The organism is Microbacterium sp. Cr-K20, from assembly GCF_000708325.1.
GTDB lineage: Bacteria > Actinomycetota > Actinomycetes > Actinomycetales > Microbacteriaceae > Microbacterium.
Map to the genome: position 1 here is coordinate 1 of NZ_JARE01000082.1, position 55,829 is coordinate 55,829.

Genomic DNA, 55,829 nt, shown 5'->3' on the forward strand with positions numbered 1-55,829 from the left:
GGGCGCGCTGGTGCGCGACCTCACCCTGCTCGTCGACCGGCTGTCCCCCGACGCCCGCGTCGACCGCGGCCTGGTGACCCTGCTTCCCGGCGAGCGTACGGTGTTCCGCATCGACGGCGTGGCCGAGCTCGACGCCGCCACCGTTCTCGGTCCGCTGGTCGCGCGCTCCGGCAACCAGCTGGTCGCCGGGCGGTAGCACCCGGCCGACACCGTCGCCCGCGACATGTCGCGGAGTCAGGAGGACTGGCCCGGGGCCGCCCGGAGACGCCGGCTCACTTCTCGATCGGGAGCGGCTGCGGGCACTCGGATGCCGCCGGCAGCTGCACGGTGAGGAGGTATGCAGCGTCAGGCGGGCTGGCGAAAGGCGAACCGGACGTCGGGCGCGAGGACGTAGAGGTCGTCACATCGATAGCCGCGCAACCACGACTGGCCATCGACGACGCGCAGGTAAAACCCCTTGGGAAACTCGACGTCGTCGTTCAGCACGGGTGACGCAACATTGACCGCTCCGTCGGGGGAACTCTCCGCGGACAGCACCGAGTTGGATGAGTCGGCCTGCGTCGCCCAGGCCAACCGGAGGTAGGGGCCGGTCACGACAGGACACAGCCCGAGACCGAGTTCCTCCGCCGCCGCGTAGATCCTCGGCAGCGTTGCACCTCCGCGAAAACCGAGCTCCGCGACCGTGCGGTCCACGATACGGATCCGCTCGCGAACGGGTTCTTCGAACACCGGGTGCGCGATGAGAGCCTCAGCATGCGCATTCAATGAGACACCGGCTAAACGCAACGCGTCCAAGAGTTGCGGCCGTGAAAGTCCGCCGACGTCCAACTCAATGCGCTCAAGCCATAGGTCAGTTATCGAAGTTTCGGAGCCGTCGCGCCGTTCGGAACTCATACGTCCAACCTATGTGAGGCGCACCCACCGACGGCCTGTCTGCTATCCCGCCAACGAAAGAGCCCAGACGGCATAGCTGGCCGACACCGCCCTACGTCAGTTGAAGTCGCCGCCCGGGGCCATGTCCATGAAGCGGGAGTAGTGGCCCTGGAACGCGACGGTGATCGTGGCGGTCGGACCGTTACGGTGCTTGGCGACGATCAGGTCGGCCTCGCCGGGACGCACGTCTTTGTCGTAGACCGAGTCGCGGTGCAGCAGGATGACCATGTCGGCGTCCTGCTCGATCGAGCCGGACTCACGCAGGTCGCTGATCGCGGGCTTCTTGTCGGTGCGCTGCTCGGGACCACGGTTCAGTTGCGAGAGGGCGATCACGGGCACCTGCAGCTCCTTGGCGATGAGCTTGAGGCTTCGCGAGAACTCCGAGACCTCCTGCTGACGCGACTCGACACGCTTGCCCGAGGTCATCAGCTGCAGGTAGTCGATGATGACCATGCGCAGGCCCTCGCGCTGCTTGAGTCGACGGCACTTCGCTCGGATCTCGACCAGCGTCATGTTGGGGCTGTCGTCGATGTAGAGCGGCGCGTCGTTGATGCGGCCTCGGGTCGCGGCGACGGTCGTCCAGTCGCGGGGGTCGAGGTTTCCCTTGCGCATGTTCTGCAGCGGGATCTGGCCCTCGGCGCTGAGCAGACGCATCGCGATCTCGCTCTTGCCCATCTCGAGCGAGAAGAAGACCGAGGGGATGTTGTGGCCGATGGATGCCGACCGCGCGAAGTCGAGCGCGAGGGTCGACTTACCCATGGCGGGACGCGCGGCGACGACGATCATCTGCCCACCGTGGAGGCCGTTGGTGAGCTCGTCGAGCTCCCGGAAGCCGGTGGGGACACCCGTCATCGAGCCGTCGCGACCGCTGGCGGCCTCGATCTCTTCGAGCGCCGCGTCGACGGCGATCTGCAGCGGGACGTAGTCTTCGGCGGTCTCGGATCCGGTGATCGAGTAGATCTCGGCCTGCGCGTTGTTGACGATGTCGGTCGCGTCGCCCTCACCCGCGTAGCCGAGCTGCACGATGCGCGTGCCGGCGTCGACGAGGCGGCGGAGGATGGCGCGCTCCGAGACGATGCCCGCGTAGTAGCCGGCGTTAGCCGCGGTCGGGACGATCGAGGTGAGGGTGTGCAGGTAGTCGGCGCCGCCGGCGCGACCCAGCTCGCCGGTCTTGATGAGCTCGTCGGTGACGGCGACGACGTCGGTCGGCTCGCCGTGCGAGTAGAGCGAGAGGATCGCCTCGAAGATGAGCTCGTGCTTCGGGATGTAGAAGTCGGCGCCCTTGAGCGTCTCGATCACGTCGGCGACGGCATCCTTCGAGAGGAGCATTCCGCCCAGCGCGCTCTGCTCGGCGAGAAGGTCGTGAGGAGGGGTACGCTCGGGCGCGCGCTTCGCGCCCATCCGCTCCTCTGAGATGTCGGCGATCGACACAGTCTTCCCTTCGATGCGACGTTTCCGATGCGATGTTCTGATGAGGCGTTCCGACGGCGGGCCGCGTGGCTCTCGGCCAAGAATTGCCGCTTCGCGCAGCGAAACAGGTGCCTCCGACATTCGGTCGCTCGCCCACGCTACGAGCGACTGTTTCCACATGCAACACGGCCTGTGGATAACCATGTGGAAAGCGTGCGGACAAAGCCGGAGTGTCTGTGCACAACGGGTGTGGATAACCCCGTGGATGGGTGTGAGTTCAAACTTTTTTCTTGGTCCTGACCAGGGTTTAGCTGTTTCCCCAGCCTGTGGATGAGAATCAGTTTAAATCGCGCATTGAAGGTTGCCCCTCTCGGGAGGGGGATGTGTAGAACCTGGGGAAAGTCAAGCCGAGATTTCACCGGGCGCGTCACAACCCGACATCCCCGGAAACGCGCGCAAAACCCCCTAGACAGACGGTCTGCTCGCGAGTATCGTCACCCGCAATCGATGCACCTGCGTCGAGGTACGTTGCCTTCGGAGGGGGAGGTCGACGTGGACGTTCCGGCCACCCGACGCGGCGTTCCTGCCGTCGTCCTCTGGGGTGCCGTCGGAGCGCTCGCCTGGGCGACGCTCACCCTCTTCTTCGGGGGCGGATCCGCGCACGCCGATGAGCAGCAGGACGGCCCGCTCGACGGGCTGACCTCGATCGTCAGTGAAACCGTGTCGGCCGTCACCGCACCCGTGACCCCCGTCGTCACCAAGGTCGTCGCACCCGTCGTCACGAAGGTCGTCGCTCCCGTGCAACAAGCCGTTCCCGCCGTCGTCGAGACCGTGACGAACACCGTCGCGAAGACCCCCGTCGTGGGTCCTGCGACCGCGCCGGTCGTGCACGCCGTCACCGAGACGGTCGACGCGGTCGTCGAACCGGTCACCGAGGTTCTGACGGATTCGCCGGTCGCGCAGATCACCGACCCGATCCTCGACACCGTCGCGGGCGTCCCCGTCGTCGGCGGACTCGTCACCGACCTCGGCGTGGTCACCGCGGTGCGCGATGTGGTCGGAGTGGTCGACGACACGACCGCCCTCCTCGGAGACGTGACGAACGGGACCGTGCCGCCGGTGCTCGAGGCGCTCGATCCGACGAACCCCGATCCGACTCCGGGCACCGGTGTCGTCGATCCCCCCGTGAGCCCGACCACCGTCGCCGCCGTCTCCGCGACGCAGGTGACGTCCTCGCCCATCCTCGGCGCTTCGGTCGCCGCATCCGCGCGCGCATCCGCCGTGTCGTTCTCGGTCGCGGACCTCGTCTCGCACGAGTCCGCCCCGGCCACGGAAGACACTGCGACCGCGCCCGCGGGCGCTCCGTCCGGGAGTCCGCCGGGCACCCCCGTACCCGCTTCTTCCTCCGCCGGCCCCGGCGGAGGGTCCAGCCCTGCCCACGCGCGCCTCAGCGATGTGGACCCTGCTCCGCTCCGTGCTGGCGAGCGGACATCCGGCGCAGCCGACGACGTGCTTCCTTCGTCGCCTGTCGCCGACACCGACGTCTCTCCTGACTGACGGACCGTCACGTCGTTCCCACGGGGACGACAGATGCCGTGCTGCGCGCGCACTGTGATCGCGCGCACCCATCAGACGATCCATCCAGTCAGGAGAAACGATCATGCGCACTTACCTCAAGCGAGCCCTGTGGGGCACGCTCATCGCCGGGGGCATCACGCTCCTCGGTGCGACGGCCGCCAACGCGGCCGAGACATCCGGAGACGACGGACTGCTCTCCGGCACGCAGGTGGAGACAGCGATCTCGGCACCGATCTCGGCGGTCGGCAATGCGATCTCCGTGCTCGGCGACGTCGTCGCGGCGCCCGCACCCGCCCCGGCAGCTGCACCCGCACCCGCTCCGGTCTCCGCACCCGCACCGGCACCCGCACCGGCGCCGGCGCCGGTGACCAGTGGGTCCTCGGGCACGGCATCCGGCACCCAGGCCGTGGTGACCGTGAACCTGCCCGTCACCGTGTCGGGCAACGCCGTGAGCGTGCTCGACGACAGCTCATCGACCAGTGCCCCGGCCGCAACTCCCCAGAACTCGGCTCCCCAGGCCGAGACCCCGGCCGGGGCACCTCTCGTGACCACGAACGGCGCCGACGGCGTGCTCTCGGGCACGCAGGCACTGCTCGCGGTCAATGCACCGATCACCGTGACGGACAACGCAGTGTCGCTGCTCGGCGACGCTGAGAGCGCTGCACCGAGTGGAGAGGGAGCCGCAGCACCGGCATCCTCCGCTCCGGCGGCATCGGGCACGACGTCCGGTGACGACGGGACCGGCAGCGGCACCCAGGTGGTCGCGCCCATCACGGCACCGGTGACGGTGTCGGGCAACGCGATCTCGCTGCTCGGCGACACGAGCTCGGCCGGATCCGGCACGGCCGGCACCGGGGGCTCTTCCGCTCCCGCCACGACGGGGGGAACCTCGGGCGATGACGCCATCCTCGGCGGCACGCAGGCGATCGCGCCCGTGACGGCACCGGTGACGGTGTCGGGCAACGCGATCTCCCTGCTCGGCGACAGCGCGGCGACCGGATCCGGCACGGCCGGCACCCCCGCACCCACCGCACCCGCCACCGGAGGCAACACCACCACCGGAACCGACGGCATCCTCGGCGGCACCCAGATCACCGCACCCGTCACCGCCCCCGTGGCCGTGACCGGCAACGCGATCTCCGCACTCGACGACGCCACCGTCACCGGCACCGGCGGCATCACCACCGCACCCACCGCGCCCGCGACCGGAGGCAACACCACCACCGGAACCGACGGCATCCTCGGCGGCACCCAGCTGGGGCTGCCGGTGACGCTCCCGATCACGATCGGCGGGAACGCCATCTCCGTGGTCGGCGAGGCGACGGTGACCGACCCCGGCCCCGGAACTGACCCGGGCACGGACCCCGGAACGGACCCGGGAACCGACCCGGGAACGGACCCGGGAACCGACCCGGGAACCGATCCCGGGACTGACCCGGGCACTGACCCCGGAACGGCCCCGGGCACGTCGGCCGGTGCCGCGACAGCCTCTGGCGCGGTGACCACCGGCCAGGCGGAAGGGCTCGCCATGACCGGCGGCGCTCAGACCGAAGGACTGATCGCACTCGCCGCTGCCCTGCTCCTCCTCGGAGGGGCCGGACTCCTGCGCCGTCGTCGGATGACGGCGTAGCGAAGACGCCGGCGGTGCGGTCGTCCTCGGGGGAGGAGACCCCGCATCGCCGGTGCGCACGGCGTCCATCCCTACTGGCGAGTCCCCCGCTCGTCGCTCGACGCCGGCGCGACAAGGGCGGATGCCCCGTGGACCCCACCGCGGGGCATCCGTCGCGCCCTGCCCACCGCAGTTCGCTCGGAGAACAGCAGTTCCCTCGGCCTCTTTGCAGGAAAGTGGCCGAGGGAACTGCGAATCTCCGAGCGAACCGCCGGACCGACCGCACCAGGTCGAGCTCAGTTGAGGAGGGGCAGGCCCTCGTCGTCGAAAACGACACCCTCGGCGATGAGACGCTCACGGGCGGCATGGTGCACGACACCCCGCCTGCGTGGGTCGGCCTCGAGCAGACTCACCACGATCTCACGAGTGGCGTTCGGGTGATGGGCGACCTCGATCCGCACACCCCAGAACCGATCCGTGGCGAAGCGGGCGAGAGCCTGCGCGTCGGCATCCGGATTGTGAGCCGCCGCCGCACGGATCCCCTGATTCGGGTCGTCGACGAGCTGCGCGAACTCCTCCGGGGTGTGCGCGCCCCGTGCCAGCCGGTAGCGGCGTTCCTCATCCGCGAGCTGCTCCGGCGTCTTGCGCTTCCCCATGGCGCCCCCTCCCCCCGGAGCCGCTGCGCGCCGGGAGCGTCAGTCTATTCGGGGCGTCGGACTCGGGGCGCCGGACTCGGGGCGCCGGACCCGAAGACGGGATTCCCAGAGTGGCCGGGCGATAGGAGCCCGGGCATCAGCGCACCTAGGCGTGCGCCAGGCTGGGCGCACGGACGAACGCGCTCAGCCGCAGCGAGAGCTCTTCGGCCTCGGCCTCGGCCTCGGCTTCCGCCTCGGAGATCGGTGAAGAAGTAAAGCCTGGCCCGCCTCCAGCTCCGGCTCCGGGTCCGGCTCCGGTTCCGGCGAGACAGGATCGCGCCGGGGACCTCAGCTGGTCGAAGGTCATGGGCAGAACCTCGCACCGCGTGTGCCCACAGAGCACGTGGGCGAGCTCGTGGGTCACGACGTGCAGTCGAAACCACCGAGGATCGGAACCACGCACAGGGATCCGCGTGCGATCACCCACGGCGAGCTCGAACGGCGCGATGGTCGCCCATTCCGCCTCGTCGAGAACGTCGATCTCGATGTCCATACCGGTCAGCGCCGACACCCGGTCGGCGAGGCACTCCACCTCAGTGCCGCACTCGGCCTCCAGCTCTTCGAACAGCCGATGCACGCGGCGTTGATCATTCACGGTTCCCTCACCCTCCGACAGCCCGGCCCCCTTTCGGCCGAACCACCCTCACATGGAGAGACGACGGAGGGTGCCCGCTCATTACGCCGAACGACTGAGAACCTTCGAACAGACTTTGTGACGGCTCATCTACGACCTTTGGCCAATAGCAGTGGGCGCCGAGCGCGGGGTTCTGTGATGCAGGACGGGCAGGTGACCGCCGGATGTCGGGAGTTCGCACACCGGTCGGGAGAAAGTGCCGCGTTTCGTCCGACATCCGTCCGAACTCCCGACGTCCGTACGGCCGAGACCCAGGAAACACACCCCACACACACAGAACGCCCCCTGTCCCGAAGGACAGGGGGCGTTCCGGGAAGTGCCTTACTTGGCGGCGACGACCTGCAGCGTGATGACTGCAGTGACGTCTTCGTGCAGACGCACGGTCGCCTCGTGGTCACCGGTCACCTTGATGGGCGACGGGATGTGCACCTTGCGCTTGTCGATCGAACCCAGGCCGGCGGCTGCGACAGCATCCGCGACGTGGTCGGTCTTGACGGAGCCGAAGAGACGACCCTCCTTGCCGGCCTTGACCGCGAGACGCACCTTGGTGCCCTCGAGAGCGTTCTTCAGCGCGACAGCGTCGTCACGATCGTGGATCGCGCGTGCCTGACGCGCGGCCTGGATCGAAGCGACCTGCTTTTCGCCACCGCGGGTCCACGCCGTAGCGAAGCCCTGCGGGATGAGGAAGTTCCGGGCGTACCCGTTCTTGACCTCGACAACGTCACCGGCGCTACCCAGCCCGGCGACCTCGTTCGTGAGAATCAGCTTTGCCATCTCGATACCCCTTACCGGCCGGCGCCAGCGTAGGGCAGGAGCGCCATTTCGCGCGCGTTCTTGATCGCCGTGGCGATCAGACGCTGCTCCTGCACCGAGACACCGGTGATACGACGGGCACGGATCTTGCCGCGCTCCGAGACGAACTTGCGAAGGGTGGCGACATCCTTGTAATCGATGACACCGACCCGGATGGACTTCGCGGGAGCGGTGGGCTTGCCACCCTTCCGCGGCTTGCGGCGGTCGCCGCTCGACTTTCCAGCCATTGTTTTTCCTTAGTGATGAGCGGATGCCGGTTTCCGAGACGAGCTCGGCGGCCGGATCCAGAAGTTGTTCAGAACGGGGTGTCGTCGCCGAAGCTGCCCGGAGTGCTCCAGGCGTCTGCGCTCGTCGAGGAACCGGGGGTCGACCACGGCTCTTCCGACACCTGCTGCTGCGCGGGACGAGCCTGTCCGCCGCCACCGGCACCGCCGGCACCGCCGGTCGAGGCCGCACGGGTGACCTGCGCGGTCGCGTACCGGAGCGAGGGGCCGATCTCGTCGACCTCCAGCTCGATAGCGGTGCGCTGGTTGCCCTCGCGGTCCTGGTAGGAGCGCTGACGCAGACGGCCCTGCGCGATGACGCGCATGCCCTTCGTCAGCGAACCCGCCACGTGCTCGGCGAACTCGCGCCAGACGGATGCACGGAGGAACAGCGCATCGCCGTCCTTCCACTCATTCGCGGCACGGTCGAAGTTCCGAGGCGTCGAAGCGATGGTGAAGTTCGCCACCGGCAGCCCGTTCTGCGTGTAGCGCAGCTCGGGGTCGGCCGTGAGGTTTCCCACAACGGTGATGACGGTTTCGCCGGCCATGGACGTCAGGCCTTCGCAGCCTTGGCGGCCTTGCGAGCAGCCTTCTCTTCGGAGCGCTTGGCCTCCGAAGCGACCATCGCCTGAGCCTCTTCCGAGCGGAGGACCTTGGTGCGCATGATCTGCTCGTTCAGCTTCAGCTGACGGTCGAGCTCCTGCGTGGCCTCGCTGGTAGCGGTGAAGTTGACGACGGCGTAGATGCCTTCGTTCTTCTTCTGGATCTCGTAGGCCAGACGGCGCTTACCCCAGATGTCGACCTTGTCAATCGAGCCACCATCGTTGGTGATGACCTTCAGGAACTTGTCGAGCGTAGGTGCGACCTGGCGCTCGTCGATCTCGGGAGTCAGAATGACCATGAGTTCGTACTGGTGCGTCACTTACCCACCTCCTTCGGACTAGAACGGCTCTCGGGACTTTCCCGGGAGCAGGAGGGTGTGTGCACGTGCCCGCCCCAGGAATCCCGAATGGACGCCGGAAAGCAGACAACCTCGACAGTCTAGCGGAGATTCCTCCGTGTCGCCCGCACGGGTCGGCGCCCGCCCTTGGCATGCTGGAGGGCGTGCCCGGTGACGGTCATCGGGCACTCGACCAGAGGGGGGACGCCAATGCGCGTCAACAAATGGGGGGTCGGCGTGATTCTCGCCGCCGCCGTGCTGCTCACCGGATGCTCGTCGGGCGGATCGGACAAGCCGGCTGAGTCGAAGCCCAGCAGCGGTGCTTCGCAGGAGGCCGAGGCTCCGGCGACGGACTGCCCTGAGCTGAAGGTGGACGCGACCGTCGACGGCAAGGCGCTGGGCGCCTGCATCGCCGACGCCATGTCGGACACCGCCGGATACGCGGCGAAGACCACCGTCATGGGCATCGAGTCGACGGCGAAGTTCAACCCGTCGGAGAAGGCCCTCGAGTCGATCTCTCCGGCCGGCTCGCTGGTCGCCATCGGCGACGACGTCTGGGTGAAGTCCGCGACGAGCGAGTGGCAGGTCGCGGATCCGAAGTCGAGCGACCCGGTCATCGCCGCGCTGAGCGCCGCCGCCGCCGACGTCACGTCGCTCGACCCGGCTGCCGCCGCCGAGGCCATGACCGGCGAGTTCACGGTGACCGGCACCGGCGAGCGCCTGGCCGAGGAGGTCTTCCTCCTGACCGGCACGATCGACCAGCAGGGCACCACGGTCGACGTCGTCTTCGAGGTCACGGCGGACTACGTCAACCTCGCGTCGACCAGCACCGCCTCGCTCGACGGCCAGTCGGTCGAGGTCGCGATGGAGATCACCGAGTGGGACGTGAAGCAGGACATCGTCGCACCGCTCTGATGCGGAGCTGATGCTGGGGGCCGGGGCTATTCGCCTCGGCCCGCAGTGCGTTCGGGGATCCCCGCGGAACTCCGGGTCACGCGGAACTCCGGGTCACGCGGAACTCCGGGTCACGCGGAGTGAAGGAGATCGCGCGATTTGAAGGAGCTCGTGCCCGATCCGGTCCTTCAGGTCGGGAGATCTCCTTCGTGTCACGCGCTCAGTACATGACCGGCGGAATCTCGGCCCACACCGTGCGGTCATCGACCGAAGGCGCGGCGGGGATGCGGCCGGCACCGTCGGGTTCCGGGATCGCGGCCAGCAGCGCCTGCGTGTACGGATGCTGCGGCGCGGCCCAGAGCTGATCCGTCGGACCCGACTCGAGCACACGGCCGCCGAACATCACGAACGTGCGGTCGGCGATGCGGCGGACCACCGCGAGGTCGTGCGAGATGAACAGCATCCCGGCTCCCGACTCCGCGACCAGGTCACGCATCAGGCCTGCCACACTCGTCTGCGTCGAGGCGTCGAGTGCCGAGATCGGCTCATCGGCGACGAGGAGCGCTGGCCGCGCGGCCAGCGCCCTGGCGATCGCGATGCGCTGCTTCTGCCCACCCGAGAACTGGTGCGGGAAGCGAGTGCTCACGGTCGTCGGCAGGCCGACGCGCTCGAGCCACTCATCCACGGTCGAGCCCTCGGCGCCGCGCGCACGGGCGGTCGCGATGCCATCGGCGATCTGGTCGCCCACACGGCGGCGGGGGTTCAGGGACGTCGCCGGATCTTGGAACACCATCTGGATGCCGGTCATCGCGGTGGGCCGACGACGGATGCCGAGCGGTGCCACGGGCTCATCGCGGAAGAGCACCGTTCCGCCGGCGGTCTTCTCGATGCCGACGACGGCGCGGGCGAGGCTGGACTTGCCGCTGCCGGACTCACCGACGAGCGCGACGGTCTCCCCGGCGGCGACGCTGATCGACACACCGTTCACGGCGATCACGGGCGGGTTGCCGGGGTAGCGCACGACCACGTCCTGCGCGTCGAGGACTCGGACCTCACTCATCTGCGGCCTGCCCTTCCGGTGCCTCATCGATGCGCGAACCCGGCAGAGCCGCGAGCAGCATCCGCGTGTAGTCGTGCTGCGGGTCGAGGAACAGCGTCTCGCGATCGGCGAGCTCGACCACTCGGCCGTCCTTCATGACGGCCACCCGGTCGGCGATCGCGCTCATCACACCGAGGTCGTGCGTCACGAGCAGCACGGCGAGGTTCCGCTCCACCGCGAGGTCGCGCAGCAGCTGCAGGATGCCGGCCTGCACGGTGACGTCGAGGGCCGTGGTCGGCTCGTCGGCCAGCAGCACCTCGGGGTCGCAGGCCAGAGCGCACGCGATCGCGATGCGCTGGCGCTGTCCGCCGGAGAACTGGTGCGGGTAGCGCTTGAGGGCCTCGGCGGGGTTGGGGACCTGCACGGTCTCGAGCAGTTCGATCGCCCGTTCTCGTGCCGCCGCGCCCTTGAGCCCGAGGTGCACACGCATGTGGTCGGTGAGCTGGCGGCCGACCGGCAGCTGCGGGTGCAGCGACGCGGAAGGATCCTGGAACACCATCGCGATACGCTTGCCGCGCACCCGGTTGAGGGAGCGGCGCTTGAGGCCGACGAGCTCCTCGCCGCCGAGGAGGATCGATCCGCCGGTCTTCGCCTGCCGGGGCAGCAACCCCAGCACGGCGAGCGAGGTCAGCGTCTTGCCCGATCCGGATTCGCCGGCGAGGCCATGGATGCGACCGGCCTCGAGCTCGAGCGAGACGCCCTTCACGAGCGGACGGCCGATGTCGATGGTCAGGTCGCGGATGCTGAGCACACTGGCTCCCTGCACGGAGGTCATGCCGCCACCCCCGTCGCCGACGCCTTGTGCTCCGCGGCCTTCTCGTGCGTGATCTCGGCCGTCGGGTCGAGCACATCGCGCATCGCATCTCCGAGGAAGTTGAACGCCAGCACGACCGTGAGGATCGCGAGGCCGGGAAACACCCCGAGCCACCAGGCGTCGAAGTTCTGCATCGCACCCGAGATCATGGACCCCCACTCCGCAGTCGGCGGCTGTGCGCCGAGACCGAGGAAGGAGAGTCCGGAGAGGAGCAGGATCGCCGCACCGATGTCGAGAGTCGCGAGCACCAGCACGGGCCCGGCGATGTTCGGGAGGATGTCGACGAACAGGGTGCGGGCCGGCGAGTGCCCGAGCAGCCGTCCGGCGATCACGTAGTTCTGTCCACGCAGACCCAGCACGATACTGCGGGTGACGCGGGAGTACTGGGGCCACGAGACCACGATCGCCGCGATCACCGCGTTGAACAGCGACGGGCCGAGCGAGGCCGCGACCACCATCGCGAGGATCACGGTCGGGAACGCCATGAACAGGTCGGTGATGCGCATCAGGGTCTCATCGACCCAGCCGCCGAAGTATCCGGCGACGGCGCCGATGACGGTGCCGATGATCATCGCGGCGATCACGAGCATGAGCGCGAGCGGCAGGCTCACGGTCGCACCCGTCATCAGACGCGAGAAGATGTCGCGGCCGTTGCCGTCGGTGCCCAGCAGCGTGTCGATGCCCGGCGCCTGTAGGCGAGGCAGCACCTGGGCATTCGGCGGATACGGCACCCACCACTGCGCGGTGAAGGCCACGATCACCCAGGCGCCCGCGATGACGGTGCCGATGATGCCGAGCGGGGTGCGCCAGGCGCGGGGCCAGCGGAAGCGGCCGGCGGGCGTGGCGGCGGCGATGCGGCTCATGCGATCCTCACTCTCGGGTCGAGCACGCCGTAGAGGATGTCGACGATGAAGTTGATGAGGAGGTAGATCATGCCGACCACGAGACCGACGCCCATGATGCCGGGCAGGTCGAGGTTCGCGGCGGAGTTGTAGGCATAGGTGCCGAGCCCCGGCCAGGCGAACACCGACTCGACGAGCACCGTGCCCGAGAGCAGTGCCCCGAACGCGACACCCACCACGGTGAGGATCGGCAGCGAGGCTCCGCGGAGCACGTAGTCGAGGATCACGCGCATGGCGGGGAGCCCCTTGGCCCGGGCGGCGCGCACGTAGTCACTGCCGAGGACCTCGAGCACCGAGGTGCGGATGAAGCGGGTGAGCAGTCCGATCGTCACGAGCGAGAGCACCATGACCGGCAGCGCGAGGTGCGCGAGGGCGTCGAAGAAGCCGACCGCATCGCCGTTCAGGAGGTAGTCGACCGTGTAGAGGCCCGTCACGCGCGGCGGCGGCGTGATCGACGGCGAGATGCGGCCGGATCCCGGGGCGATGCGCAGCTCGAGGAAGAAGACGTAGAAGCTGACGAGCGCCAACCAGAAGGTCGGCACGCTCAACCCGACCAGGGTCACGACCCGGATGACCTGGTCGGTGACGAGGCCGCGACGGTACGCGGCGAGGGTGCCGAGCACGATGCTGACCGCGAGGCTGACGATGATCGCGCCGATCGCGATCTCGATGGTCGCGGGCACCGCGGTGGCGAGGTCGCTGGTGACCGGGCGTCCGGTCACCAGCGACGTGCCGAGGTCCCCGCGCAGCAGGTTCCCCATATAGATGAAGTACTGCACGAACAGTGGCTGGTCGAGTCCGTTCGCCTGGATGAACGCCTCGCGCGTCGCCGGGTTCTGCGACGCGCCCTCACCGAGCGCGGCCGAGACCGGGTCTCCCGGCACCAGGTTGGTGAGCGCGAACGTCACGATCGTCACGCCCACCAGCAGGAGCAGGGACGTGCCTGCCCGCCGCAGCAGGTATCCGACCAGAGGCGATCGGCGCCGCTGCGCCTGCCTCTGCACCGCCACTGTCGTCATGGGATTTCCGTTCAGCCGGCGGGCGTGATCTCGGCGATGTCCATCTCCCAGACGGAGTTGTACACCGCACCGCTCACGCTGTCGGCCGACGAGATGTTGCGACCCGGGACGATCAGCGGGACGAACGGGCCCTCGGCCTGCATCGCCTCGGCGAACTCGGTGAACGCGGCCGTGCGCTGCTCGGGGTCGGTCGCCGCGGCAGCACCGGCGGCGATTCCGGCGATCTCGGGGTTGGCCTCAGCAGCCCAACCGGCACGGAGTCCGACCTTCAGTCCGGGCGCGAAGGGCAGGAAGTTCGCGGAGTCCGCGTAGTCCGGACCCCAGAACCACAGGCCGAAGCCCTCGGTGCCGTTGACGTAGGAGTCGAGCTCGGTCGCGAAGGGCGCGGGGGCCAGCTCCACCGTGATGCCGGCATCCTCGAGCTGCGCCTGGATGCGCTCGGCGAGCGGGGTGAACTCCACGCCGCCGACCGGGTAGTCGTTCGGGAACTTCAGCTGAAGGGTCTGACCCGTGTAACCGGCCTCGGCGAGTGCCGCCTCGGCCTTGTCCAGGTCCTGATCCACGCCGGACTCCAGGGCGCCTTCGAATCCGGGCGGGATGACGCCGGTCGCCTGCACGGAGCCGGCACCGGCCAGCTCCAGCAGCGCGTCGTAGTCGAGCGCGTAGCGGATCGCCTCGGACATCTTCACGTTCGCCAGTTCACCGGCCACGGCCTCGGACTGGTTCAGCAGCAGGAAGATGGTCTGCCCGGAGGGAACCGAGTCGACCGTGACACCGTCGCCGAGGCCGGCGACCTGGTCGCCGTTGAGGTCCATCGCGACCATCGAGTCGCCACCCTTGAGGTTCGCGAGCTGCGTGGCGCTCTCGGAGACGTTGCGGACGACGACGCGCGTGAACGCCGCCTCCTCGTCGCCGTTGTACTCGTCGCTCTTCGTCAGCACGACCTGCGAGCTGAGGTCGAGGGTGTCGAGGACGAAGGGACCGGAACCCGCGGACTCGCCGTCGAGGAACTTCTGCGCCGAGTCGGTGCCGTCGGTCGTGCCGCCGTTCTCGATCACCACGTCGGAGTTGACGATGCCGAGCGCCGGGTTCGCGAGGATCGCGGGCAGCTGGAGCAGCGGGGTCTCGGACGTGATCTGGATCGTCTTGTCGTCGACCTCGGTGATGGTGAGGCCGCCGAGCAGGAAGTTCGGCTTCGCGTCGGCCATGCCCTGGATGCGCTGCAGCGAGAAGACGACGTCCTTCGCCTCGATCGGCGAGCCGTCGGAGAAGACGCGGTCACCCTCGAGCGTGAACGTGAACTCGGTCGCTTCGTCGTTCTGCTCCCACGAGGCGAGGCCGGGCACCGGGGTCGAGACGTCGGAGCCCTCGAAGTCGACGAGGGTCTCGTACAGCGCCTTCGCGATCATGTTGCCGGTCGGGTCGTAGGTGTGCCCCGGGTCGGCCGTCTCGATCGAGAACGCGGTGTCGATGACGAGCGAGTCGGAGCCGGAGGAGTTGCCGTTGCCGGCCGAGTTCCCTCCCGAGCATCCGGCGAGCGCGAAGATCGCGACCGCTCCGAGCGCGATGACCGGCGTGATACGGCGTGACGACATGAGGACCTCCAGGGGCGAGGAGTACATTCGGGTGAGTCGCCACCGATGTGGACGACCGGGGTTCAGATTCGCATCATATGCGACGATGTGTCCAGCGAGTGGGCGTGGTCCCCGCACGCTCTGTCCAGAACGTCGGTCGTGAGGAGCAATATGTCCAGCAAGGATGCGGATCAGTCGAAGCATTCTGGACGAAGTGCCGCCCCATTGGACGAGACGGCATACAGAATCCTCGATGTGCTGCGTGATAACGGTCGCGTCTCGATCGCCGCTCTCGCCGACAAGGTCGGCATCTCCCGCGCGAGTGCGTACACACGGGTCGAGTCGCTGGTGCACGACGGCGTCATCACGGGCTTCAGCGCCCGGGTCGATCAGGCCAAGGCCGGACTCTCGATCGGCGCACTCGTGTTCGTCACGGTGATGCCGCAGGCCTGGGCGTCGTTCCGCGAGCGTGTGCTCGAGATGCCCGATGTCGAGTGGTGCGCCATCACCACCGGCGAGCACGACGCGATGCTACTGATCCGCGCCGTCGACGTGAGCGGCGTACACGAGTTCTCCACGGGGGTCATCGCGCAGCTCCCGGAGGTGCGCACCGTGGTCAGCGTCGTCGTGCTCGACGAAGTGATCCGCCGGCCCTACCTGCTGCCGGCCGATCTGCCCGAGCGCAGCACCGAGATCCCGCTCGGGATGACGCGCTGGACGCCGGCCACGGCGGGCCGGGACGCGCTGCCCCCGCGTTGAGACCCCTCAGCGCACGGGTCCGCGTGCTCGGCGCACGCGGGGCGCGGCGTCAGGCCGCGATTTCCTCGCACACGCTGAGCTGCGGGAGTCCGTGCATCTCGTAATGCTCGACCAGGCGGATGCCGCCGTCGTCGGTGAGCTCGAGCTCGCTCTCGCCGTCCCCCGTCACGACGGTGCCGTCGGCCTTGAGCACGTGCACGAAAGACACCCAGATCGTGTCAGCGGTGCGCGTGCCGACGAACTTGCCGAACGTGACCGTGTCGCCCTCGTATCCGCCCCAGATCGCGCCGTCGCGCTCGAAGTACTCGAAGATGCTCGGGGATTCGGGGTCGACCGCAGAAGTCGTGGACGAGACCATCCGGAAGCGGCGGCCGTCGAGGGAGGGGAGGGTTGCTGTCGCAGTCACACCCTCGATTATGCGGGATGCGTCGGCCACCATCACCCGCGTCGGGTGATCCGGCCGCCGGGCTCCTCGCCTCCGTCCTTAGGCTGTGCGGCAAGAGGCGACGTGTGCCCCGTCGCCGAGAGTCGTAGGAGTGTCATGTCCGACCTGCAGCGTTCCAGCCTTCCGATCCCCGACCTGGCGTACACCGGCGCGGTCACCTACGACGCGACTGATCCGGACACCGCGTTCCCTCCGATCACCCCGGTGCGACCGCCCGAGGGGGCGCCGAACGTGCTGGTCGTCCTCATCGACGACACCGGCTTCGGGGCATCGAGCGCGTTCGGTGGCCCCGTACACACGCCGAACTTCGAGCGCGTCGCGGCCGCGGGACTGAAGTACACGCGCTTCCACACGACGGCCCTGTGCTCGCCGACTCGGGCGGCCCTGCTCAGCGGCCGCAACCACCACACGGTCGGGATGGGCGGCATCACCGAGATCGCGACCTCGGCGCCGGGCTACAACTCGCTGCGACCGAACAGCTGCGCGCCGCTGGCGGAGACGCTCAAGCTCAACGGATACAACACCTCGCAGTTCGGCAAGTGCCACGAGGTGCCGGTCTGGCAGGCGAGCGCGATCGGACCGTTCGACGGCTGGCCGACGCCCGGCAACGGCTTCGAGTACTTCTACGGTTTCCTCGGCGGCGAGACGAACCAGTGGTATCCGGCCATCTACGAGAACACGACCCCCATCGAACCCTGGGGGACGCCGGAGGACGGCTACCACTTCATGGGCGACATGACCGACAAGGCGATCGCTTGGGTGCGGGAGCAGAAGTCGCTCGCCCCCGAGGTGCCGTTCTTCACCTACTTCGCTCCCGGCGCCACGCACGCTCCGCACCACGTGCCCGCCGAATGGGCCGACAAGTACAAGGGCCAGTTCGATCAGGGCTGGGACGAGATCCGCAAGGAGACCTTCGCCCGTCAGCTCGAGCTCGGCGTCATCCCGCCCGACGCCGTGCTCACCGAGCGCAGCCCCGGCATCCCCGCCTGGGACGAGATGAGCGATCTGATCAAACCCGCCCTGGCCCGGCAGATGGAGGTGTACGCCGGATTCCTCGACTATGCCGACCATCACGTCGGCCGTCTGCTCGACGCATACGAAGAGCTCGGCATCCTCGACGACACCCTGGTCTACGTGATCATCGGCGACAACGGCGCGAGCGCCGAGGGGTCGATGCACGGCACGACCAACGAGAGCTTCACAATCAACCACATGAACGAGATCGAGACCGAGCAGTACGTCGCCGACCACATCGACGACATCGGCACGCCGAGCTCGTACAACCACTACGCGGTCGGCTGGGCGCACGCCATGGACACCCCGTACCAGTGGACCAAGCAGGTCGCCAGCCACTGGGGCGGCACCCGCAACGGCACGATCGTCAGCTGGCCGAACGGCGGAGTGGAGAAGGGCGGCATCCGCAACCAGTTCAGTCACGTGATCGACGTCGCCCCGACCGTGCTCGCCGCGGCCGGCATCCCGGAGCCGACCACCGTCAACGGAGTGACCCAGCGTCCCTACGAGGGCACGCCGATGAACTACACCTTCGCGGATGCCGACGCCGCCGAGCAGCACGAGACGCAGTACTTCGAGATGCTCGGCAACCGCGCGATCTACCACAAGGGGTGGACGGCCGTGGCGAAGCACAAGGATCCCTGGACGGGTTCCACGCACGGCCTCGACGACGACGTGTGGGAGCTCTACAACGTCGAGGAGGACTGGACCCAGTCGAACGATCTCGCGGCAGCCGAGCCTGAGCGCCTGGCGCACCTGCAGCGTCTCTTCCTCATCCAGGCGGCCCGCTTCAACGTGCTCCCGCTCGACATCCGGTCCGCCGAGCGGATGAATCCCGACATCGCCGGGCGCCCGCAGCTCATCACCGGCGACTCGCAGAAGTTCTACCCGGGCATGAAGCGCATGAGCGAGAACTCGACGATCAACATCAAGAACAAGTCGTGGACCGTCACCGCGCAGGTCTCGGTGCCGGATGCGGGTGCCGACGGCGTGCTCATCGCCCAGGGCGGCGCCTACGGCGGCTGGTCGTTCTATGCGAAGGACGGCGATCTCGCCTTCGCGTACAACCTGCTCGGTATCGATGTCGACATCGTGCGCTCCGACTCCCCGGTCCCGACCGGCGAACAAGAGGTGCGCGCCCACTTCGCGTACGACGGCGGCGGGCTCGCCAAGGGCGGTACCGTCACCCTCTACGCCGGCGACGAGAAGATCGGTGAGGGTCGCGTCGAGAAGACGATCCCGTTCCAGTTCACGTTCGACGAGACGGTCGACGTCGGCAGCGACCTGGCCTCTCCGGTGTCGCCCGACTACGGCGCGACCGGAAACGGATTCACGGGCACGATCGAGTGGGTGCGCATCGACCTCGGGGATGACGACCACTCCCACCTGATCGACGACGAGCACAAGCTCGCGGTCGCCATGCTCAAGCAGTAGCCGAAGGCGGCCCGAGACGGCGTGCGATCACCGATCGCACGCCGTCTCGTCATTTCCCGCCGTCACGACCGCGCCATTCGTCGTCGAGGAGCGCGTAGACGAGCAGGGTCGCCCACTCGTCCTTGAACCACTCACTCTCCACGAACCGCGCTTCGCGCCGGAAGCCGAGCCGTTCGACGACCCGCGCGGATGCCGCGTTGCGGTCGTCGATCCGTGCCGCGACGCGGTGCAGGCCGAGTCCGTCGAAACCGAGCGCGAGCAGTGCGGCGACGGCCTCGGTCGCGTAGCCGCGGCCGGCGACGCGAGGGTCGAAGATGTAGCCGACCTCGCCTGCACGGTCCTTCTCACTGCGCCAGAACAGCACCACGTCACCCACGAGTTCGCCGGTCTCACGCTCCTCGACGGCGAGACTCACGGCGTCGCCCTCGTTGTCGAAGCGCGTGTTCGACCAGATCGTGGCGATGCGCCGCTCGATGTCGGCGAATTCCAGCGGTCCGTAGGGCACGTAGCGCACGGAATCCGGGTCGGACTTGTAGGTGTGCATGGCGGCGGCGTCATCGGGGGTGATCGGACGCAGGATCAGGCGTTCGGTGCGGATCGGATACTCCGGGGCGAACGCACGGGACGAAGGCGCGGCTGTCGGGGACACGGGTCTCACCTTACGGCCGGGTAGCGTGGTCGCATGGAGTGGATGTCTGATCCCTCGGCGGGAGCCTGGGTGCGCGAGCGACTCGACACGGACCTCGAGACGATGCACTCGGTGGTCCCGCGCGGTTTCGCCGCCTATGCGCGGATCCTGCATCCGGCGATCGTCCGCTCGCTCCCGGACCGTGCGGTGCCGACCTCGGACGAGTGGGACCGGCTGCCCGAAGCCGAGCAGCAGGCGCTCATCGGACAGTTCGTGGACGAGCCGGCCACCTGGGCGCAGACGGCCGCCACCTTCGACACGACCCTGCACCCGCTGGCGCAGTGGCACCGGATCGTGCGGACCCCGACGGATGGGGACTGGCGGACTCGGATCGCTCCGGACGGTCGCGAGTTCTCGGCCCCGCTGGAGGGCGAGCTCGCCCCGGAGCACCTGGCGGCCATCGCGACGCACCTCGTGGACCACACGCAGACTCCGGATGCCGGCTACGCCGCGCTCTGGGAGGGCCGCGGCGATCTGTTCGGCTTCTACGGCATCACCCCGTCCGGCGGTTCCCTGGCCTTCACGGACGACCCGAACCATCAGGCGATGCTCGATCGCAGCACGCACGATCCGTTCAACAACGTCTTCCGCAAGCCCACCTGGCAGGAGGGCATCCTCTCGCGCGAGATCTCCGAGGGGCCGCGCCTCCGGCTCCCGATGCGCGATCACGTGCTGTTCTCGGCGCCGCCGCGCGCCTTCGCCGACCCGGAGTGGGCCCGGCAGGTTCCGTGGCGCGATCGCATCGCGGAAGAGCGCGGGTTCCCCCGGCCGCCCCAGAGCCCGAGCCTGCTGTGGCCCGAGGATCACGCCTGGGTGATGGTGAGCGAGGTCGACTTCGACTCGACGATCGTGGCCGGCTCCCCCGCGCTGATCGACGCGCTCTGTGCCGATGAGCGGCTCGAGGCCTTCGCGATCCCGGAGGGCGCCGACCTCACCTGGGACGCCGACACGGTGAACCGATGACCTCGCCGCAGGCGACCTTCGACGCGCGACCGCTCACCGACCCGGTCGATGCGGCCGCCGTGCGGGCCTTCGCCGCGGAGCTGCGTTCGCGTCCGTCGTCGCGGACGTCGGCATCCACCGTCATCGGCATCGTCGCCGTGGCGATCGCCGCGGTCGTACTGATCCCGGTCATGGTCAGCGTGATCGTGAGCATCGCGTCGCTCGGCGGAAGCCCGTCGGCGATGGCGATCCCGCTGGTGCTGATCGTCCTGCTGCTGGCGGCCGCGGGCGTCATGATCTGGATGGGCGTGCGCAACGCGCAGGCCACGCGGTACCGGCTGCATCGGTTCGCGCAGGCGAACGGCATGTCGTACGAGCCGAAGGTGGCCGACCCTCCCCTGCCCGGCATGATCTTCAGCCTCGGCCGCTCGCGGCAGTCGACCGACCTGCTCCGGGGCACCAGGCCGCGCTTCGTGGAGTTCGGCAACTACCAGTACACGGTGCAGTCGGGGAAGAACTCGACCACCTACCGCTGGGGCTACGTGGCCGTGAAGCTCGACGTGCCGCTGCCGAACATCGTGCTCGACGCGAAGGGCAACAACGGCTTCGGCACGAACCTGCCCGCTTCGTTCCACAAGGAGCAGCGGCTGTCGCTCGAGGGAGACTTCGACCAGCACTTCACCCTGTACTGCCCTGCCGGCTACGAACGCGACGCGCTCTACCTGTTCACGCCCGACATCATGGCGCGGTTCATCGACAACGCCGCGCAGCTCGACGTCGAGATCGTCGACGACTGGCTGTTCCTGTACACGCAGCGCAAGGTGTCGACGCTCGATCCCGCCACCTGGGCCTGGCTGTTCGGCACGGTCGGCGCGCTGCTGACGAAGTTCGATCAGTGGGCACGGTGGCGCGACGAGCGCCTGGTCGCCGAGAACCCTGGTGCCCCGGCATCCGCTGCGGTTCCGGGCCAGGCGCTGCCGTTCGCTGCGCCGGCGGGCCCGCTCACGCCGCCGCCGGGAGTCGCCCCGCAGGGACGCCGACTGAAGCGCGGCGGCACGTGGCTACCGCTGATCATCGTGATCGCGTTCGCCGCGTTCTGGTTCCTGAGTCGCATGAACTGAGGCGGAGTCCGAGTGTGGGGGTGGGTGTCGGCTGGGGACCGAACTCCCACCCCATCCCCCCTCGGGATCGAAAGAAGATCGACTCTCCCTCCGCATGGCGGCTGAGCCGCCCCGCCCATGGTCAGCTGGGGACTGACACTGCTGGGCGTATACCCGAATGGTATACCGGATGGGGTTGCAACGCGTTGCATCCATGCGCCGGAATGCGCTTTCTGCCGACGGGGTCAGCTCCGGACAGAACCCCAGCGCACCGCGAGCTCGTCGAGGGATCGGTCCAGCTCTCGCCACGCATCGGCATCGCGCATGGCCGCACCGATCCGCTCGGCGTTCGCGCGATAGGAGGAGTCCGACCGCACGCGCTCCACGGCGCGCGCGACCTGCGCCGGCGTCGCGGTGCTGGTGCGCAGATTCACCCCGGCACCCGACCAGCCCACTCGCGCACAGACCTCGACCTTGTCCTCGGTCTGCCCGGCGACCACGAGCGGAACCCCGTGCGCGAGCGCCTGCTGGACCCCGCCGTATCCACCGTTCGTGACCAGCACATCGACCAGCGGCAGCAGACGGTCGTACGGAAGGTACTCGGCGACGCGCACGTTGTCGGGCAGCTTTCCGGCCAGCGCATCGACCGGGCGTCCACCCGTCGACACCACGACCAGGGCATCGGATGCGGCGAGCGCGGCGATGGTCGGCTGCACGAGCTGTCCGAAGTCGGAGTTGGCGATGGTCCCCTGCGTGACGTGCACGATCGTCCGTGTGCCGTCGAGGTCGGACCACCACTCCGGCAGCACGGGGTCCGACGGCGACGGAGGCAGCGGGCCCGCGAAGTGGACGGTGGCGGGAAGGTCGGGGCGCGGGTACTCGAACTCGGGCACGGTGAACTGCACGTAGGCGTCGGCGCGGCCCGCCCAGTCGAGCACGAAGCCGCCGAGGTCGCGGCCGACCTCACGCCGCGCCATCGCATCGGCCTCCTTCTGCACTCCACCGAAGATCGCGCGCTCGGCGACCGTGCGCAGGGCCGCGTTGCGCAGGCGGCCGAGAGGGCCGGGCATCGGGGTGACCCCGAGCCCGAACGGCGCCGTGTCGGCGCTGCGCGCCCCGAGCGGGAAGATGCCGAGCACGACGACGGGCGGCCTCTCGTGCGCGGGCAGCAGCTGCAGGAGCGCCCCGCCGACGAAGAGCGGCTCGGTGAGAACGGCGTCGACGGGGCGCGCTTCGAGTTCGGCGCGGACCGCGGCGAGCTGCGCGGCGCCGGGGCGGACGAAGAGGTTGCTCATGTCGAACCGCAGGGCTGCGGGACCGGTGAGCCCCCGACGCTCGGGGAACGCGCCGTCGGCGTCGTCGAGGTCGACATCGGCGTCGACGGGCAGCGGGAGGAAGCGCGCACCGGCGGCCTGCACGCGTTCGGCATAGCGACTGCTCGTGAGGAAGCTCACGTCGTGGCCGCGGGAGAGGAGGTGGCGGGCGATCTGCAGCAAGGGCACGACATGGCCGTGCGCGGGTGTGCAGGTGATGAGGTAGCGGGACATGGCGGATTCTTTCCCTAAGATCGGATGTACCGTCGTAGTATTCATCACCCCGTTAGGAAAGTCAATGGTTGAGGCCGCTCCCCGCGCCTATCGATCGGAACTGCGCGCCCGCCAGGCGCAGGAGACCCGCTCGCGCATCGTCGCCGCATCCGCCCGCCTGTTCGCGACGCAGGGGTATCAGGCGACCACGATCGCCGCGATCGCCCGCGAGGCGGGGGTGTCCGCCGAGACCGTGAAGACCACGGCCGCGAAGGCCGAGCTGCTGATCGCCGCATTCGAGACCACGTTCTCGGGATCGGAGGGCGCGGATTCCCTCGCCGACACCGAGGTCGCCGCGGGTCTCCTCGAACTTCCCGACGAGGTCTTCCTCGACGTCGTGCTGACCCAGATCACCACTGCGAACGCGCGAGGTCACGGGCTGTGGACGGTGCTGCTCGGCGCCGCGCTCTCCGACCCGGTCGTCGACGCCGCCCTGCACCGCATCCTGGAGCGTCGCGGCGCGGACTACCGCATGTTGGTCTCGGAGCTGCGACGGCGCGGCATCGCCGCCCCCGGCATCGATGAGGCGACGACAGCCGACGCCCTGTCGTTCCTGCTCTCCCCCGAGAGCTACCAGCAGCTCGTCGCGCAGTCCGGGTGGACGACCGACCGCTACGCCGCCTGGCTGCGCGCGGCGGTGGAGGCCGAGATCACCGCGACGAGGCCGTCTCTCGCTGACTAGGGACCGAACCACCACCGGAGATTCCTGCCCTCGCCGATCGTCCCTACAACTGACCCAAGGCGCTGCTCAGGGCGATGTTGGCGACGAGGAACGCGATCAGCGTGAGCACGATGCCACTCGTCGGGATGATCCAGGATCTTCGGATTCGAGATCGGAAGTAGCCGTACGACCCGAGGGCGACGATGAAGACCGCGAGATCCGTCCACCAGAATGCGTGCCTGGCCGCGTCGATTGCCGAGAAGTCGCAGCGGGCCGTGCATCCCGCCGCCTCGACGATCCTCATGAAGACGAACAACGCCGTCACCGCCGAGACGACGGCGTGGATCCACAGGACGTGGTCGCCCGGCAGGGTCCGCGTGCGGCGCTGGTCGTCCATGGGGCTCCTCAGGGTTCCCCGCCAGGGTACGAGACTCTCGTGTCCGGCAGACACCCGTACATGCAGATACCCGTACATGGATATCGCCCGCAGCCGAGCACCCGTGCGCGTTACCCCGAGTGACGGGTCCGGCCCCACCCCGTTCTGCATGCCGGAGAATTGAGAGTGATGTCTGAACGCGAAGAGCACACCCAGTGGCAGGCCGAGCGCCGCGCCTCCGTCACGTCTGCCACCGGCAACCTCGCCCTGGTCGAGACGCGCTGGACCGGCGAGCTCCCCGACCTGGATGCGGCGCAGCGCGCCGCGTCCCCCACCGAGACCGTGACGCCGCTCCAGCGCACGGACATCGAGACCGGCCAGGCGGAACACGGCCTGCGCGTCTGGGATGCCGACGCCCCCGCCATCCGCGCGTTCGACCGCATCGACACGTACGAGTACGACCCGGCGTGGGTGCTCGAGGGCCACTTCACCCCCGTCTCCGGTAACCGCCGGGTCTCATTCGAGCACATCCGCGACAACGGCGGTACCCGCGAGCTCGTCGTCCCCGGCGACATCCGCCTCGAGCTGAACGGCCGCGAGTACGACCTCGCCGCGTTCGACGATGGCGGCACGCTGCTGCTCGTCTTCGGCGACGAGACCAACGGCTCGGAGACCTACGGATCCGGTCGCTTCCTGTTCGTGCAGCTGCGCGACGACGAGGGCTCCGTGACCCTCGACTTCAACCGTGCGTTCGTGCCGCCCTGCGGCTTCAGCGCCCAATACAACTGCCCGCTGCCGCCGGCATCCAACCGCTTCCCCCTGCCTATCCGCGCAGGCGAGAAGAACGTCGTCTTCCGCGACGGCTTCGACATCTATGCGGCCTGAGCCGCACACTCTCACCCTGGAGTAGTCATGAGAAGAACTCGCATCCTCGGCGCGCTCGGCGCCGTCGCCACGCTCGCCCTCGTGGCCGGCTGCGCGTCGGGCACGACCGACGACGCCTCGAGCGAAGACGCCACCATCTTCATCGGCTCGCTGTACGAGCCCACCAACCTGAGCAACACCCAGGGTGGCGGCCAGGGCGTGACCGAGGCACTCACCGGCAACGTCTACGAGGGCCTGTACCGGCTGACGGACGACGGTGAGGTCGAGCCCCTGCTCGCCGAAGACGCCCAGGTGTCCGACGACGGTCTGACCTACACGATCACGCTGCGTGACGACGTGACCTTCCACTCGGGCGACCCGCTCACCTCCGCCGACGTGAAGTCGAGCGTCGAGGCCGTCACGGCCGAGGATTCGGTCTCCGCGCGCAAGTCGAGCTTCGGCGTGATCGCCGACATCGCCACCCCCGACGACACGACCGTCGTGTTCACGCTGTCGCAGCGGTCGATCTCGTTCCTCTACAACCTCAGCTACGTCTGGATCGTGAACGACGAGGCCGGCGACATCACCAGCACCGAAGACGGCACCGGCCCGTACACGCTCGACGAGTGGAAGAAGGGCTCGACCCTCACCCTCGAGCGCTGGGACGACTATTGGGGCGAGCCCGCCAAGAACGGCGAGGTCGTCTACACGTACTTCACCGACGCGACGGCCGAGAACAACGCGCTGCTCACGGGTGAGATCGACGTGATCACCAGCGTGCAGAGCCCCGACTCGCTCGCGCAGTTCGACAACGACGAGTACGTGATCAGCGAGGGCACCTCGACCACGAAGGAGCTGCTCGCGTTCAACGACCGCGTCGCCCCCTTCGACGACGCCCTCGTGCGCAAGGCGATCTACTCCGCGATCGACACGAAGAAGCTGCTCGATTCGATCTGGGGCGACTACGGCACGCTGATCGGCTCGATGGTTCCGCCGACGGACCCCTGGTACGAAGACCTCACCTCGGTGAACCCGTACGACGTGGAGCTCTCGAAGGACCTGCTCGCCCAGGCCGGCTACGCCGACGGCTTCACGTTCACGCTCGACACCCCGAGCTACGACCCGCACCCCGCCGTCGCGGAGTTCCTGCAGTCGCAGCTCGCCGAGGTCGGCATCACGGTCGAGATCAACACGATCAGCGCCGACGAGTGGTACACGAAGGTCTTCAAGGAGCAGGACTTCGAAGCCACCCTCCAGGAGCACGTGAACGACCGCGACGTGGTCTGGTACGGCAACCCCGACTTCTACTGGGGTTACAACGATACCGAGGTGCAGCAGTGGGTCGCCGACGCCGAACAGGCCACCACGACCGACGAGCAGACGGCCCTGCTGAAGCAGGTCAACGAGAAGATCGCCGCGGATGCCGCGAGCGTATGGTTGTACCTGTACCCGCAGATCGTGGTCGCCTCGAGTGACCTCAGCGGGTACCCGGTCAACGGCCTGAACTCGCAGTTCTTCGCCTACGACATCGTCAAGTCCTGACGTGCGAGGGGATGCCGCGCGTCGGCATCCCCTCGTCATCCTGAGAACACATGCTCGCCTACCTGCTGCGCCGCCTCGCGTTCCTCGTGGTGTCGCTCGTCGTCGCCATGGTCGCGATCTTCGTGCTGCTGCGTCTGCTCCCCGGCGACCCGGCCAACGCGCTGCTCTCGGTGAACGCGACCCCCGAGCAGATCGCCGCGGCCCGCGAGCAGGTCGGCTCCGACCAGCCCCTGCTGCAGCAGTTCACGACGTGGGCGGGGCAGCTGCTCCGCTTCGACCTCGGTGAGTCGTTCCTGAGCTCGCGTCCCGTCGGACCCGACATCGCCGACCGCCTCGCCGTGACCATTCCGCTCACGCTCATCGCCTTCACGATCGCCCTGCTGGTCTCCCTCGTGATCGGCATCACCGCGGCCGTGAAGTCCGACCGCTGGTACGGCATCGTGCTCTCGGGGTTCGCGCAGCTCGGTGTTGCCGTCCCGGTGTTCTGGGTCGGCGTCGTGCTCGTCTGGGTGTTCGCGCTCGGACTCGGCGTCCTGCCCTCCGGCGGCTTCCCGCGTGACGACTGGGAGGACCCCGCCGACGCGCTGCGATCGCTCGCCCTGCCGATCACCACGATCGTGATCGTCATGAGCGCATCCCTCAGCAGATATGTGCGCTCGGCCACTCTCGATGTACTCGGCAGCGACTACCTGCGCACCGCTCGCGCCGGAGGCTCCGGAATGGGTGAGGCGCTGCTGCGGCACGGTGTGCGCAACGGCGCGGTGCCGGTCGTCGCGATCCTCGGCATCGAGCTGTCGACGACGCTGCTGGGTGCGGTCGTCGTCGAGAGCGTGTTCACCCTCCCCGGGCTCGGCAGCCTGCTGCTGTCGGCCATCGAGCAGCACGACTTCCAGGTCATCCAGGGCGTCCTCGTCGTCAGCACCCTCTTCGTGCTGCTCGTCGGATTCGCCGCCGACATCGTGCAGCGTTTGATCGACCCGCGCCTGCGCTCGAGCGTCTCGGGGAACCGATGAGCCGCGTCGCCGAACAGCTGATCACCGGATCCGTGCCCGTGCGCCGGCGTCCGAAGGCGACCCTCGTCATCGGGATCGTGCTCACGGGTCTCATCGTGCTGATGGCGCTGGTCTCCCTGTTCTGGCTTCCGTATCCGCTCGCCGACACCAGCGGCGGCCGTCTCGAAGGACCGAGCGGGCTGCACCTGCTCGGAACGGATCGGCTCGGACGCGACCTGCTCTCGCAGTTGATGTGGGGCGCCCGGATCGCCCTCATCGTCGGAACCTGCTCGGTCGCGATCGCGGCTGTCCTCGGCACGATCATCGGCCTCCTCGCCGCCTTCGCCCGGCCGTGGGTCGATGACACACTCTCGGCCGGACTCGACGTGGTGATCGCCTTCCCCGTGCTGCTCCTCGCGATGCTGGTGGTCGCCGTCCAGGGTGCCTCCCTGTGGTCGGCGGTGCTCGCGATCGGGCTCGCGATGTCGGCGGTGGTCGCGCGTCTCACCCGTATCCTCGCGCGTCGCGTGCTGCAGGAGCAGTTCGTCACGGCGGCCCGCACGAGCGGCACGAGCGTGCTGGGCATCGTGTTCCAGCACGTGCTGCCGAACATCGCGCCGACGCTCGCCGTGAGCCTCGCACTGCAGTTCGGCGCTGCCGTGCTCGCGGAGGCGAGCCTGTCGTATCTGGGCCTCGGCGCGCCGCCGCCCAACGCCTCGTGGGGGCGGATGCTGCAGGAGGCGCAGGGCACCGTGCTCACGGCTCCGGTCGGTGCGATCGCTCCCGGTGTCGCGATCATCGCGCTCGTGCTCGGTGTGAACTTCCTCGCCGACGGTCTGCGCGACCTCGCCGATCCGACCCGCAGGAGGAGCCGATGAGCCTTCTCGATGTCACCGGCCTCACAGTCCGCTCCTCGTCCGGGGTGCTCGTGCGCGACGTGTCGTTCTCGCTCGGCGCCGGCGAGCGCCTGGGGCTGATCGGCGAGTCCGGTTCGGGCAAGTCTCTGACCTCGCTGGCAGTCACCGGGCTGCTGCCGGATGCCCTCGTCGCATCGGGTTCCGTGCTGCTCGACGGGCATCAGGTCGTCGACGCTCGGGATGCCGATCTCCGGCCATTGCGCGGACCGGTGGCGCAGATCGTTTTCCAGGAGCCGCTCACCGCTCTCGATCCGCTGATGCGGGTCGGCCGGCAGGTCGCCGAACCGCTGCGCCGCCATCTCGGGCTGCGTGGCGCCGAGCTGCATGCGGCTGTCGCGGCGGCCCTCGACGAGGTCGCACTGTCGGAACCGCGGTTCGCGCGCGCCTACCCGCACGAGCTGTCGGGTGGTCAGCGTCAGCGCGTGGCGATCGCCATCGCCCTCGCCGCCAAACCGCAGCTGCTCATCGCCGACGAGCCGACGACGGCGCTCGACGTCACGGTGCAGGACGGCGTGCTCACGCTCCTCGAGCGGCTGATCGCCGAACGGGGCATGGCACTCCTGTTCATCAGCCACGACCTGGCCGTGGTCTCGCGCATGGTCGATCGCATCGTGGTGCTGCGCGACGGAAGTGTCGTCGAGGCGGGTCCGGTGGCCCAGGTGCTGCAGGAGCCGGCCGAGCCGTACACACGGATGCTGGTCGACAGCGCCCGCGCCCTCGACGCGTACCTCGACGCCGGGGAGGGCACGCGATGACGATCCTCGAACTGCAAGGCGCCGGATTCGCGTACGGCTCCCGCCGGGTGCTGGACGACATCTCGGTGAGCCTCTCCGACGGCGACTCGCTCGGTCTCGTGGGCGAGTCGGGTGCGGGCAAGTCCACGATCCTGCGACTGATGCTTGGCCTCGCCGCTCCGCGCGATGGCCAGGTGCTGTTCGACGGCGCTCCCCTGTCGCTGCGTGACCGCGCGCAGATGCGGCGGTTCCGCGCGAGTGTGCAGCCCGTCTTCCAGGATCCGTACTCGTCGCTCGACCCCCGCCAGCGCATCGACCGGATCATCGGCGAGCCGCTCCGGTCATTGGGCCTGGCATCGGGTGCCGACGCCCAGCGCCGCATCGCCGAGGCGCTCGATTCGGTCGGGCTTCCCGCCGACACCGCGCGCCGGTACCCGCATGAGTTCTCCGGCGGTCAGCGTCAGCGCATCGCGATCGCGCGGGCCGTGGTGTCGCGCCCGCGGGTGCTGCTGGCCGACGAGCCGGTGAGTGCGCTCGACGTCACGACCCGGGTGCAGGTGCTCGAACTGCTCGACCGGCTGCGCCGCGAGAACGGCCTATCGCTCGTGATGGTGTCGCACGACCTCACCGCGATCGCCGCGGCGTGCGACCGCACGGTCGTGCTGCAGAACGGTCGCGTCGTCGAGCAGGGTGCGACGGCGGATGTGCTCCACGATCCCCAGGACCCTTACACGCGGGCGCTCGTCGACGCGGTTCCGCGGCTGCCGCGCTGAGTTCCTCGGGCGAACGCAGGGTGGGGCCGCGGGTTCGGCCTACCCGTATCTGGAATCGTATTCCGGTGTTTCATCCACTGTCTCTCGCTCGACGATTCATCGCCGTGCGTGCCGGGAATACGGTGTCGAAGTGGCCGGGCCGATCTCTCACATGTTCTACGCGGACGACTCCGGAAACCTCGAGGAGGGATGGATCGTCTATGGCTGGGTCGAGCTCGCAGTCGAGCACTGGGATGCAGTGCTCACTCATTGGCTCACGTTTCGGAAGCGACTTGTCGCAGACTACGGAATCCCGACTGCAGAGGAATTGCACCTGACTGCGCTCGTCAACGGACGCGGCCACGTCTCTACGGCGCCGCCCTCTCGTTTCGTCAGGCAAGGGGAGACTCTCTGGAAGCCTCTCGGACGCGAAGTGGCGGTGCGCTGTCTCGAAGCCGTACGGGAGTGTCCGCACATCGAGATCGGAGTGTGCTTCAGAAGGTCCTCTCTGCGGAACAAGAACATCAACCGCGACCGTGAAGCGGTCTACTCGTCTCTCGTCGCTCTTGGGGATTCCCAACTACACAGGTCCCGCGAGTACGGGATAGTCGGAATGGATGGGGACGGCTCGGATCCCATCTACTACAACGCGCACCGGGCGTTGAGCCTTTCCACACGTCGGATCATCGAGGATCCGATGTTCCACAGCTCGCGGCGGTCTCAATGGACTCAGATCGCGGACATCGTGGCCTGGTCGGGGTTTACCCATCTGAACCCGCACGCGGGCAACGAGTTTGCGTGGACCTGGTACGACGACTACCTCAGGGACTTGAATCCGCTCGGGGATCCGATCGAACTGGCCTGACAAGCAGCAAGACCCGCTTATCCACGAGAGTGGGGCGGGCCTGCTTCTACAGTCTACGCAGCTCGAGCGCCCCTCGTCGGCTCGGCCAGCTTGCATTCCGGAACACGTGGCCTCAAGCTGAAGCCCCTCCGCCCCTCAGGTCCCCGACGCCGCCAAGCCGAAGTACGCCAGCTCCGCGTCGTTAAGCATCCGGGAGCGGATCAGGAACCGCATCCCCGTCGGGCCCTCGACCGAGAAGCCGGCACCGCGACCGGGCACGATGTCGATGGTCAGGTGCGTGTACTTCCAGTACTCGAACTGCGACTCCGACATGTAGACCTCGACAGGGGCGTCGAGCTCGACGTCGAGAGACCCCAGCAGCACGTCGCCCGGGCCCGTGATGAACATCCCGACCGGATAACACATAGGTGATGACCCGTCGCAGCATCCGCCGGACTGATGGAACATGAGCGGCCCGTGCTGCGCGGTCAGGTCGCGGACGAGGGATGCCGCGGCGTCTGTCACGTCGACTCTCTGATAGGTGCCGATGCTGACCATGGTTTCCGCCCTTCACGGATGGGTCCGGGCGGACGCCGGAGCGCCCGCCCGGATTAGAGCTCAGAAGAAGCCCATCGGCCCTTCCGCGTAGGAGACGAGGAGGTTCTTCGTCTGCTGGTAGTGGTCGAGCATCATCTTGTGGTTCTCGCGACCCACGCCCGACTGCTTGTATCCGCCGAACGCGGCGTGCGCGGGGTACTGGTGATACGTGTTGGTCCACACGCGTCCGGCCTCGATCGCCCGCCCTGCGCGGTAGGCGGTGTCGCCGCTGCGACTCCAGACTCCCGCGCCGAGCCCGTAGAGGGTGTCGTTGGCGATCGAGATCGCGTCGTCGAAACCGTCGAACGAGGTGACCGACAGCACGGGGCCGAAGATCTCCTCCTGGAAGATGCGCATGTCGTTCGTGCCCTCGAACACGGTCGGAGCGACGTAGAAGCCCTCGCTCAGATCGCCGCCGAGGTCGACCCGATCGCCGCCAGCAAGCAGCCGCGCCCCGCCCTGCTTGCCGATGTCGATGTAGCTGAGGATCTTCTCCAGCTGGTCGTTCGACGCCTGCGCGCCGATCATGGTCGCCGGGTCGAGCGGGTTTCCCTGCACGACCTTGCCGACTCGCTCCAGCCCGTCGGCGAGGAAGCCGTCGTAGATCGACCGCTGGATCAGTGCGCGCGAGGGGCAGGTGCAGACCTCGCCCTGGTTCAGAGCGAACATCGTGAAGCCCTCGAGCGCCTTGTCGTAGAACGGGTCGCTGGTCGAGCGGGCGACATCCTCGAAGAACACGTTCGGGCTCTTGCCTCCGAGCTCCAGCGTCACCGGGATCAGGTTCTGCGAGGCGTACTGCATGATGAGACGGCCGGTCGTGGTCTCTCCTGTGAAGGCCACCTTGCGGATGCGCTTGTGCTGCGCGAGCGGAGCGCCCGCCTCGATGCCGAACCCGTTGACGATGTTCACGACGCCGGCGGGCAGCAGGTCGCCGATGATGTCGAACAGGAAGAGCAGGGACGCCGGTGTCTGCTCGGCTGGCTTGATCACGACGCAGTTGCCTGCGGCGAGCGCCGGCGCCAGCTTCCACACCGCCATCAGGATCGGGAAGTTCCACGGGATGATCTGACCGACCACCCCGAGCGGCTCGTGGAAGTGGTACGCCACGGTGTTCTCGTCCAGCTGGCTGATGCCGCCCTCCTGTGCACGGAGCACCCCGGCGAAGTAGCGGAAGTGGTCGACGGCGAGCGGGATGTCCGCGGCGAGGGTCTCGCGAACCGGCTTGCCGTTCTCCCAGGTCTCGGCGACCGCGATCTCTTCGAGATGCTGCTCGATCCGATCGGCGATGCGGTTGAGGATCACCGATCGCTCGGCCGGGCTCGTCTTGCCCCAGCTCGCGAAGGCCTTCCAGGCGACGTCGACGGCCCGGTCGATGTCGTCTGCGGTGCCCCGGCCGACCTCGGTGAAGGGCTTGCCGTTGACGGGGCTGATGTTCTCGAAGTATTGGCCCTTCACGGGGGCGACGAACTCGCCGCCGATGTAGTGGCCGTACTGCGGGCGATAGTTCGCGACGGCACCCGGCTGCCCGGGAGCGGCGTAGGCGAGGGATACGTCTTCTTCGACGATGCTCATGGGGGTCTCCTTCGACGGAGCCGCGCTTCGGTTCGCGGCTGTGCTCCGACGGTAGGTCGCGTGAGGTTGCACCCCGATGCGCAACGTTGCAATATATTGCGAGGCCTCAGTCCGCGGCGAGGCGCTCGATGCGTGCGACCACTCCCGCGCGCTTCGGCGATCGCGCCGGAAGCATCTCCAGGGCGAGGCGCAGCGCCTCGGCATCCCCCTGCCCCTCCGGGATCTCGGCGTAGGCGAGCAGCACGTCGAGGCTGGCCTCCGACAGCATGGCCTCGTGCAGCGCCGCGCGCACCGATTCGCGGAAGTCCTCGACGCCGGGCGACGTCGACTCGGGCAGCACGGGTCCGCGATAGGCGGTGAGCGCCACGCGGTGCGCGCCGCGGTCGAGCAGGGAGAGCACATCGTGCGCATCCGTGTCGAGGGCGACGGGCAGCCGGTACGGACGTGACTCCGGAACCAGGTCGGGGGCCGTACGCTCGAGCACCTTTCGCAGACGAACCATCTCGGGCCGCAGCGTGTCGGGTGAGACGCCGGAGCCGTAGACGAGTTCGCACAGCCGCTCGGCGGAGAGACCCTGACGGTGCACGGCGAGCATCAGCAGAATGGCGGCGTGCCTGGCGCTGAGCTCGATCATCGATTCGTCGTGCGCCGACTCCGTCTCCAGCCGCGCGCGGTCCCGTCCGAGCACATGCAGCGTCGCCCGGGCGGTCACGGGGGTGCGCGGCTTCGAGGTCGTCGGCCTGTTCCGGGGGGCCTCGCTCCGTTCCCGCAGCCGCGCGACCATCAGCTCCGATTCCACGGCACGGGCGGTCGCATCGACCAGCAGCCGCGCCTGCGGCGAGACGACATCCGGGCCGCCGGTGATGTCGATCACACCCAGCACCCGCTTCGTCTCCGGGTCGCGCACCGGTGCGGCCGTGCACGACCACGGATGCACGAGTCGGTTGTAGTGCTCGGCGCCGCGGATCTGCACGGACTGGCCGAGAGCGAGAGCGGTACCGGGCGCGCTCGTGCCGACGGCATCCTCCGACCAGTTCGCGCCGGCGACGAAACCCATGTCGTCGGTGAGTGTACGCAGCTGGTCGTCGCCCTCGATCCACAGCAGGCGCCCGGCCTGATCGCCCACCGCGATGATCACGCCGGTGTCCTCGGTCTCGCCGGGCAGAAGCAATGCGCGGATCATGTCCATGGCCGACGCCAGCGGATGCGCGAGACGGTACTCGTCGAGCTCATCGCTGACGAGTTCGAGCGGCGGAGCGGCCTCGGGCCCGACCCTTCGCCGCCACGACCGCTCCCACGACTCGCGCACGAGGGGCCGCACCGCCTGCAGCCTTCGGTCTTCGAGGTTGCCGGCCAGCAGTTCCTCGTGCGCACGCTCGACGATCAGTCGCGATGTCGCCGGAAGCGACTCGCGGGATACCTGCCACGGCGCAGACACAGCGGTCTCCGATCGTCGAAGATGTGCGTTGACTCAGTGTATGAGCAGCACGCCCACGAGGGAACACCCGCCGTGTCAGCGGATGAGCCCCGCGACCAGGTCGTCGATCACGTCGTCGGTGGACGTCTCCGGATCGATCGGCGTGGTCAGCCTGTCGAGCAGCAGCCCATCGATGGCGTAGTGGAACAGGGCGATCTCGCGGCGTCCGCCGGGGAGGCCGGCCGCGGCGTTGAACGCGACGTCGCCGTCGAAGCCGGCCCGCTGCCAGGCGCCGAGGACCGCGGCGACCTCGGGCCGCCGCCCGCCCTCGAGCCTCAGCTCGAACAGGGCGAGCGTCACGTCCCGATCCTCGGTCAGCCGTCGCACGATGTCGCGGATGTAGTCGGCGAACAGCGCGGGACCGGGCTCGGCCGTCGCGCGTCGCTCCAGATCTTCGGGCGTGGGTGCGAGGCGCTCCCCGATCCGCTCGACGAGTCCCTCGATCAGGGCATCGCGGCTGCGGAAGTAGTTCGAGGTCGTGCCGGTCGGGACCTGGGCGACGACGTCGACCGCGCGGTGCGTGAGCCCGCGCGAGCCCTCTCGGGCGAGCACCGCGAGTCCGGCATCCGCGATCGTCCGTCGCCGGGAGTCGTTCTTCGCCATGACATGAGACTAGCGCAATCACTACGTCTGTTGTACTGTAACTGCTACATCTGTAGTGATTGGATCATCATGCGCGAACTCGTGTACTACGCCGCCGTCACCCTCGACGGCTACATCGCCGGGCCGAACGGTGAATTCGACGCCTTCCTCATCGAGGGAGACCACATGGACGGGATCAACGACCGCTTCGCCGACACGCTCCCCACCGTCGCGGCCGAAGCCCTCGGCATCGCCCAGACGCGCGAGGTCTTCGACACGGTGCTGATGGGCTGGAACACCTATCAAGTGGGCGGCCTGCCCAGCCCGTACTCGCACCTCCGCCAGATCGTGTTCAGCCGCACGAAGACCGCGGAGGCCGAGAACCTGGAGGTCACGGCCGAGGATCCGGTCGAGGTGGTGCGGCGGCTGAAGCAGGAGGACGGCGCCGACATCTGGCTCTGCGGAGGCGGCGCTCTCGCCGCATCGCTCGCTGACGAGATCGACCGGCTCGTGCTGAAGCGGCAGCCCCTGCTCTTCGGATCGGGCATCCCGCTGTTCGGCGAGCGCCCGTATCGCCCCGAACGCTTCGACATCGTCGAGACGGTCGCCTACGAAAGCGGCGTCGTCTTCACCGAGCTGAAGCGTCGTCGCGAGGGGTGACGCTGCCGCGGACCGGGTGCTAGCATTATGCTGTCAGGAGGCAGACATGGCAACCGTGACCATCCGCAATCTCAGCGATGACGTCGTCGTCGCGCTCAAGGAACGTGCCCGGCGGAACTCCCGCTCGATGGAGGCCGAGGTGCGAGATGTGCTGACGCGCTTGGCGCAGGGAGACGAGAGCGGACTCGAGGCGCAACTCCAGCAGCGGGTGCCTCGGCCACGACGGTGGTCGGTCCCCTCGAGCGAGGTGATGGCGAGGGTCGATGCGAACCCGTCGGCTCCGGAACAGGACAAGATGCGGGAGGAATGGCTGGCCGAACTGGAGGCCGACGGCAAGAACCCGTTCTTCCTCGACTCCTTCAGAGATCCGTGGGAGAGCCGTGATCCTTCTTGACACGAACGTCCTCATCCGGCTCGATGCCGTCCGATTGCCGCCGACTGACGTGGCGCTCAGTGCAATCGCGTACTCCGAGCTGCAACTCGGAGTCGAGCGGGCGACAGATCCGGTTCTCCGTCGCCGTCGACGCAACGAACTGATGCGGTTGTCGGCACTGCTCGAAGCCGACTGGCTTCCGTTCGATCAAGCCGCCGCCGATGGCTACGCGCGCCTCGCGTCACGGGTGATCCTGAACCGTCCCGCCCACGCCCGAAGTAAGGACATCATGCTGGCCGGTCACGCCTACGCGCTCGGCGCCGCTGTCCTCACGTTCAACCCGAAGGACTTCGAACTCGTGTCCGACGAAGTCGAGATCATCGTCCCCGAACTGCGCTGACGCCAGAAATCAGCCCCGCGCGGCCCACCACTCGCGCAGCCGCTGCTCGACGACATCGGGACCCAGCACGCCCTCGTCCAACCGCAGATCGAGCAGGAACCGGTACGCCTCGCCCACCTCACGGCCGGGAGCGATACCGAGCACCTGCTGGATGCGGTTGCCGTCGATCTCCGGACGGATGGAGTCGAGCTCCTCCTGCTCGCGCAGCGCTGCGATGCGCGACTCGATGTCGTCGTACGCGCTGGCGAGGCGACCGGCCTTGCGCTTGTTGCGCGTGGTCACATCGGCACGGGTGAGGATGTGCAGGCGCTCCAGCAGGTCACCCGCGTCGCGCACGTAACGCCGCACCGCGGCATCCGTCCAGGTGCCCTCGGCGTAGCCGAAGAAGCGCAGATGCAGCTCGATCAGTGTGGCGACGGCATCGGTCGTGTCGGTGTCGAACCGCAGGGACTGCAGGCGCTTGCGAGCCATGCGCGAGCCGACGACGTCGTGGTGGTGGAAGGTCACCACTCCCCCGGGTTCGAGCTTGCGGGTTCGCGGCTTGCCGATGTCGTGCAGCAGCGCGGCGAGGCGTAGCGGCACATCGGGGGCGGCGCCCGGATGCCGGGAGTGCTCGAGCTCGATCGCCTGGCTGAGCACGGTGAGGGAGTGCTCGTAGACGTCTTTGTGGTGGTGGTGCTCGTCGACCTCGAGGCGCAGTTCGGTGACCTCGGGGAGGAACTCGTCGATCAGGCCGGTGTCGACCAGCACCCGGATGCCGCGCACCGGATCGTCGGTCTGCATGAGGCGCACGAGTTCGGACTGGATGCGCTCCGGGCTCACGATCTTGAGGGTCTCGCGCAGTTCGGCGATCGCTTCGGCCGTGGCCTCCTCGACGCGGAACCCGAGCTGGGCGCTGAAGCGGGCCGCACGCAGCATCCGCAGCGGGTCGTCGCCGAACGAGATCCGCGGGTCGGCCGGGGTGCGCAGGATGCCGGCGATGAGGTCCTCCACGCCACCGGTCGGGTCGACCAGCTTCACGGCGGGCACCTGCAGCGCCATGGAGTTGACGGTGAAGTCGCGGCGCACGAGGTCGCCGTCGATCGTGTCGCCGAACTCGACCGTGGGCTTGCGGGTCACGCCGTCATAGCTGTCGGCGCGATAGGTCGTGATCTCGACCTGCTCGCCCTGCACGCGCGCACCGATCGTGCCGAATGCGCGACCGATGTCCCACTGCGCGGTCGAGATCGGCGTGACGATGGCCAGGATGTCGTCAGGCGCGGCGTTCGTCGTGAAGTCGAGGTCGTGCGTCGCCCGACCCAGCAGCGCATCGCGCACCGGACCACCGACCACGGCCAGGTCGAAACCGGCATCCGCGAACGCCGTCGCGAGGGTGCGGACGACCGGGTTCTCGGCGAGCGCACCGAGACGGGCGAGGCCGTCAGCCATGTTGAGCATGGTTTCCAGCGTACCGGGGCGGGCCGGTGGGGCTTCGGCAGGTACCGCCCACACCGTTCACCTCCCGGTCGCCCGAGAGGTTCCTCAGTCAGCAGCCAACGCAGGCGGATTCCACAAATCCATGGCAGTCCAGTTCGGAGGAAAGCCCATGCTGTCGATACCAAGGTGCGCAACGCTGGGAAAGGTGGCGACGAGCCCCCTCAGGCGCTCGATCCACTCCGCGTGTCCGGAGATGCTGCGAAGCAGATAGGCCATCACAGCCAAAGCGTTGTATAAGCCGAAGTCCTTTGTCGGAGTGCTGAGTTCATGAAGGTGCGCGAGTTCCGGCACACTGTTGTTCTTGGGACGGGTGGGGGCGACGACGAGTCTCCTGTTGAACAGCCGAGCCTGATGAGCCGCGACATTTCTCACGTAGTTGGTACTTGCGATCCAACTCGCGAGCTCGTCTTCTTACCGCTCACAGGATCGGCGCGAGGCTCGACGAATGATGTCGTGAACGTTCGTTGATCGAGGTGTGCGAAGGCTGACCGCTGACCCAGGATGTAGCCGATTTGGGTGCGAAGCGAGACTTCTATGCGTTCCACGGCTTCGAGGACGTGGAGTCGCAGCGCGCGATCGAACTGGATGAGCGCCGAAGCATGTTCGATTCGCGTGCCATGCCGGTAGTTGCTGAGCACGCGTATAGACCGACGTCCTGACTCCTCTACGACGCTTAGGGACTCACGAGACGGGTAGAGGTACCCGGTGAGACGGTAGTACCCGACTTCTTCAAGCAGAAGTAGTGCGTTCTCCTCGTCGTCCACGATCAGTCCCCTACCGCGCAGCTGCGCGACCTGATCTTCGATCGACAGCCATGGTTTGGTGTACTCGACCACACGTCCCCCAAAAGAAAATCAGCCCGAGCCGTGAGGCGAGCGGGCTGATCGTGATGTCACCACTCTACCAGCGCCCGCGCAGGATCACCCCTCACGACAAGGAGAACCAGCCCAGAGCCGCACCGTATATCGGAAGCAGCGCAAGCCCCGCGAGCTCAAGCACCGCCACAGTCGATGAGACGACCCACCCGGCGATGATCAAGCCACGGCGGGCATCCGCTTCAAGGCGCCGTTGCCACGTGGCGGCGATCGCCAAGACGAATGCAAGAGGGGGCAGCGGGCTCACACAGATCGCTATCCCTGCCAAAGCCCGCCACACCCGGGGTTCGGCCTTCGGTTCCTGTTGCTGCAAACGGGCGATCTGCGACTCGAGATTCTGTCGTGCCACGGAGAACAGAGGCGACGTGACCCGCCCTCGGCCACGTGGGATGAGAAGAACAGCTACGACCATTGCCGCGGGCAAGGGCAGAGCAAGTCCATAGCCGAGTCCTTGCAGGTAGACGACGGTGTCGTCCTCGCCTTCGACTCGCATCGCTGTCGTCGCTGCCTCCATGGCGACGACGACGGTGACCACCGCCGGAGGAACGAGGATCACCACCGCGTCGAGGATCTTCGACTGCAGCAGCAACGGGAGCACCTGAACGGCGGTTCCCACAGCGAAGAGCGTGAGCACGAGCGCGAAGATCACAAAGACGCCCGTGAGGCCGCCGTCGTGAAACACCTGGTGGACACCCACACCTGCGACGCCGATGAGCACCAGGCCGAAGATCGCACCCTGCACCCACAGCGACGTCTTCGGGTGAGGATCGATCCGTCCAACGATGCGTCTGAGGGCCGCTTCCATCTGCCTAACTGCCCGCGCGGCGCGCTCCTTCCCCAGATCGAGGCGCACTGCCTCGGCGTCGGCCTGTACCGCTGCATCAGCCGCGATGAGCATGGTGAGTGTCGCGCCGATCGGCACGCTGAACACCTCGACCACGTTGACAGTCGGCGACGGCAGATTCTCTGCGCAGGCACCGGTGAAAGCCGAGAGCGCGACGTACGAGGAGGCCAGCGCCACGAAGAAGGCAACGTGGCCCCAGAACTGGCGGTGTGCGACGGCATCGTCAAGCCCGTGGTTTTCCGGATCGCGCGGCATCCGGAGCAACAGTTGCAATGCGATGGAAGCGGGCAGAAGCAGGATGAGGGCGCTGCCTCCCTGCTCGACGGACAGGGCTGCGGGCGCGAGGACTGCGGTGGCTGGTCCGTCGCCAGCACTGGATACTAACAGCGATGCCAGCAGCGCCTGCATGCCCACCAGAGGCAGGGCGATGGCAGCGACTGCCCCCACAGCTCGCCGGAGCGCACGCGCGTATCGTGTCTCGGCGAGCAGGACAGCGTCACTTTCGACGGCATCTTCAGACGCGGGGGTGGCACGAGGGGGGATTGTGGCCCTCCATAGAGCTCTCCACGCTTGAGCGAGATCGGATTTGGTCATGGGGCTCCCTCCAGCAGCCCGCCCAGTGGCACGCTAGCGATTACCCCCTCGGCCGAACCTCGGACCCTCCGGTTTCGCCAGGCAGCATTCCGATACTCGACGCACCGTTCACCTCCCGGTCGCCCGAGGGCCAGCCTCCCGTCACCCGACACCGATGGGGTGGAGGGGCCCCGTGCGGCTGAGCACGGAAACCCACCCCCATGAAGGACGGACATGACCTCCCCCACCCCTGCGGTGCGCTGGCGGCGTCACGGACTGACGTCCGTCGCGCTCCTCGCGCTGCTCGGCGGCGCTGTCGTCGCCCCCGCGGCCCTCGCCGCCCCCGAGTCCGAGGTGCCGACCGGCTCGCTGGTCACCGGCGACACCGCCTGGCACTACCTCGACGACGGATCCGACCCGTCGCCCGCACCGGCCGCGCTCCGTGACTGGACGCTCCCGGCGTTCGACGACGGCAGCTGGAAGACGGCCGCGGGCTCGTTCGGCGCGAAGAACGGCAAGCTCGGATCGGTGGGCCCGCAGACGCCGAAGACGCTCCTGAACCACTACCTCGACGGCGTGAAGGCGCCGACCGTGCCGACGTACTTCTTCCGCACGACGTTCGAGCTCGAGGCGGGAGTCGCCGAGCAGGTCGCGGCGCTGCAGAGCACGATCACCTACGACGACGCCGTGATCGTGTGGATCAACGGTGAAGAGGTCGCCCGCTACGTCGACGGCCGCATCACCGACACGAAGAACGTCGAGTACGCCGGCGACTCCAACGGCGACCCGCTGACGACCACGTTCAGCGCCGAGGGCGACCTGCTGCATGACGGCACCAACACGATCGCCGTTTCGCTGTTCCAGGACCGCGAGACCAGCTCCGACATCTACTTCGACATGTCGTCGCTGACCCTGGTGAAGGCATCCGACCCCGGTACGCCCGTGATCGCGCCGCCGACCCGCGTCATCCTGACCCCGACCGAGCAGCCGGCCATCTCCCAGGCGTTCTCGTGGCTCGCGGGCGACGCGTCGCACACGGTCGGACAGGTCGAGATCGCACCGGTCGCGGGTGGCGACGTCCGCACCGTCGACGCCTACGACGCCGGCGTGGTCAACGGCAACCCGAACAAGCACTTCTCGGCGACCGTCACCGGCCTCACCGCCGCGACCGAGTACCGCTACCGCGTCGGCCTGCCCGGCAGCTGGAGCGACTGGTACGAGTTCCGCACCGCAGACCCGTCTGCGACCGACTTCCAGTTCATCTACTACGGCGACGCCCAGATCGGACTCGACACCACGTGGCCGAGCGTCGTGAAGCAGGCGGAGGCCAACGCTCCGCGCTCGATCGGCTCCGTGCACGCGGGCGACCTGATCAACAAGTCCAGCAACGAGGACGAATGGGTCAACTGGTTCAAGGGCATGAAGGACTCGGCCGTGCGCACCAACGTGATGGCCGCCCCCGGCAACCACGAGTACTCGGGCGACAAGCTGCTCACCGCGTGGAAGGCCGCTTTCGAGTACCCGCACAACAACCCGTCGATGAGCTCCATCGGCGAACTGGCCGATCTCGCCAAGGGTGACACCGAGGTCGCGGCCCAGTACCGCGCTCTCTTCGAGCACTGGAGCGCCTTCGCCGCCGAGACCGCGTACTACACCGACTACCAGGGCGTGCGCTTCATCACGCTCAACGCGACGCGCGACGCGACCTTCCTCACCCCGCCGGCGCTGCCGTCGTGCACGGGTGCCGACTGCCCGATCGCCCAGGGCGAGGAGCTGTGGATCCGCTTCCAGGGCGCCTGGCTCGACCTGCTGCTGCAGAACAGCCCGTCGAAGTGGAACGTCGTCACCTTCCACCAGCCGGTCTTCTCGGCATCCGAGGGTCGCGACGAGCCGAAGCTCCGCGCCGACTGGGTCCCCGTGTTCCAGCGCAACGACATCGACCTGGTGCTCATGGGCCACGACCACACCTACGCCCGCGGCTACGTGAACACCGATGCGACCGAGACGCCCGGCATCACCACCGGCCCGGTCTACGTCGTGTCGAACTCCGGCGCGAAGCACTACGAGCTCGAGACGCCGGAGAAGAACGTCTGGACCAACAACGGCGCCACCCAGGTGCTGCGCGGCCAGGGCGTCACCACCTACCAGGTGATCGACGTCTCGAAGAATCAGCTCGTCTACCGCTCGTACCTGGCGGAGAAGCAGCCGGATGCCACCACCGACCTCCCCGTCGAAGCCGTGTACGACACGTTCACGGTGACGAAGTCGGATGCCGGCGAGAAGTGGGTCACCGAGAAGGGCGTCACGCCTCCGGTCACGCCGGAGCCCGAGGTTCCCGCCGAGATCGAGCTGGGCGCGGCATCGGTCACGGCCGGCAGCACTCTCGCGGTCTCGGGCAGCGGCTTCGCGGAAGGAGCCGAGCTGCGACTCGAGCTGCGCTCCGACCCGGTGCAGCTGGGCACGGTGACCGCCGGTGCGGACGGCTCGTTCCAGCGCACGGTGACGATCCCGGCCAACACCCCGGCCGGGGCGCACACGCTCGCCGCGATCCTGCCCGACGGCACCGAGGTCACGGCCTCGGTCACCGTCACCGCGGTGTCCGGCGGCGGAGCGGTCACGCCAGGTGACGGCTCGGGCGGTTCGAGTGGCGCGGACGGCGACCTCGCCACCACGGGTGCCGACAGCGTCCCGTACATCGTCGCAGCGGTCGTGCTCCTCGCGGCGGGCCTCGGCCTGTTCGCGATGCGCCGCCGTCGGCAGCACGCCACGGTCGAGGTGACCGAGGCCGAGTAGTCCGCAGCATCCACGGGCGCCGTCGGGGTTTCGACCTCGGCGGCGCCCTTTTACCGCGCACAGATCTCCCATCGGTAACGATGCAGATTGCGCTCGCTGCGCGTCAGACCCCTCCCCCGCGCTCACCCTAGGCTCGTGCCATGCACCGTCGCTCCCGCCTCGTCCTCGCTTCCGCTGCCGCCGTGCTGCTGGGATTCTCGCTCACCGCCTGCACCCCCGCGAGCACGGACGGATCAGCCTCCCCGTCACCGACGTCATCGCCCGCCGATTCTCCTTCCGCCACCCCCACGCCGGCTGACCGCATCGTCGAGATCTCCGTCGACGGGCTTTCGGTCGACAGCGGACCCGTGATCGCGTACGACGACTCGGAGGGTGCTGTCGCCGCCCTCACCGATGCATTCGGATCGGCACCGATCGAAGGTCCGGTCGAGGGTCCCTATGGCAGCGTGTACGCCGGGTTCGATTGGGAAGGAACGAAAGCGACGGTCCGAGAGCCGCGTATCGATCTCGTCGTGTCGGCGGATGCCCCCGGCGTCACGTTCCGCACCCCGGAGGGCATCGGCATCGGTTCGACGCGCGCCGAGGCGATTGCCGCGGGAGCCGTGGACGGGTGGGATGAGGACGGCGACGGCACCGCCGACTATCTCAGTATCGGCGTCCGAGAGGTTCCCGGCACGTCGTCCCTCGTGAATCCCGGTGAGGTCGGTGTGGAGTACATCGACCTGAAGATCACCGACGACGCCGTCTCACGCCTCAGCACTGGCGGCAACGACTTCAGCGACATCTGATTCGAGTCCACGGGTCAGGGCTGGCGAGCAGCCGACGACCTAGGTCACCAGCCTGACAGTCGGGATGGCGAGGACGCCGGACGTCAGTCGACGACGAACAGACGCGCGCCGGTCTCGGTGCTCGAGCGATGGGCTTCCATGTCCGTGCCGACCTGATAGCTCTGCCCGGCGTGCAGAGTGAAGGTCCGACCGTCTTCGAGCTCCGTCTCGAGGGTGCCCTCGACGACGAACAGCACGTGGCCGCGCGAGCACCAGTGGTCGGCGACGTAGCCCGGCGAGTATTCGACCATGCGGATGCGGGTGTCTCCGATCTGCTGTGATCGCCACACCGCCTGCCCCGTGATTCCCGGGTGGACGGTGCGTTCGATCTCTGCCCAGGTGGTGGTGCTGAAAGCGTGTCCGGGAAGGTTCATCGGTTCAGTATGGGTCATCGGCGACGCTCCACTCTGCCGCGCCGAGGAGACCACCGACGCCTCAGCGCGACCCCGGACTGGGATAACCTTCCACCGAGTCCGTCCCGCTGAAGGAGAGCCCGTGCCCGCGAACGATGTGATGGCCGACGAGACCGATCGGATCGTCGCCGCGGCCCTGCAGGTGAACGGCCGTGCGTCGTGGGGAGAGATCGCCCGCGTGGTCGACCTGCCCGAGCGCACCGTCGCCCGTCGCGGTCAGCGGCTGCTCGATCGCGGACTGGTCCGCGTCTCCACCTACGTCGACCCCGCCCGCGTGCTGCACGCCCGCGCGGTGCTGTTCCGCATCACGACCGAGCCGCACGCGCTGTGGCATGTGGCGCGCACCCTCGCCCGCCGCGCCGATGCCTCATCGGTCTCGGTGCTCGAGGGCAGCAGCGACATCGCCGGCATGCTGCTCCCCCACGACGACGCCTCCATCCGCGAGCTGCTGTTCACCGACTTCCCGGAGCTCGAGGGCATCGACTCGATCAATGTCACCACTGTCCTGAAGTTCTTCCGCTCGGGGCACGACTGGCGTGCGGGCGTACTGACCGACGAACAGGCCCGCATGCTCGACGAGTCGTCGGGGTCGGAGGTCGACCCCGCCGACTCCCTGAGCGACGACGAAGAGGCTCTGATCCGACTCCTCCTGAAGGACGGGCGGATGCCGGTGGCCCAGCTCTCCCGCGCCCTGGGCCTCAACGTCACGACCACGCGCCGGCGCATGGAGTCCCTGAGCCGCCGCGGACTGATGCACCCGCGCACCGAGGTCGTGCCGAGCCTGTTCGGTCTGGGACTCGAGGCTCTCGTATGGCTGCGCGTGCCGATGGCCCGCCTCGAGAAGGTGGGCGCGGCCCTAGCCGCCGCTCCCGAAGTGAAGTTCATCGCGGCCACCACCGGCACCTCGCAGCTGCTCGCCAATGTGCTCGTGAAAGATGCCGACGAGTTCTACCGCTTCCTCACGGGCCCGGCGGTCGCGGGGCACGAGGGTCTCGAGGTCGTGGAGTCGCTCGTGGTGATCACCCCGGTGCTGCGCGGCTCGCTGATCGTCGACGAGGCCCCGGAGGCGCTGGCGAATGACATGCCGACCGGCGCCATCCGCCTGTAGGCCGATTCTGTTACTGGCATGTAACGAAATGGCGAGATAGTTCTTAACGGCTTGACCTAGTGGCGAAATAGGGCGAGTATCCTCTCCAGGGCCAACACCCCTGGAGAGGACGATCGTGTTCACGGCTACGGGAGACGACTGGGCGGATCGCGCGGCGACGCTGCCCCTGCACACGCGCATGTTCATCGACGGCGCGTGGGAGGCGGGCTCGGCCGAGCCTCTGACTCCCGTGAGCCCGCGAGACGGTCGTGCGCTCCCGCCGATCACGGCCGCCTCTGCCGCCGACGTCGACCGGGCCGTCCGCTCGGCCCGCGCCGCCTTCGACTCCGGCGTCTGGTCGCGCATCGCGCCCCGTGAGCGCGGCCAGCTGCTCATCGCCTTCGCGCAGAAGATCCACGACAACGCCGAGGAGCTCGCCCTCACGATCTCGCTCGAGATGGGCAAGCCCATCCGCGAGGCCCTGCAGACCGAGCTGCGCGCGGTCGTGAACTGCTTCCGCTGGTACGGCGAGGCCGCCGACAAGGTGCTCGACGAGATGCCGGTCACCGCGCCGAACAGCCTCGCCCTCGTGACCCGCGAGCCGGCCGGAGTGGTCGCCGCCGTCGTGCCGTGGAACTTCCCGCTGACGATGACCGCGTGGAAGCTCGCCCCCGCCCTCGCGGTCGGCAACAGCGTCGTGCTCAAGCCCGCCGAGCACACCACCTACTCCGCGCTGCGCCTCGCCGAGCTCGCGGTCGAGGCCGGCATCCCCGCCGGCGTCCTCAACGTCACGCCCGGCACCGGGCAGGTCGCCGGCCGCGCGCTCGGCGAACACTCCGACGTCGACGTGGTCACCTTCACCGGCTCGCCCGAGGTCGGCCGGAAGTTCCTCGGCTACTCGGCCGCCTCCAACGGCAAACGCGTCTGGCCCGAGCTCGGTGGCAAGACCGCGAGCCTGGTGCTGCCGGATGCCGACCTGGAACGGGCCGTGCGCGCCACCGCCGACGGCTGCTTCTACAACCAGGGGCAGATGTGCACGGCATCCTCCCGCCTGCTGGTGCCGCGGGCTCAGCGCGACCGCGCGCTGGAGATCGCGGCCGAGGTCGCGCGCACGAGCCTCCCCGCCGACCCGTTCGACGTCGCCACCTCGATGGGCGCGATCGTCAGCGAGCGGCAACTCGCGGGGATCGCCGGATTCGTCGAGCGCGCCCAGGCCGAGGGCGGCGAACTCGCCGCCGGCAGTGCCGAGCGGTTCCGGGCCGTCGATGGCGGCAGCTACTTCGCCCCGGTCGTGCTCGGCGTCACCCCCGAACACGAGGTCGCCCAGCGCGAGGTCTTCGGTCCTGTGCTCTCCGTCATCGCGTACGACGACGTGGAGGATGCGCTCGAGATCGCCAACGGCACCGAGTTCGGTCTGGCCGCCGCCCTCTGGAGCACCGACCTCAATGCCGTGCACACCCTGTCGCGGCGCCTGCGCGCCGGAGTCGTCTGGGTCAACTGCTTCGAGGAGGGCGACATGACGATCCCCTTCGGCGGCGTCAAGGGCTCGGGTTTCGGCCGCGACAAGAGTCTGCACGCCCTGGAGAAGTTCACCGACCTGAAGACCACCTGGATCGAGCTCTCGTGACCCGCCCGTTCATCGGCATCACCACCTGGCGCCGTTTCATCGACACCGACCTCGGCAGCGGTCGCCCGGCCCACAGCCTGGGCACGGAGTACGCGGCGCCCATCGAGGCCGCGGGCGGCGCCGTGGTGCTGCTGCCGCCGACCGCCGGTGTCGACGAGGTGCTCGACCGTCTGGACGGGCTCGTCCTCTCCGGCGGAGAAGACGTGCACCCCTCGCGCTACGGCGCCGCGCCGCAGGAGGGCAAGAACTACGACCCCTCGCGCGACGGCTACGAACTCGCGCTCGCCCGCGGAGCCCGTGAACGCGGTCTGCCGGTGCTGGCGATCTGCCGCGGCCTCCAGGTCAGCAACATCGCCTTCGGAGGATCGCTGATCGTCGACATCCCGACGACCGCCGACCACCAGCCCGTGCGCGGCGCCGACCAGCAGCTGGCGGCCCGGCATCCGATCACGCTCGCCGAAGGCAGCCGTCTCGCGGCGCTCTACGGCACGCGGAATCGCGTCGTGAACACCATCCACCACCAGTCGATCGACGTCCCCGCCCCCGGCCTCCACCCGGTCGCCTGGGCACCAGACGGCATCGTCGAAGCCGTCGAGGCCGACGACGACTGGCCCTTCTGGGCGGTGCAGTGGCACCCCGAGAAGATGATCGCCCCCGATGAGGCCGCAGAGGAGATGCCGCTGTTCGCGGCGTTCGTCTCGGCCGCCCGTGAACGCGCAGCGGAACACCCCGCTGCAGAGAAAGGAACACGATGACCAAGCAGGTCTTCCTCGAGTACGAGAACGGCGTCCGCGCCGTCGCCACCCTGTTCGAGGACCTCGCCCCTCGCACCTGCGAAGCCATGTGGGGTGCGCTGGAGAAGCCGGTCACCATGCAGGCCATGCACGCGATGTATGCCGGACCCGAGGTCATGGTCGGCCTTCCCGAAGAGGCCCAGAACTTCGACCCCGAGAAGGTGCCGTTCGAGAACCAGCAGGTCGTGCCCGCACCGGGTGACCTGCAGTGGTACTGGCAGCGTCCGATGCAGATGGGCGGCCTGCCGTTCGAGTGGTACGAGATCGGAGTCTTCTACGATCGTGGTGCCCGTACTCTCGGCCCGCTCGGATGGACACCCGTCAACATCTGGGGCGGCATCACCGAAGGACTCGCGGAATTCGCCAAGGAGAGCGCCGCGATCCGCATCGACGGAGCGAAGCAGCTCACCATCGGACGCCTGGTCTAAGGCGTTCACTCAGTGCTGGACCCATCCCGAAGGAGCAGTGCATGAACACCCGAAGAATCCTCACCACCGGGGCGCTCGTCGCCACCGGCGCCCTCGTCCTCGCCGGCTGTGCATCCGGTGACGACACCGCATCCTCCGGCGACAAGGAGTTCGCCGGCGAGACCATCGTCGTCACCTCGTTCGGCGGCGACTGGGAGAAGGCCTTCATCGAGGCCGTCGTCGATCCCTTCGAGGAGGAGACCGGTGCCAAGGTCGAGCTGATCACGCTGTACAGCGCCGACGCCCTCGCACAGGTCACCGCCCAGAAGGCGAGCCCCCAGATCGATGTCGTGCACTTCTCGGGCGGCCAGGAGTTCACGGCTGCTCAGGACGGGCTCATCGCCCCGATCGCGGCCGACGACCTGTCCGAGTCCGGTGACCTGATCGACCTCGCGACCGCAGGCCTCGAGCGGGGCGAAGGCCCCGTCATCCAGCTGGCACCGATCGGACTCGTCTACAACACCGAGGCGGATGCTCCGGCGCCCACCTCGTGGCTCGACCTGTTCGACGACGCGTACGCCGGCCACGTCGCCCTCACGGACTTCTCGAACACGTACGGCGTGCTCTCGATGCTCCGCGTCGCCGATGCTCTCGGCGGCGGAATCGACGACCCCTCGAAGGCCATCGCCGACCTCGGGGCACTCGCCTCGGCCGGCGACGCGATTGTGGTCCCGACGTCGCCCGACCTGCAGACCGCCTTCGCCCAGCGCGACACGTGGATCGCTCCGTACGCGATGGACTACGCCGGCACCCTGCAGGACGCGGGTCTTCCGGTCGAGTTCATCGTCCCCGAGGAGGGCGCCACCGCCTCCCTCATCACGGCGAACGTCGTCGAGGGCCGGGACAACCCCGACCTCGCGAAGCTCTTCATCGACTTCGAGCTGCGCCCCGAAGCGCAGGCCGTCTTCGCGGAGAACATGCGGTACTCGCCGGTCAACACCAAGGCGGAGCTCTCGGACGACGCGGCGGATGCGGTCCTCACCGGTGACGAGCTCGACACGGTCGTGGTCTACGCGCCCGGCGACATCGCCGCCGACCGTCAGTCCTGGACCGACGAGTGGAATGCGCTGATCACCAAATGAGCGTCCGAACCCGTAGGGAGCCCTGGCTCCTGCTCCTGCCGGCGATCGCACTGCTCGCGCTCGCCTTCGTCACGCCGGTGGCCGGCATGCTCCTCATGAGCGTGCAATCGTCGGCAGGCGGGTTCACCCTCGACAACTTCACCCGGTTGTTCACGAGTGAATATCACCTCCAGGCGGCGCTGCGTTCGCTCCGCCTGGGGGTGATCCAGACGGTGATCACGCTCGTGATCGCCATCCCCCTCTCCTACGTGATGGCCCGAGCCGGCTCGAAGGTGCGCTCCTTCCTCCTGATCGTCGTGATCCTCCCGCTCATGACGAGCGTCGTGGTCCGCACGTTCGGATGGGTCGTCCTGATGGGACCCTCCGGGCTGATGATGCAGATCCCCGGCGCGGAATTCCTCGTCGGCGGCACCCAGGGCTTCCTCGGCACCGAGACCGGCGTCGTGATCGCGATGGTGCAGGTGCTCCTCCCCTTCGCGGTGCTCAGCATCCTCGGTGTCATCTCGGGCATCACCCCGCAGCTCGAAGAGGCATCCCGCACCCTCGGCGCCGGATTCTGGCGCACGCTGCGACACGTCGTCCTCCCCCTCGCGGTACCCGGCATCGTCGCCGGTGCCTCGCTCGTGTTCGTCCTGTCGGTGAGCTCGTTCATCACCCCCCGCTTCATCGGCGGAGCCCAGATCCCCGTATTCGCGCAGACCATCTACGTCGACGCGACCACCAACCTCGACTGGTCGTTCGCGGCCGCGCAGGCCGTGCTGCTGTTCGCCGGGGTCATGCTCGTGCTCGCAGCGACGTCCCGGCTCGGGAAGCAGAAGGTGTGACCATGGTCCGTTCCGTTCCGATCCTCGGCAGGATCCTCGCGATCGTCCTCGGCGTCGTCGTGACGCTGTACATGCTCGTGCCGCTCATGGTCGTCGCCGGTGCCTCGGTCGGCGAGAACCGCTTCCTGACGTTCCCCGGGCAGGGCTTCACACTCGACTGGTACGTCGAGGCGCTCACCTCCGACACCTACCTCGAGCCGTTCCGCCTGAGTCTGCTCGTCGGCATCACCGTCGCGATCCTCGCTGCAGCGATCGGCACCGCAGCCGCCCTCGCTCTCACCCGCTTCAAGGTTCCCGGCGGTGCGGCGATCCAGGCGCTGTTGATGTCGCCACTGACGATCCCCACGATCATCCTCGCCATCGGCGCCCTGTCCATCGCGTCGCTCACGATCGGGTCACCCAACGTGGGCGTGCTGATCGCGATCCACATCGTCATCGCGATCCCCTACGTGATGCGCACCGTGACCGGCGTGATGACCCGCGCCGACCACTTCACCGAGGAGGCGGCGCGCACTCTCGGTGCCAGCACCTGGAATCGCTACCGGCTCGTCGTGCTCCCGATCGCCCGCCCCGGCATCGCGGCCGGCGCCTTCTTCGCCTTCAACATCTCGTTCGACGATGCGGTCATCGCCCTCTTCCTGCGCACCCCGCAGCTCGAGACGCTCCCCATCGCCATCTACGGCCAGCTGGAGTTCAGCACGTCGCCCACTGTGGCGGCCGTCTCGACTCTCATGGTCCTGCTCACCGTCGTCCTCATGATCGTGCTCGAACGCATCATCGGCCTGGGAAGGTTGTTCGTCTGATGACAACACTCACCATCACCTCACTCACCAAGGACTTCAAGGGGACGAAGGTGCTCAAGGGCATCGACCTCTCGATGCAGTCCGGCGAATTCGTCTCCCTCCTCGGTCCCTCGGGCTGCGGCAAGACGACACTCCTGCGCTGCATCGCGGGTCTCGAGTCGCCCAGCGGCGGCACGATCGAGATCGCGGGTCAGGATGTGACGAAGCTGCCGCCCGAGAAGCGGCACCTGGGCATGATGTTCCAGAGCTACGCGCTCTTCCCGCACATGAGCGTCGTCGAGAACGTGCGCTTCGGTCTGCGGATGTCGGGTGAGAAGTCGAAGGCCGAGCAGAAGGAGCTGGCCGTGCGGGCTCTGGAGCGCGTGCAGATGGGACACCTCGCCGATCGGATGCCGGCGCAGCTCTCGGGCGGTCAGCAGCAGCGTGTCGCACTCGCCCGGGCCATCGCCTTCGAGCCCCGCGTGCTCCTGCTCGACGAGCCGCTGTCGAACCTCGACGCCCGGCTGCGTGAGGACATGCAGGTCGAGCTGAAGGAGCTGCACCGCACCCTCGGTCTCACCACCGTGTTCGTGACGCACGACCAGGAGGAGGCGATGAGCCTCTCCGACCGGATCGTCCTCATGAACGGCGGTGTGATCGAGCAGGAGGGTGCACCGGCCGAGCTCTACGGCGCACCGCGCACCCCGTTCGCCGCCGACTTCATCGGGGCGGCGAACCTCCTTCCGGCGACCCGCTCGGGCGCCGTCGCGACGCTCGATGGGACCGGGATCCGGATGCCGTTGACCGGTGCGGGCCCGGACGGCGGCGGAGAGGTGGTGCTCCGTCAGGAGGACCTGCACCTGTCCCCCACCGTCGGCGCGGACGCCCCGGTGAGCGTCGACGTCATCGCCCACGTCTATCGCGGGGCCGACATCGTCTACATCGTCGAACTCGCCGGCAAGCGGATGAGGGTCGTGCGCCCCCGGCACGAGGATCCGATCCCCGAAGGCACCGCCGGTCTCGGCTGGCGCGACGGCGCCGTGCTCTGGATCGCCGCCGCCTGAAGGCCCGGCCCCTCGATCACCGACCCGACGCCTCTTCACCAGGAGTAGTTCCACGGCATCCCCGGCGATGAGACGCCACGGCCATAGGATCACGGCATGGCCGACGATGACGTGCAGTCCTCCCCCGCACCCGACACCTCCCGCCGAGGCTTCTTCAAGATCGGCGGGGCGGCCCTCGCGGGCGCGGTCGTCGGTGGCGCGGGCGGCGCTGCCATCGGAGCATCCGTCGCGGCTGGTGCGCGCGACGGCTTCGCCGACGATCCGGACCCGTACGCCGCGCTGACCCCGCGCAGTGAGCCGGGGTTCGACCACGTCGTGGTCGTGATGGGCGAGAACCGTTCGTTCGACAATCTCCTCGGGTATCTCTACTCGAAGGAGAACCTGCCGGCGGGTGAGAAGTTCGAGGGCCTGGCGTTCGGCACGCACAGCAACAAGGCATCCGACGGCACGGTGGTCGAGGCGCACGTCTACGAGGGCGAGACCGATCGCATCATGAGCCACCCCGATCCCGATCCGGGTGAGGAGTATCCGCACGTCAACACCCAGATCTTCGGAACGGTGGACCCGAAGTCGAATGCCGAGCTCTTCGTCGACCAGATGGAGGCGCCCTACAACGCCCCGACGAACGGCGAGAAGGCCTCGATGTCGGGGTTCCTCCAGGACTACATCATCAACTTCCGTCGGCTGCGCAAGGGCAAGGAGCCGAGCGTCGACGAGGCGAAACACATCATGGGCTCCTTCTCTCCCGCGATGCTGCCGGTGCTGTCGACGCTCGCCGCCGAGTTCGCGGTGTTCGACCACTGGTACGCCGGCGTCCCGTCGCAGACGTTCTGCAATCGCTCCTTCTTCCACGCCTCGACGTCGCACGGCTTCGTGACGAACCAGGCCGGCGGCGGCTACGACAAGTGGATCGATGCACCCGCAGCGCCGACGGTGTTCAACCGGCTCGAGGAGAAGAAGCTCGACTGGAAGATCTACATCGACAAGCTCCAGCTCGTCTCCTTCACCGGCATGCTGCACGCCCCGGTTCTGGAGAAGTACTGGCGCACGGATCACTTCGGCACGATGGAGGACTTCTACGCCGATGCGAAGGACGGCAAGCTCCCCGCGTACGCCTTCATCGAGCCGCGGATGGTCTACGACCACAACGACTTCCACCCGCCGTTCGGCTCACCCCGGGAGGGCTTCGTCGAGGGCGAAGAAGTCTTCGACAGCGCGATCTCCGACGTGCGCGCCGGTGATCTGCTGATCCACGAGATCTACGAGGCGGTGCGCACGAGCGCCTCGCCGACGGGATCGAACGCGGTCAACACCCTGCTGCTGATCACTTTCGACGAGCACGGCGGATGCTACGACCACGTGCCGCCGCCCGCCGCGACGAAGCCGACGAAAGACACCGGAGCGGGCGAGATGGGGTTCACCTTCGATCGACTCGGATGCCGCGTCCCGGCCATCGCGGTGTCGGCGTACACGAAGCGCGGCACCATCGTCCACGACGAGATGCACCACGGCTCGGTCACGGCGACGCTCTCGCGTCTGCACGGTCTGAAGCCGCTCAACGACCGCGACGCCTCGGCCAACACACTGTTCAACGTCGTGAATCTGGATCAGCCCCGGCATCCGGCCGACTGGCCGACGACGAAGCCCTCGTACACACCGCCGAATCCGGAGGAAGCGGTGCCGCAACCTGATGTGAAGGAGCACCTCAAGCCGCTGACGCCCCCGGCACGCGGGCTGCTCGGGCTGCTTCTGGCCCGGTACGGCAAACCCGGCGAGAAGGAGCCGGAGACCTTCGCCGACGCGTACAAGCTGCTCCACGAGCACGGCGAGGAGCTCTTCGGCCCGCCGAAGAGCAGCTGACCACGGTCGCAGTCTTCGCCCTCGGTCGCACGATTCCCGGGGGACTGTGCGACGCGGGTGCGACTCTCCGCCCGGGCTACTTCCGTGCGGAGCGCCGGCGGCCGAGGATCAGGAGTGTCGCGCCGAGCACGAGAACGGCCGCACCGCCGGCCGCCCAGGCGAGCGTCTCGGGCCCGAGTCCTGTCGCGGGAAGCGGGTCGGTCCCGTTGCCCCCACTGGTCGGCGGAGTGCTCGGGTCCGGCGGGTCGGTCGGGTCCGGCGGCACGACGACGGCATCGGCGGCGAGCGTGAAGTCCTGCTCGGCGATCACGTCGCCGGCCGCGGTGATCACGACCGTGCGCGTCGCCGAGCCGACGACGCTCGTGCCCGTCGGGGGCACAACCGTGAGGGTGTAGGCGCCGGGCGGCAGGGCGCCGAGCCCGAACGTGCCGTCCGCGTCGGACGTGAGCTGCTGCGGCGCGCCCGGTCCGGTGAGTGTCACCACCACGCCCGCGACGGGGGCACCGTCGTCGTCGCGCACGGTGCCGTCGATCGCGCCGAGGCGCGCCAGCTCGAAGTCCACGTTCTCCACGTCGACCGCGGCCACCTGCTCGTTCCGCGTGGCCGGAGACGTCGCGACGAATCCCGCGGGCGTCGTCATCGTGATCGTGTAGTCACCGGCAGCGAGTCGGGGGAACGAGTACGCCCCCGACGCATCCGTCACCCGTGTGAGGGTCGCCCCGCCGGGAGCGATCGCGGTCACGGTGACGCCGGCCACGCCCGTGCCGTTGGCGCGCACCGCGCCGCGCAGGTCGGCGTTCTCGGCGACCACGAAGTCCACGTCCGTGATCGGCACCTCGCTGCCCGCTGGAACGGTGACCGGCGGCGGCTGAGTGGCCACGGTGTAGCCGGTCGGGGTCGTGATCGTCACGGGATGCGTCCCGACCGAGACCTGGTCGAACAGATAGTTCCCGTCGGTGTCCGTCGTGGTGGTCTGTCCGTCGATCGTCACGGTCACCCCGGGGATGGGGGCGCCGGTGGTGTCGGTCACGGTTCCGGATACCGCGACGGGCACGATGTCTCGCAGCCCGAAGTCGGCGACGGCGTCCCCGCCGCTGAGGTTCACGGCGACCGTGGTCGGCCCGGTCGAGATCTTGCCAGCGGGCGGGGTCACGCGCACGGTGTAACCGTCAGCGGCGACGAACCCGGGGAACGAGTACGTGCCGTCTGCCGCGGTCGTCGTGGTCCCCACGACTGTGCCGTTCGCGTCCGTCAGTGTGAGCGGAATGCCCGATGACGGCGCCCCCGTGTCGGTGATGGTGCCCGTGATGTCCTGGGCGATCGACGCGAACCAGGTCTGGTACACGGGAAGACCCGAGCGACGGGTGAATATCAGGCTGAGGGAGCTGATCGGGGTGCTCGGCTCGAACCAAGCCGCCGAGCCGCTGGTGTCCGCGGCCGCCGCGTTGCCGGTGAGGGTGAGAGTCGTCGCATCCCAACTCGGCACATCATCGGCCGCACCGGTGCACGACGGCTTGCCGACGATTCCTTCCGCGCAGTAGTTGAACCGGTCCCGCAGACCGATCTCCGTCGCATCCAGCACGTGTCCGTCGGGCGCGACGGCGTGGATCCGCAGCGAGTCCGCATCGATGTCGCCCACCGCGAAGGCCCACCCCGAAGTCGGGGTCGGCGTGGCGAAGGAGTACGTCGTCGTCGACGGGCTCGTGGCGTTGTCGGCCCGGGGGCGCAGGTTCAGGTAGGGCTGGTCCCTGCTCGAGCCGTACTTCGCCCCGATCGCGGTGCCCTCCGAGAGCCAGGTCGAGGCCCCGCTGATGACGCCGATCTGTGCGCCACCCCGTGAATCACTGGTGACGGTCGCGCTGATCGCCGGCTGCGCGGCCACCTCAACCGACGTCGTGAATGCCCCGCCGACGCCGACGAGCGGCTGCCAGGTCGCCCAGGAGGCGACGGTCG

Annotated in this window: 57 protein-coding genes (1 of these 57 running past the window's edge); 30 read left to right on the forward strand and 27 right to left on the reverse strand. The window is 68.4% G+C overall.

The window, feature by feature from the left end; genetic code table 11:
• Positions 1-196: hypothetical protein (locus GZ67_RS20935; protein ID WP_036330536.1), on the forward strand; the 196-nt coding region annotated here is incomplete at its 5' end.
• A 149-nt stretch (positions 197-345) separates the two neighbouring features.
• On the opposite strand, the gene GZ67_RS0118580 is transcribed toward GZ67_RS20935, so the two are convergent.
• Both GZ67_RS0118580 and dnaB read right to left on the reverse strand, forming a co-directional pair.
• A complete protein-coding gene (locus GZ67_RS0118580; RefSeq protein ID WP_231481874.1) occupies positions 346-894 on the reverse strand; it encodes a hypothetical protein in 549 nt (182 codons plus the stop codon).
• Positions 895-990: 96 nt separating this feature from the next.
• Positions 991-2,364 carry a replicative DNA helicase gene (dnaB, locus tag GZ67_RS0118585; protein ID WP_029264272.1) on the reverse strand — a complete coding sequence of 458 codons (1,374 nt, stop codon included), beginning with the start codon at positions 2,362-2,364 and terminating at the stop codon, positions 991-993.
• A gap of 531 nt (positions 2,365-2,895) precedes the next feature.
• On the opposite strand from dnaB, the gene GZ67_RS0118590 reads away from it, so the two are divergent.
• Together GZ67_RS0118590 and GZ67_RS0118595 are read left to right on the forward strand one after the other, a co-directional pair.
• Positions 2,896-3,900, forward strand: coding sequence for a hypothetical protein (locus GZ67_RS0118590; RefSeq protein ID WP_231481875.1), 1,005 nt, complete (start codon positions 2,896-2,898; stop codon positions 3,898-3,900).
• A gap of 103 nt (positions 3,901-4,003) precedes the next feature.
• On the forward strand, positions 4,004-5,551 hold the full coding sequence (locus tag GZ67_RS0118595) for a chaplin family protein (protein WP_029264270.1): 1,548 nt from the start codon (positions 4,004-4,006) through the stop codon (positions 5,549-5,551).
• 275 nt (positions 5,552-5,826) lie between these two features.
• On the opposite strand, the gene GZ67_RS0118600 is transcribed toward GZ67_RS0118595, so the two are convergent.
• The 6 genes from GZ67_RS0118600 to rpsF form a co-directional block, all read right to left on the reverse strand.
• Entirely contained in the window at positions 5,827-6,186 is a 360-nt protein-coding gene (locus GZ67_RS0118600) for a hypothetical protein (RefSeq protein WP_029264269.1), read from the reverse strand.
• Between the two features lie 145 nt (positions 6,187-6,331).
• The gene (locus GZ67_RS0118605; RefSeq protein ID WP_136025796.1) at positions 6,332-6,820 is read right to left on the reverse strand and encodes a hypothetical protein; all 489 of its coding nucleotides are present in this window, start codon (positions 6,818-6,820) and stop codon (positions 6,332-6,334) included.
• Between the two features lie 360 nt (positions 6,821-7,180).
• Entirely contained in the window at positions 7,181-7,633 is a 453-nt protein-coding gene (gene rplI / locus GZ67_RS0118610; RefSeq protein ID WP_029264267.1) for a 50S ribosomal protein L9, read from the reverse strand.
• 11 nt (positions 7,634-7,644) lie between these two features.
• The gene (gene rpsR, locus GZ67_RS0118615) at positions 7,645-7,899 is read right to left on the reverse strand and encodes a 30S ribosomal protein S18 (protein ID WP_017829850.1); all 255 of its coding nucleotides are present in this window, start codon (positions 7,897-7,899) and stop codon (positions 7,645-7,647) included.
• A gap of 68 nt (positions 7,900-7,967) precedes the next feature.
• Positions 7,968-8,483 carry a single-stranded DNA-binding protein gene (locus GZ67_RS0118620; protein ID WP_029264266.1) on the reverse strand — a complete coding sequence of 172 codons (516 nt, stop codon included), beginning with the start codon at positions 8,481-8,483 and terminating at the stop codon, positions 7,968-7,970.
• 5 nt (positions 8,484-8,488) lie between these two features.
• Entirely contained in the window at positions 8,489-8,857 is a 369-nt protein-coding gene (gene rpsF, locus GZ67_RS0118625; RefSeq protein WP_029264265.1) for a 30S ribosomal protein S6, read from the reverse strand.
• A gap of 228 nt (positions 8,858-9,085) precedes the next feature.
• On the opposite strand from rpsF, the gene GZ67_RS0118630 reads away from it, so the two are divergent.
• Positions 9,086-9,790, forward strand: a complete 705-nt coding sequence (locus GZ67_RS0118630; RefSeq protein WP_051662638.1) for a hypothetical protein — start codon at positions 9,086-9,088, stop codon at positions 9,788-9,790.
• 199 nt (positions 9,791-9,989) lie between these two features.
• Here the strand turns inward: GZ67_RS0118630 and GZ67_RS0118635 are convergent, their stop codons facing one another.
• The 5 genes from GZ67_RS0118635 to GZ67_RS0118655 are packed head-to-tail and all read right to left on the reverse strand — an operon-like array spanning position 9,990 to position 15,198.
• Entirely contained in the window at positions 9,990-10,829 is an 840-nt protein-coding gene (locus GZ67_RS0118635; protein WP_029264263.1) for an ABC transporter ATP-binding protein, read from the reverse strand.
• Positions 10,822-11,643, reverse strand: coding sequence for an ABC transporter ATP-binding protein (locus tag GZ67_RS0118640; RefSeq protein WP_029273986.1), 822 nt, complete (start codon positions 11,641-11,643; stop codon positions 10,822-10,824). Before GZ67_RS0118640 ends, GZ67_RS0118635 begins: the two co-directional genes overlap by 8 nt.
• Positions 11,640-12,545, reverse strand: a complete 906-nt coding sequence (locus GZ67_RS0118645) for an ABC transporter permease (protein ID WP_029264261.1) — start codon at positions 12,543-12,545, stop codon at positions 11,640-11,642. Before GZ67_RS0118645 ends, GZ67_RS0118640 begins: the two co-directional genes overlap by 4 nt.
• On the reverse strand, positions 12,542-13,603 hold the full coding sequence (locus tag GZ67_RS0118650) for an ABC transporter permease (RefSeq protein ID WP_029264260.1): 1,062 nt from the start codon (positions 13,601-13,603) through the stop codon (positions 12,542-12,544). Before GZ67_RS0118650 ends, GZ67_RS0118645 begins: the two co-directional genes overlap by 4 nt.
• Before the next feature lie 11 nt (positions 13,604-13,614).
• On the reverse strand, positions 13,615-15,198 hold the full coding sequence (locus tag GZ67_RS0118655) for an ABC transporter substrate-binding protein (protein WP_029264259.1): 1,584 nt from the start codon (positions 15,196-15,198) through the stop codon (positions 13,615-13,617).
• A 150-nt stretch (positions 15,199-15,348) separates the two neighbouring features.
• On the opposite strand from GZ67_RS0118655, the gene GZ67_RS0118660 reads away from it, so the two are divergent.
• Positions 15,349-15,936, forward strand: a complete 588-nt coding sequence (locus GZ67_RS0118660) for an Lrp/AsnC family transcriptional regulator (RefSeq protein WP_237682566.1) — start codon at positions 15,349-15,351, stop codon at positions 15,934-15,936.
• A 49-nt stretch (positions 15,937-15,985) separates the two neighbouring features.
• Here GZ67_RS0118660 and GZ67_RS0118665 read toward each other — a convergent pair whose 3' ends face one another.
• On the reverse strand, positions 15,986-16,342 hold the full coding sequence (locus GZ67_RS0118665) for a hypothetical protein (RefSeq protein WP_231481877.1): 357 nt from the start codon (positions 16,340-16,342) through the stop codon (positions 15,986-15,988).
• 135 nt (positions 16,343-16,477) lie between these two features.
• Here GZ67_RS0118665 and GZ67_RS0118670 point away from each other — a divergent pair, with 135 nt between their 5' ends.
• On the forward strand, positions 16,478-18,829 hold the full coding sequence (locus GZ67_RS0118670) for an arylsulfatase (RefSeq protein WP_029264256.1): 2,352 nt from the start codon (positions 16,478-16,480) through the stop codon (positions 18,827-18,829).
• A gap of 49 nt (positions 18,830-18,878) precedes the next feature.
• Here the strand turns inward: GZ67_RS0118670 and GZ67_RS0118675 are convergent, their stop codons facing one another.
• Positions 18,879-19,478, reverse strand: coding sequence for a GNAT family N-acetyltransferase (locus GZ67_RS0118675; RefSeq protein WP_051662640.1), 600 nt, complete (start codon positions 19,476-19,478; stop codon positions 18,879-18,881).
• 33 nt (positions 19,479-19,511) lie between these two features.
• Between GZ67_RS0118675 and GZ67_RS0118680 the strand changes: the two genes are divergently transcribed.
• Together GZ67_RS0118680 and GZ67_RS0118685 are read left to right on the forward strand one after the other, a co-directional pair.
• A complete protein-coding gene (locus tag GZ67_RS0118680) occupies positions 19,512-20,480 on the forward strand; it encodes a hypothetical protein (RefSeq protein WP_029264254.1) in 969 nt (322 codons plus the stop codon).
• The gene (locus GZ67_RS0118685) at positions 20,477-21,580 is read left to right on the forward strand and encodes a hypothetical protein (protein ID WP_029264253.1); all 1,104 of its coding nucleotides are present in this window, start codon (positions 20,477-20,479) and stop codon (positions 21,578-21,580) included. The genes GZ67_RS0118680 and GZ67_RS0118685 overlap by 4 nt, the downstream gene beginning before the upstream one ends.
• A 224-nt stretch (positions 21,581-21,804) precedes the next feature.
• Here the strand turns inward: GZ67_RS0118685 and GZ67_RS0118690 are convergent, their stop codons facing one another.
• Positions 21,805-23,106, reverse strand: a complete 1,302-nt coding sequence (locus GZ67_RS0118690) for a glycosyltransferase (protein WP_029264252.1) — start codon at positions 23,104-23,106, stop codon at positions 21,805-21,807.
• 64 nt (positions 23,107-23,170) lie between these two features.
• On the opposite strand from GZ67_RS0118690, the gene GZ67_RS0118695 reads away from it, so the two are divergent.
• Positions 23,171-23,827, forward strand: a complete 657-nt coding sequence (locus GZ67_RS0118695; RefSeq protein WP_029264251.1) for a TetR/AcrR family transcriptional regulator — start codon at positions 23,171-23,173, stop codon at positions 23,825-23,827.
• A gap of 43 nt (positions 23,828-23,870) precedes the next feature.
• Here GZ67_RS0118695 and GZ67_RS0118700 read toward each other — a convergent pair whose 3' ends face one another.
• Positions 23,871-24,203: a hypothetical protein gene (locus tag GZ67_RS0118700; RefSeq protein ID WP_029264250.1), complete on the reverse strand. Its 333-nt coding sequence runs from the start codon at positions 24,201-24,203 to the stop codon at positions 23,871-23,873.
• Positions 24,204-24,371: 168 nt separating this feature from the next.
• Between GZ67_RS0118700 and GZ67_RS0118705 the strand changes: the two genes are divergently transcribed.
• The 7 genes from GZ67_RS0118705 to GZ67_RS0118735 all read left to right on the forward strand — a co-directional run bounded on the left by GZ67_RS0118705 (position 24,372) and on the right by GZ67_RS0118735 (position 30,848).
• Positions 24,372-25,067 (forward strand): DUF1684 domain-containing protein, encoded by a 696-nt coding sequence (locus tag GZ67_RS0118705; RefSeq protein ID WP_051662641.1) that lies wholly within the window; start codon positions 24,372-24,374, stop codon positions 25,065-25,067.
• Positions 25,068-25,094: 27 nt separating this feature from the next.
• Positions 25,095-26,588 carry an ABC transporter substrate-binding protein gene (locus GZ67_RS0118710; RefSeq protein WP_029264248.1) on the forward strand — a complete coding sequence of 498 codons (1,494 nt, stop codon included), beginning with the start codon at positions 25,095-25,097 and terminating at the stop codon, positions 26,586-26,588.
• A gap of 50 nt (positions 26,589-26,638) precedes the next feature.
• On the forward strand, positions 26,639-27,601 hold the full coding sequence (locus GZ67_RS0118715) for an ABC transporter permease (RefSeq protein WP_029264247.1): 963 nt from the start codon (positions 26,639-26,641) through the stop codon (positions 27,599-27,601).
• Complete coding sequence (locus tag GZ67_RS0118720; protein WP_036304405.1) at positions 27,598-28,458, forward strand: ABC transporter permease; 861 nt, start codon at positions 27,598-27,600, stop codon at positions 28,456-28,458. Before GZ67_RS0118715 ends, GZ67_RS0118720 begins: the two co-directional genes overlap by 4 nt.
• The gene (locus GZ67_RS0118725) at positions 28,455-29,252 is read left to right on the forward strand and encodes an ABC transporter ATP-binding protein (RefSeq protein ID WP_029264245.1); all 798 of its coding nucleotides are present in this window, start codon (positions 28,455-28,457) and stop codon (positions 29,250-29,252) included. The genes GZ67_RS0118720 and GZ67_RS0118725 overlap by 4 nt, the downstream gene beginning before the upstream one ends.
• Complete coding sequence (locus GZ67_RS0118730) at positions 29,249-30,004, forward strand: ABC transporter ATP-binding protein (protein WP_029264244.1); 756 nt, start codon at positions 29,249-29,251, stop codon at positions 30,002-30,004. The genes GZ67_RS0118725 and GZ67_RS0118730 overlap by 4 nt, the downstream gene beginning before the upstream one ends.
• A gap of 130 nt (positions 30,005-30,134) precedes the next feature.
• The gene (locus GZ67_RS0118735; RefSeq protein WP_051669370.1) at positions 30,135-30,848 is read left to right on the forward strand and encodes a DUF3800 domain-containing protein; all 714 of its coding nucleotides are present in this window, start codon (positions 30,135-30,137) and stop codon (positions 30,846-30,848) included.
• Between the two features lie 135 nt (positions 30,849-30,983).
• Here the strand turns inward: GZ67_RS0118735 and GZ67_RS0118740 are convergent, their stop codons facing one another.
• From GZ67_RS0118740 to GZ67_RS0118755, 4 genes are all read right to left on the reverse strand, one after another.
• Positions 30,984-31,385 (reverse strand): DUF779 domain-containing protein, encoded by a 402-nt coding sequence (locus GZ67_RS0118740; protein ID WP_029264242.1) that lies wholly within the window; start codon positions 31,383-31,385, stop codon positions 30,984-30,986.
• Positions 31,386-31,445: 60 nt separating this feature from the next.
• On the reverse strand, positions 31,446-32,996 hold the full coding sequence (exaC, locus tag GZ67_RS0118745) for an acetaldehyde dehydrogenase ExaC (protein WP_029264241.1): 1,551 nt from the start codon (positions 32,994-32,996) through the stop codon (positions 31,446-31,448).
• A gap of 106 nt (positions 32,997-33,102) precedes the next feature.
• Complete coding sequence (locus tag GZ67_RS0118750) at positions 33,103-34,434, reverse strand: GAF domain-containing protein (RefSeq protein WP_029264240.1); 1,332 nt, start codon at positions 34,432-34,434, stop codon at positions 33,103-33,105.
• 75 nt (positions 34,435-34,509) lie between these two features.
• Positions 34,510-35,076 carry a TetR/AcrR family transcriptional regulator gene (locus GZ67_RS0118755; protein ID WP_029264239.1) on the reverse strand — a complete coding sequence of 189 codons (567 nt, stop codon included), beginning with the start codon at positions 35,074-35,076 and terminating at the stop codon, positions 34,510-34,512.
• 69 nt (positions 35,077-35,145) lie between these two features.
• On the opposite strand from GZ67_RS0118755, the gene GZ67_RS0118760 reads away from it, so the two are divergent.
• From GZ67_RS0118760 to GZ67_RS0118770, 3 genes are read left to right on the forward strand one after another with little or no spacing between them, the layout of a single operon-like run.
• Positions 35,146-35,715 carry a dihydrofolate reductase family protein gene (locus GZ67_RS0118760; RefSeq protein WP_029264238.1) on the forward strand — a complete coding sequence of 190 codons (570 nt, stop codon included), beginning with the start codon at positions 35,146-35,148 and terminating at the stop codon, positions 35,713-35,715.
• A gap of 46 nt (positions 35,716-35,761) precedes the next feature.
• Complete coding sequence (locus GZ67_RS20940) at positions 35,762-36,109, forward strand: FitA-like ribbon-helix-helix domain-containing protein (RefSeq protein ID WP_029264237.1); 348 nt, start codon at positions 35,762-35,764, stop codon at positions 36,107-36,109.
• Complete coding sequence (locus tag GZ67_RS0118770) at positions 36,096-36,488, forward strand: type II toxin-antitoxin system VapC family toxin (RefSeq protein WP_029264236.1); 393 nt, start codon at positions 36,096-36,098, stop codon at positions 36,486-36,488. Before GZ67_RS20940 ends, GZ67_RS0118770 begins: the two co-directional genes overlap by 14 nt.
• Before the next feature lie 9 nt (positions 36,489-36,497).
• Here the strand turns inward: GZ67_RS0118770 and GZ67_RS0118775 are convergent, their stop codons facing one another.
• The 4 genes from GZ67_RS0118775 to GZ67_RS0118790 form a co-directional block, all read right to left on the reverse strand.
• Positions 36,498-37,925: a CCA tRNA nucleotidyltransferase gene (locus tag GZ67_RS0118775; protein ID WP_029264235.1), complete on the reverse strand. Its 1,428-nt coding sequence runs from the start codon at positions 37,923-37,925 to the stop codon at positions 36,498-36,500.
• 84 nt (positions 37,926-38,009) lie between these two features.
• Positions 38,010-38,255, reverse strand: coding sequence for a hypothetical protein (locus GZ67_RS21075; protein ID WP_231481878.1), 246 nt, complete (start codon positions 38,253-38,255; stop codon positions 38,010-38,012).
• A gap of 77 nt (positions 38,256-38,332) precedes the next feature.
• Positions 38,333-38,800 (reverse strand): Abi family protein, encoded by a 468-nt coding sequence (locus GZ67_RS21080; RefSeq protein WP_231481880.1) that lies wholly within the window; start codon positions 38,798-38,800, stop codon positions 38,333-38,335.
• Between the two features lie 91 nt (positions 38,801-38,891).
• A complete protein-coding gene (locus GZ67_RS0118790) occupies positions 38,892-40,091 on the reverse strand; it encodes a hypothetical protein (protein WP_136025798.1) in 1,200 nt (399 codons plus the stop codon).
• Positions 40,092-40,490: 399 nt separating this feature from the next.
• Here GZ67_RS0118790 and GZ67_RS0118795 point away from each other — a divergent pair, with 399 nt between their 5' ends.
• Positions 40,491-43,049 (forward strand): purple acid phosphatase family protein, encoded by a 2,559-nt coding sequence (locus GZ67_RS0118795; protein WP_029264232.1) that lies wholly within the window; start codon positions 40,491-40,493, stop codon positions 43,047-43,049.
• Between the two features lie 140 nt (positions 43,050-43,189).
• A complete protein-coding gene (locus GZ67_RS0118800; RefSeq protein ID WP_029264231.1) occupies positions 43,190-43,837 on the forward strand; it encodes a hypothetical protein in 648 nt (215 codons plus the stop codon).
• A gap of 83 nt (positions 43,838-43,920) precedes the next feature.
• On the opposite strand, the gene GZ67_RS0118805 is transcribed toward GZ67_RS0118800, so the two are convergent.
• Complete coding sequence (locus GZ67_RS0118805) at positions 43,921-44,250, reverse strand: DHCW motif cupin fold protein (RefSeq protein WP_029264230.1); 330 nt, start codon at positions 44,248-44,250, stop codon at positions 43,921-43,923.
• Between the two features lie 121 nt (positions 44,251-44,371).
• On the opposite strand from GZ67_RS0118805, the gene GZ67_RS0118810 reads away from it, so the two are divergent.
• The 9 genes from GZ67_RS0118810 (at position 44,372) to GZ67_RS0118850 (ending at position 53,876) form a co-directional block, all read left to right on the forward strand.
• Complete coding sequence (locus tag GZ67_RS0118810; RefSeq protein ID WP_029264229.1) at positions 44,372-45,397, forward strand: Lrp/AsnC family transcriptional regulator; 1,026 nt, start codon at positions 44,372-44,374, stop codon at positions 45,395-45,397.
• A 115-nt stretch (positions 45,398-45,512) separates the two neighbouring features.
• Entirely contained in the window at positions 45,513-47,003 is a 1,491-nt protein-coding gene (locus tag GZ67_RS0118815) for an aldehyde dehydrogenase family protein (protein WP_029264228.1), read from the forward strand.
• The gene (locus GZ67_RS0118820) at positions 47,000-47,758 is read left to right on the forward strand and encodes a gamma-glutamyl-gamma-aminobutyrate hydrolase family protein (protein WP_036304401.1); all 759 of its coding nucleotides are present in this window, start codon (positions 47,000-47,002) and stop codon (positions 47,756-47,758) included. The genes GZ67_RS0118815 and GZ67_RS0118820 overlap by 4 nt, the downstream gene beginning before the upstream one ends.
• Positions 47,755-48,225, forward strand: coding sequence for a DUF3830 family protein (locus GZ67_RS0118825; protein WP_017829890.1), 471 nt, complete (start codon positions 47,755-47,757; stop codon positions 48,223-48,225). Before GZ67_RS0118820 ends, GZ67_RS0118825 begins: the two co-directional genes overlap by 4 nt.
• A 41-nt stretch (positions 48,226-48,266) precedes the next feature.
• Positions 48,267-49,346, forward strand: a complete 1,080-nt coding sequence (locus GZ67_RS0118830) for a polyamine ABC transporter substrate-binding protein (RefSeq protein WP_029264226.1) — start codon at positions 48,267-48,269, stop codon at positions 49,344-49,346.
• Positions 49,343-50,170: an ABC transporter permease gene (locus tag GZ67_RS0118835; RefSeq protein WP_029264225.1), complete on the forward strand. Its 828-nt coding sequence runs from the start codon at positions 49,343-49,345 to the stop codon at positions 50,168-50,170. The genes GZ67_RS0118830 and GZ67_RS0118835 overlap by 4 nt, the downstream gene beginning before the upstream one ends.
• Positions 50,171-50,172: 2 nt before the next feature.
• Positions 50,173-50,973, forward strand: a complete 801-nt coding sequence (locus GZ67_RS0118840; RefSeq protein WP_029264224.1) for an ABC transporter permease — start codon at positions 50,173-50,175, stop codon at positions 50,971-50,973.
• Positions 50,973-52,016 (forward strand): ABC transporter ATP-binding protein, encoded by a 1,044-nt coding sequence (locus GZ67_RS0118845; protein ID WP_029264223.1) that lies wholly within the window; start codon positions 50,973-50,975, stop codon positions 52,014-52,016. Before GZ67_RS0118840 ends, GZ67_RS0118845 begins: the two co-directional genes overlap by 1 nt.
• 96 nt (positions 52,017-52,112) lie before the next feature.
• Complete coding sequence (locus tag GZ67_RS0118850) at positions 52,113-53,876, forward strand: alkaline phosphatase family protein (RefSeq protein WP_029264222.1); 1,764 nt, start codon at positions 52,113-52,115, stop codon at positions 53,874-53,876.
• A 76-nt stretch (positions 53,877-53,952) separates the two neighbouring features.
• Here GZ67_RS0118850 and GZ67_RS0118855 read toward each other — a convergent pair whose 3' ends face one another.
• A protein-coding gene (locus GZ67_RS0118855) for an MSCRAMM family protein (protein ID WP_029264221.1) crosses the window boundary here: on the reverse strand, positions 53,953-55,829 show its 3' portion. The gene runs 82 nt beyond the window's last position; 1,877 of the gene's 1,959 nt are visible here — the last part of the coding sequence; its start codon lies off the right edge, out of view; the stop codon is at positions 53,953-53,955.

Bases quoted from the DNA above. Each gene is read 5' to 3' on its own strand.
- GZ67_RS0118685 (WP_029264253.1), top strand. From the start codon at position 20,477: ATGACCTCGCCGCAGGCGACCTTCGACGCGCGACCGCTCACCGACCCG.
- GZ67_RS0118730 (WP_029264244.1), top strand. From the start codon at position 29,249: ATGACGATCCTCGAACTGCAAGGCGCCGGATTCGCGTACGGCTCCCGC.
- GZ67_RS0118710 (WP_029264248.1), top strand. From the start codon at position 25,095: ATGAGAAGAACTCGCATCCTCGGCGCGCTCGGCGCCGTCGCCACGCTC.
- GZ67_RS0118835 (WP_029264225.1), top strand. From the start codon at position 49,343: ATGAGCGTCCGAACCCGTAGGGAGCCCTGGCTCCTGCTCCTGCCGGCG.
- GZ67_RS0118650 (WP_029264260.1), bottom strand. From the start codon at position 13,603: ATGACGACAGTGGCGGTGCAGAGGCAGGCGCAGCGGCGCCGATCGCCT.
- GZ67_RS20940 (WP_029264237.1), top strand. From the start codon at position 35,762: ATGGCAACCGTGACCATCCGCAATCTCAGCGATGACGTCGTCGTCGCG.
- GZ67_RS0118720 (WP_036304405.1), top strand. From the start codon at position 27,598: ATGAGCCGCGTCGCCGAACAGCTGATCACCGGATCCGTGCCCGTGCGC.
- GZ67_RS0118600 (WP_029264269.1), bottom strand. From the start codon at position 6,186: ATGGGGAAGCGCAAGACGCCGGAGCAGCTCGCGGATGAGGAACGCCGC.
- GZ67_RS0118695 (WP_029264251.1), top strand. From the start codon at position 23,171: ATGGTTGAGGCCGCTCCCCGCGCCTATCGATCGGAACTGCGCGCCCGC.
- GZ67_RS0118660 (WP_237682566.1), top strand. From the start codon at position 15,349: ATGTCCAGCAAGGATGCGGATCAGTCGAAGCATTCTGGACGAAGTGCC.
- GZ67_RS0118700 (WP_029264250.1), bottom strand. From the start codon at position 24,203: ATGGACGACCAGCGCCGCACGCGGACCCTGCCGGGCGACCACGTCCTG.
- GZ67_RS0118620 (WP_029264266.1), bottom strand. From the start codon at position 8,483: ATGGCCGGCGAAACCGTCATCACCGTTGTGGGAAACCTCACGGCCGAC.
- GZ67_RS0118830 (WP_029264226.1), top strand. From the start codon at position 48,267: ATGAACACCCGAAGAATCCTCACCACCGGGGCGCTCGTCGCCACCGGC.
- GZ67_RS0118715 (WP_029264247.1), top strand. From the start codon at position 26,639: ATGCTCGCCTACCTGCTGCGCCGCCTCGCGTTCCTCGTGGTGTCGCTC.
- GZ67_RS0118795 (WP_029264232.1), top strand. From the start codon at position 40,491: ATGACCTCCCCCACCCCTGCGGTGCGCTGGCGGCGTCACGGACTGACG.
- GZ67_RS0118655 (WP_029264259.1), bottom strand. From the start codon at position 15,198: ATGTCGTCACGCCGTATCACGCCGGTCATCGCGCTCGGAGCGGTCGCG.
- GZ67_RS0118800 (WP_029264231.1), top strand. From the start codon at position 43,190: ATGCACCGTCGCTCCCGCCTCGTCCTCGCTTCCGCTGCCGCCGTGCTG.
- GZ67_RS0118635 (WP_029264263.1), bottom strand. From the start codon at position 10,829: ATGAGTGAGGTCCGAGTCCTCGACGCGCAGGACGTGGTCGTGCGCTAC.
- rplI (WP_029264267.1), bottom strand. From the start codon at position 7,633: ATGGCAAAGCTGATTCTCACGAACGAGGTCGCCGGGCTGGGTAGCGCC.
- GZ67_RS0118680 (WP_029264254.1), top strand. From the start codon at position 19,512: ATGGAGTGGATGTCTGATCCCTCGGCGGGAGCCTGGGTGCGCGAGCGA.
- GZ67_RS0118705 (WP_051662641.1), top strand. From the start codon at position 24,372: ATGTCTGAACGCGAAGAGCACACCCAGTGGCAGGCCGAGCGCCGCGCC.
- GZ67_RS0118760 (WP_029264238.1), top strand. From the start codon at position 35,146: ATGCGCGAACTCGTGTACTACGCCGCCGTCACCCTCGACGGCTACATC.
- GZ67_RS0118755 (WP_029264239.1), bottom strand. From the start codon at position 35,076: ATGGCGAAGAACGACTCCCGGCGACGGACGATCGCGGATGCCGGACTC.
- GZ67_RS0118840 (WP_029264224.1), top strand. From the start codon at position 50,173: ATGGTCCGTTCCGTTCCGATCCTCGGCAGGATCCTCGCGATCGTCCTC.
- GZ67_RS0118580 (WP_231481874.1), bottom strand. From the start codon at position 894: ATGAGTTCCGAACGGCGCGACGGCTCCGAAACTTCGATAACTGACCTA.
- GZ67_RS0118805 (WP_029264230.1), bottom strand. From the start codon at position 44,250: ATGAACCTTCCCGGACACGCTTTCAGCACCACCACCTGGGCAGAGATC.
- GZ67_RS0118640 (WP_029273986.1), bottom strand. From the start codon at position 11,643: ATGACCTCCGTGCAGGGAGCCAGTGTGCTCAGCATCCGCGACCTGACC.
- GZ67_RS0118630 (WP_051662638.1), top strand. From the start codon at position 9,086: ATGCGCGTCAACAAATGGGGGGTCGGCGTGATTCTCGCCGCCGCCGTG.
- GZ67_RS0118775 (WP_029264235.1), bottom strand. From the start codon at position 37,925: ATGCTCAACATGGCTGACGGCCTCGCCCGTCTCGGTGCGCTCGCCGAG.
- GZ67_RS0118690 (WP_029264252.1), bottom strand. From the start codon at position 23,106: ATGTCCCGCTACCTCATCACCTGCACACCCGCGCACGGCCATGTCGTG.
- GZ67_RS0118595 (WP_029264270.1), top strand. From the start codon at position 4,004: ATGCGCACTTACCTCAAGCGAGCCCTGTGGGGCACGCTCATCGCCGGG.
- GZ67_RS0118850 (WP_029264222.1), top strand. From the start codon at position 52,113: ATGGCCGACGATGACGTGCAGTCCTCCCCCGCACCCGACACCTCCCGC.
- GZ67_RS0118790 (WP_136025798.1), bottom strand. From the start codon at position 40,091: ATGCAGGCGCTGCTGGCATCGCTGTTAGTATCCAGTGCTGGCGACGGA.
- GZ67_RS0118740 (WP_029264242.1), bottom strand. From the start codon at position 31,385: ATGGTCAGCATCGGCACCTATCAGAGAGTCGACGTGACAGACGCCGCG.
- GZ67_RS0118725 (WP_029264245.1), top strand. From the start codon at position 28,455: ATGAGCCTTCTCGATGTCACCGGCCTCACAGTCCGCTCCTCGTCCGGG.
- GZ67_RS0118845 (WP_029264223.1), top strand. From the start codon at position 50,973: ATGACAACACTCACCATCACCTCACTCACCAAGGACTTCAAGGGGACG.
- GZ67_RS0118670 (WP_029264256.1), top strand. From the start codon at position 16,478: ATGTCCGACCTGCAGCGTTCCAGCCTTCCGATCCCCGACCTGGCGTAC.
- rpsR (WP_017829850.1), bottom strand. From the start codon at position 7,899: ATGGCTGGAAAGTCGAGCGGCGACCGCCGCAAGCCGCGGAAGGGTGGC.
- GZ67_RS0118825 (WP_017829890.1), top strand. From the start codon at position 47,755: ATGACCAAGCAGGTCTTCCTCGAGTACGAGAACGGCGTCCGCGCCGTC.
- exaC (WP_029264241.1), bottom strand. From the start codon at position 32,996: ATGAGCATCGTCGAAGAAGACGTATCCCTCGCCTACGCCGCTCCCGGG.
- GZ67_RS0118645 (WP_029264261.1), bottom strand. From the start codon at position 12,545: ATGAGCCGCATCGCCGCCGCCACGCCCGCCGGCCGCTTCCGCTGGCCC.